This window comes from Holophagales bacterium, from assembly GCA_016699405.1.
Lineage (GTDB): Bacteria > Acidobacteriota > Thermoanaerobaculia > Multivoradales > JAGPDF01 > JAAYLR01.
This window is the reverse complement of the sequence record CP064972.1, coordinates 3,179,600-3,237,270: the sequence shown is the minus strand read 5'-3', so window position 1 is coordinate 3,237,270 and position 57,671 is coordinate 3,179,600. Positions and strand designations below refer to the sequence as shown.

The following is a 57,671-nucleotide window of genomic DNA, read 5'->3' as shown; positions in this document are numbered from 1 at the left end:
GCCGGCGAGTTGGGGCTCGAAGCCAAGGTGATGACCTTCGAGGAAGAGATCCAGCACCGCCAGGAGGCCAAGATCAAGACCGAAGGCAAGTCGTCGCGCGCCCCCGTGGTCACCATCATGGGACACGTCGACCACGGCAAGACCTCGCTGCTCGACGCCATTCGCTCCTCCAAGGTGGTCGAGTCCGAGTTCGGCGGCATCACGCAGCACATCGGCGCCTACCAGGTCGAGGCGCAGGGCCGCAAGATCGTCTTCCTCGACACGCCCGGCCACGAGGCCTTCACCATGATGCGGGCCCGCGGAGCCCGCGCCACCGACATCGTCGTGCTGGTGGTCGCCGCCGACGACGGCGTCATGCCGCAGACGCTCGAGGCGATCAATCACGCCCGCGCCGCCGGCGTGCCGATCGTCGTCGCGGTCAACAAGATCGACAAGCCGAACGCCAACCCGGAGAAGGTCCTGCGGCAGCTCTCCGAACAGGGGCTGATGTCCGAGGAGTGGGGCGGGCAGACGGTCACGGTCAAGATGTCGGCCAAGCTGCGCCAGGGGATCGACACGCTCCTCGAGATGATCCTCCTCACCGCCGACCTGCTCGAGCTCAAGGCCGACCCCGAGTTGCCGGCGCAGGGGCTCATCGTCGAAGCGCGCAAGGAGGCCGGGCGCGGCATCGTCGCCACGGTCCTGGTACAGAACGGTACGCTGCGGGTGGGCGACGTCTTCGTCAGCGGCGCGACCTGGGGCCGCGTGCGCGCGATGAGCGACGACGTCGGTCGCAAGATCGCCGCCGCCGAGCCGGCGACGCCGGTGGAAGTCGCCGGATTCGGCGAGATGCCGACCGCCGGCGACCCGTTCCAGGTCGTCGCCGAGGAGGCCAAGGCACGCCAGATCGTCGAGTACCGCCAGCTCGAGCAGCGCAAGCGCGAGCTCGCACCGGCGCAGGGCCGGATGTCGCTCGAGCAGCTCTTCCGCGAGATTCGCGAGGGCGAGGTCAAGGAGCTGCCGGTGGTCCTCAAGGCCGACGTCGGCGGCTCGCTCGAAGTGCTGCGCGACAGCGTCGGCAAGCTTGCCACCGACAAGGTCAAGGTCAACGTGCTGCACAGCGGGGTCGGCGCCATTTCGACCAACGACGTGCTGCTCGCTTCGGCCTCGAAGGCGATCATCGTCGGCTTCAACGTGCGACCGGAGCGCATCGCCAGCGATCTGGCCGAGAAGGAGCAGGTCGACATCCGCCTGCACACGGTCATCTACGAGCTGCTCGACGAGCTGCGCAAGGGCATGACCGGCCTGCTCGATCCGACGTTCCGTGAAGTCTCCAAGGGGCGCGCCGAAGTGCGCGACATCTTCCGCGTCCCGAAGGTCGGAACGATCGCCGGTTGCCACGTCGTCGAGGGCTCGATCCCGCGCAGCGCGACGGTTCGCCTGGTGCGCGACGGGCGCGTCGTGCACGAGGGCAAGATCGCTTCGCTCAAGCGCTTCAAGGACGACGCCTCCGAGGTGCGCGCCGGCTTCGACTGCGGCATCGGCCTCGATCGCTTCCAGGACCTCAAGCCGGGGGACATCATCGAGGCGTACGCCAAGGAGGAGGTCGCCGCGACGCTGTGAGGCCGGAGAGCAGGCTCTTCGGCCCGCCTCTGTCGTCGCCCGCGGCACGGAGCGTCCCGCCGTGTTCGTCGCCATCGTCTGCTGCGAGCTCCATCTCCCCTACTCCGGCAGTCTGAAGCACAAGCGGCGGGTGGTGCGCTCGCTCGTCGAGCGGCTGCACCAGCGCTACCGGATCTCGGTCGCCGAGACCGGCAGCCACGACCTGCTGCAGCGCGCCGAGCTCGGACTGGCCGCCGTGGCCGGTGACGAACGCGAGTTACGCCGCCTGATGGACGAGTTGCGGCGGCTGATCGACGACGAAGAGGAAGCCGTGCTCCTCGGCTGGGAGCCGGAGTTCCTGGAGGGAAACGCATGAGCCGACGCACTGAACGCATCGACGATCTGCTGCGCGCCGAGCTCTCGGACCTGATCCGGCGCGAGGTCCGGGACCCGCGCGTCCACCTCGTCACGGTGACGCGGGTCGAGATCACCCGCGACCTGAGGCATGCCCGCGTTTCGGTGTCGGCGCTCGGCAGCGAAGAGCAGCGCGCCGCCGCCGTCGAGGCTCTCGAAGGCGCCCGCGGCATGCTGCGGAGCCGGCTCGCCCCGCGCCTCAAGCTGCGCGTCGTTCCCGAATTGCACTTCCAGCTCGACCGTGGCGCCGAGTACAGCCAGCAGATCAGCAAACTGCTCGAGGAGATCCACGATGGCGGCGATGACCACTCCTGAGACCCTGCTGCAGCGCCTGCGCAAGGGGCGCCGCTTCCTGCTGACCAGCCACTCGAGCCCTGACGGCGACGCGATCGGATCGGAGCTGGCGCTGGCGCGCGTGCTGCGCAGCCTCGGCAAGAGTGCCTGGATCTGGAATCGCGACGCGGTCCCGCCGCTCTACCGCCACCTGCCGGGCGCCGAGCGGATCCACGTCGGCGAGCAGGCACCGAACGGTTTTCCCGACGACTTCGATGCCGTCGTCGTCCTCGAGTGCCCCGACCTCGGCCGAACCGGATTCGCGGCTGACGCCCTGGCCGGCCTGCCACTGCTCAACATCGACCATCATCTCGGCAATCAGCTCTACGGGCAGGTCAACTGGGTCGACAGCGCGGCGCCGGCGGTCGGCGAGATGGTCCATCGTCTGGCGGTCGACCTCAAGACGACGATCGACGCCGACACCGCCACGCTGCTCCTGCTGACGGTGGCGAGCGATACCGGCGGATTCCGCTTCAGCAACGCGAACGTCGTCGCTTTCGAGGCGGCCGCTGCGCTGGTGCGACTCGGCGCATCTCCGGAGCGCGTTTCGCTCTGGCTCTACGAGAGTCAGCCTCTCCCCGCCGTCCGGCTGCTCGGCGAGATGCTCGGCACCCTCGGGATCCACGCCGGTGGACGGGTCGCCACGGTCGAGCTCACGCTCGAGATGTTCGCGCGCGCCGGCGCCGAACCCGGCGACTCCGAAGGGCTGATCGACCACGCGCGCTCGATCGCCGGGGTCGAGGCAGCGGCGCTGTTCAAGGAGCTCTCCGACGGCCGCCAGAAGGTGTCGCTGCGCAGCCGCGGCCCGGTCGACGTCGAGCGCATCGCTCGCGCCCACCAAGGCGGCGGCCATCGGAACGCCGCCGGCTGCGTGTTGAGCGGACCGGCGGGCGAAGCCCGGCAGACGATCGTCGAGGCCCTGTCGCGCGCCGTGGAGGGCGTCCATGCCTGACGGCTTGCTGCTCGTCGACAAGCAGCCGGGTTGCACCTCGCACGACGTCGTGCAGCAGGTCCGCCGGCTGCTGCGCCAGCGCCGGATCGGCCACTGCGGCACGCTCGATCCCGACGCCACCGGGTTGCTCCTTCTCACCCTCGGCCAGGCGACCCGGCTGACGCGCTTCCTCATCCGGGCCCCCAAGCAGTACGAGGGCACCTTCCGTCTCGGGGTGACCACCGACACCTACGACGCCGCCGGACGCGTCGTGCGCGAGCGCTCCGCCGACGGCGTGACGTTCGCCGACGTCGCGGCTGCGATGCGCCTGTTCGAAGGCGGCTATGCCCAGGTGCCGCCACCGTACTGCGCCAAGAAGATCGGCGGCGAGAAGTACTACGAGATCGCGCGACGTGGTGGCGAGACCCCCGAGGAGCCGAAGGAGGTCGCCATCTACGGCTTCGCCCCGGTGGGAGATCTGGCCGACGGCGAGCTCTCGTTCCTGCTCGATTGCGAATCCGGAACCTACGCCCGGAGCCTCGCCCACGACCTCGGCGAACGTCTCGGCACCGGCGCTCACCTGCGCCGTCTTCGCCGCACGCGCATCGGGCCGTTCCGGCTCACTGAAGCGCTCACCGTCGCCGCGCTCGGCGAGAAGGTGGCGGCCGGCGAATCGCTCAGTCCGGCCTGGCTGCCCTTCGACGAGATTCCCCTGCCGTTCGGCGAGGTGGTCGTCGACGCCCAGCAGGAGCGGCGGATTCTCCACGGCCAGACGGTCCTCACGCGCGACGTCGTGGGCGAGGAAGGCGACTGGGTCAAGCTCACCGACCGCCGCCATCACTTCCTCGCCATCGGCTCGGTCGTCGAGCGGATCGGCTCCGGCGGCGTCGCCGTTGTCCAGCCACGGATCGTATTCAACGAACCGACGGATGTGCTAAAGTCCCAAAGGATATAGAGATCGGATTGGAGGAACAGGTCTTGCCCCAGACCAGCGAGAAGAAGCAGGCCATCATCAACGACTATCGGCAGCACGAGAAGGACACCGGATCGCCCGAGGTCCAGGTCGCGCTGCTCACCAGTCGGATCACCGAGCTGACCGAGCATTTCAAGACGCACAAGAAGGACCATCACAGCCGCCGCGGTCTGCTCAAGCTCGTCGGCCAGCGGCGCCGCCTGCTCGACTACCTCAAGAAGAAGAGCTCCGAGCGCTATCGCACGACGATCGAGCGACTCGGCATCCGCAAGTAGCCGGAGATCGGTCCACAGAACCTCGCGAGGAGGCCCGGCGTGGCGCCACAGCGCCGCCGGGCCCTCTTGCATCAGCCCTCCGGCTGCGGCGGGCCCACAATCAAGGAAAACCCATGAAGCAGAGAAAAGAGATCGCCGTCGGCGGTGGCACACTGGTGGTCGAGTCCGGACACCTCGCCAAGCAAGCCAACGGCTCCTGCGTCGTCCGGCTCGGCGACACCGTCGTGCTGACGACCGCCTGCATGGCCGTCAGCGCGATGCCGCGTGACTTCCTGCCGCTCACCGTCGACTACCGCGAGTACACCTACGCGGCCGGTCGGATCCCCGGCGGCTTCTTCAAGCGCGAAGGTCGGCCCACCGAGAAGGAGACGATCACCTCGCGGCTGATCGACCGGCCGCTGCGGCCGCTCTTCCCGACGGGCTACACCAACGAAACGCAGGTCATCGCCCTCGTGCTCTCGGCCGACGGCGAGCACGATCCCGACATCCTGGCCATCAACGGGGCCTCGTTCGCGCTCGTGCTGTCGAACATCCCCTTCTATCACCCCGTCGGCGCGGTGCGCGTCGGGCTGATCGACGGCGAGGTGATCTTCAACCCGACCAACAGCCAGCGCGACGTCTCCGACCTCGACCTCGTGGTCGTCGGCACGGAAGAAGCGGTGGCGATGGTGGAGGCGGGCGCCAACCAGCTGTCGGAAGAGGTCCTGCTCGACTGCATCTTCAAGGGCCATCAGGAGATCCAGAAGATCATCCGGGCCCAGATCGAGATGTTCCACGAACGCGGGCTCGAGAAGCCGTCGTGGACCGCGCCGGCACCCTACCCGGCCGAGCTCTACCAGGAGATCCGCGGCGCGCTGCACGCGCGCTACAAGGCCGCGCTCAACACGAAGGGCAAGTTCGAGCGCAAGAAGGCGGTCACGGAAGTCCAGCAGAGCTACCTGGCGACCGTTCCGGAGGACCAGCCGGAGCGCAAGACCTTCGCCAAGCGCATCTTCGAGACGCTCGAAGAGGAGATCCTGCGCGAGGTCGTGCTCGACGAGCGGATCCGCTTCGACGGCCGCCGCCTCGACGAAGTCCGGCCGATCGCCATCGAGGTCGGTCTGCTGCCCCGCACCCACGGCTCGGCGCTCTTCACCCGCGGCGAGACGCAGGCGCTCGCCTCGATCACCCTCGGCACCAAGCGCGACGCCCAGGTGCTCGAGGAGTACGAGGGCGAGACGCTGCAGAAGTTCATGCTGCACTACAACTTCCCGCCCTTCTCGGTCGGCGAGGTGAAGTTCATGCGCTCGCCGGGGCGGCGCGAGATCGGCCACGGCGTGCTGGCGCGCCGCGCCCTTCTCCCGGTGCTGCCGCACGGCGAAGAGTTCCCCTACACGGTGCGGGTCGTCTCCGACATCCTCGAGTCGAACGGCTCGTCGTCGATGGCGACGGTCTGCGGCGGATCGCTCGCTCTCTTCGACGCGGCGGTGCCGATGCTCGCTCCGGTCGCCGGAGTGGCGATGGGCCTGATCAAGGAGGGCGATCGCTTCGCGGTGCTCACCGACATCGCCGGCCAGGAGGACCACTACGGCGACATGGACTTCAAGGTCGCCGGCACGCGGGACGGCATCACGGCACTGCAGATGGACATCAAGATCACCGGTGTCGACCGCGCGGTGATGCAGGAGGCCCTGGCGCAGGCCAAGCGTGGCCGCTTCCACATCCTCGAGCAGATGGAGCAGGTGATCGGCAAGCCGCGACCGGAGCTCTCCCAGTTCGCACCGCGGCTCCACACCCTCCAGATCCCCAAGGAGAAGATCCGCGACGTCATCGGACCCGGTGGCAAGACCATCCGCTCGATCGTCGAGGAGACCGGCTGCGAGGTCGAGATCGAGAACGACGGCCGCGTGATCATCGCTTCGCCGGACGGCGAGGCGGCGCGCCGGGCCATCTCGATCATCGAGCGCCTCACCGAGACGGCGGAGATCGGCAAGGTCTACTCCGGCACGGTGCGGCGCGTCGAGGCCTACGGCTGCTTCGTCGAGATCCTCCCGGGAACCGACGGCCTGGTGCACGTCAGCGAGCTCGCGCCCTACCGCGTGCGCGAGGTCTCCGACATCGTCAAGGAAGGCGACGAGCTGCAGGTCAAGGTGATCGACATCGACGACACCGGCAGGATCCGTCTCTCCCGCAAGGCGGTGATCATGGAGGCGCCGGACTACGATCCGGCCAAGTACGAGGGGATGGGGATTCCGCCGGGCGAAGGCGGCGGCCACGACCGGGGCGACCGCGGCGATCGCGGCGACCGCGGCGGGCCGAGCCGGGGTGGACGGCGCGACGACCGCGGCGGCCGGCCGCCGCGCAGCGGCTCGCGTCCTCCCGGACGCGGACGCTGAGCCAGCGTTGATTTCGGCGCCGGCCGTCCCCTAGACTGCGGACGGCCGGCGTTTTTCATTTCTTCCAGCGAGGCGGGCGGCACACCGTCGTCCCATCCTCGAACCCCCGGCAACAGGCGATGCGCGAGCGCATTCTCATCATCGACGACGAGCCCAGCGTTCGCGAGCTGCTTGCCGCCCAGGTCAGCTTCCTCGGCTTCGAGGAGACCTCGGCCGGCGATGGCCGCGAGGGTTTCCGCCTCGCCTCCCTCGCGCCTCACCCCGAGCTCGTGCTCCTCGACCTCGAAATGCCCGGGCTGTCGGGCCTCGAGGTGCTGCGCTGGATCAAGGCCCTCGACGAGGACATCCAGGTCGTCGTCATCTCCGGCCTCCAGGACCTCGAGACCGTCCGGCTCTGCCTGCGCGACGGCGCCTACGACTACCTCGTCAAGCCCTTCGTCCTCGAGGATCTCGGCAATACCATCTCTCGCGCCCTCGAACGGGGGCGCCTGATCCGCCAGAACCGCGAGTATCGCGAGAACCTCGAGCGCATCGTTGCCGAGCGGACCCACGAGCTCAAACAGACGCGCGACATCGCGATCCTCACCCTCGCCAAGCTCGCCGAATCGCGTGACGACGCGACGGGGCAGCATCTCGAGCGGATGGCCGCCTACAGTCGCCGGCTTGCCGCCGAGGTCGCCCAGCGCGGCGCGCGGGTCGACAACGGGGCCGCCTTCGTCGAGCAGGTCGCCAAGTCGAGCCCGTTGCACGACATCGGCAAGGTCGGCATCCCCGACGCCATCCTGCGCAAGCGGGGCACCTTGACACCTGCCGAAACCGCGATCATGCGCACCCACACGACGATCGGGGGCGACACGCTCCATTCGGTGATCGAGAAGTTCAGCGGCCACACCTTCCTCACCATGGCCATGGAGATCGCCTACTTCCACCACGAGCGCTGGGACGGCTCCGGCTATCCGGCGGCCCTCTCGCGGGAGGACATCCCGCTGCCGGCACGCATCGTCGCCCTCGCCGACGCCTACGACGCGATCACCAGCGATCGCCCGTACAAGGGACCGCTGCCTCACGCCGAGGCGCTGCGGCGCATTCGCGCCGACCGCGGCGCGCACTTCGATCCGGAGATGGTCGACGCTTTCCTCGACTGCGAGCGCGATTTCGCCGCGATCGCCCTCGAGTTCCAGGTGAGCGCCGAGCCGACCGTCGCCGCGGAGGTCGCCGATGCCTGAAGCGGCAGGCATGACGCGAGACGCGCTCGTCTCCTATCTCGACGAATATCTCGACCCGACCCGCGATCCCGACTACGGCCCCAACGGGTTGCAGGTTCAAGGTCGCGATCGGGTGCAGCGCCTCGTCCTGGGCGTCTCGGCCTGCGAAGAGCTCTTCCGGCGCGCAGCCGACTGGGGCGCCGATGCGATCCTGGTGCACCACGGGCTCTTCTGGGAAGGCATGCCGCGCGTCGTCACCGGGCCAATGAAGCGGCGCCTTTCCGTCCTCTTGCGCGCCGACATCAACCTCCTCGCCTACCACCTGCCCCTCGATCGCCACCCCGAGGTCGGCAACAACGCCGTGGCGGCTCGCGCGCTCGGCCTTGGCGATCTCGCGCCGTTCGGGCTCTACAAGGGCAAGCCCGTGGGCTTCCGTGGGCGATTCCCCACCTCGGTCTCCGCGACCGAGCTGGTGGCTCGCTGTCGCGGCCTCTTCGGGCGCGAGCCCCTCGCCTTCCTGCACGGTCCCGACCCGCTGACCACCGTCGGCATCATCAGCGGCGGTGCCCAGGGAGAGGTCCACCAGGCGATCGGCGCCGGCCTCGACGCCTACATCACTGGCGAAGTGAGCGAGTGGGTGATGAATCTGGTGCGCGAGAGCGGGCTGCACTACCTTGCCGTCGGCCACTACGCCGGCGAGAAGGTCGGCGTCCTGGCGCTCGGCCAACACCTGGCGGGGCGCTTCGGGATCGACGTCGAGTTCGTCGACGTGCCGAACCCGGTCTGATCCGGCAGCGAGCTTCTACCCGGCAGCCCGGTCGAAGAGCCGGAAGAAATTCCCCGTCGTCTCGGCCGCGGCCCGGTCGGCGGTCAGCCCACGCTCCGCCGCCACACGCTCCAGCACGTCGACGACCCAGGCAGGGCGGTTCGGCTTGCCGCGATGAGGCACTGGCGCGAGATAGGGCGTGTCGGTTTCGACCAGGATCCGATCGAGCGGCGTCTCGGCCAGCAGGGCGCGGATGTTGTCGGCCCGTGCAAAGGTGACCATGCCGGAGAATCCGAACGAAAAGCCGCGCTGGCGCAGCTCGGCAGCCATCGACGGGGCGCCGGCGAAGGAGTGGAAGTCGCCCCGCAGGGCAGCGAACTCCGGCTCGCGAACCAGCGCCAGCATCGCTTCGTCGCTCTCCCGATTGTGCACGACGACAGGAAGATCGAGATCGATGGCGATCCGCCACTGCGCCCGCAGGACCTCCGCCTGCACCTCGCGCGGGGCATGGTCGTAGAAGAAGTCGAGCCCGCACTCCCCCACCGCCACCGCCTTCGGGTGAGCCAGCAGGTCGGCGAGCCGTCGCTCGTCGCCCGAGGACCAGCTCGACGCATCGTGCGGATGCACGCCGAGGGCACACCAGACGTCGTCGTGTCGCTCGGCGAAGGCGACGAGCGACGCCCCTTCGTCGAGCCGCACCGCCGGAACGAGAAAGCCGCGGACACCGCGCTCGCGGGCCGTGTCGAGCGCCCGCTCGCGCTCGTCGGGCTCGAGATGCTGGAGGTGGCAGTGCGAATCGACGATCCGCGGGCGGTCGCTCACTTCACCCGCGTTCCGTTGGGCACCGGCGAGGCCGGGTGAAGCAGGCACGGAGCCCCATCGACCGACGCGGCAAGCACCATCCCCTGGGACGGCACGCCCATGAGCTTCGCCGGCTTGAGATTGGACACCACCACCACCTGGCGGCCGAGCAACTGCTCGGGGGCGTACTCCTTGCCGATGCCGGCGACGACGGTACGCGTCTCGGTACCGATGTCGACCGAGAGCTTGAGGAGCTTCTCCGACTTCGGCACCCGTTCGGCGGCGAGGACGGTGGCGATCCGCAGGTCGACCGCGGCGAACTGTTCGATGTCGATGATCGCCGGCGCACCACCGGCGGTAACGGGCGCTACAGCGGGCGGGGCAGCGGCAGGGATCGCCGGCGGCGGCACGGCTGCGGCAGCGGGTTTCGGCTCGTCCACTCTCTTCTCCTTCTCCTGGCCCCTGCCCTGCTCGGCGAGGAAGGCCTTCTTGTCGATGCGCGGGAAGAGCGGCTCGGCCGGCGGCAGCTCGGCGCCGAGCGGCGTGCCGCCCCAGTCGAGCGCGTCGAGCGTCGTCGGCGGTTCGGCTACGCCGACCGTGGCGAGCACGCGGGCCGCGGTCACCGGCATCATCGGCAACAGGCCGGTCGCGACGATGCGCACCGCCTCGAGCCCGTTCCATAGAACCCGAGCGAGGCGATCGCTCGCCCCCTCGCTCTTGATGAGCTTCCACGGTTCGCGCGTCACCAGGTACTGATTCGCTTCGGCGAGCAGGCGCCAGAGGGCCTGGATGGCACGCTGGAAGGCCAGCTCGTCCATCGCCGCGCGGTATTCGGCCACCGCTTCGCGGGCGACCGCGATCAGCGGATTGTCGTCGCAGGCGAGCGGCGGCGTGCGACCGTCGAAGGCCTGCCGTGCGAGCGTCACGACGCGACTCGCCGTGTTGCCGAGGTCGTTGGCGAGGTCGCTGTTGTAGCGATCGACGAAGGCCTCGTCCGAGAAGTTGGCGTCCTGGCCGAAGACCATCTCGCGAAGGAGGAAGAACCGCAGCGCATCCGGGCCGAAGCGGGCCGTCAGCTCGTCGGGGCGCACGACGTTGCCGACCGACTTCGACATCTTCTTCTGGTCGCGCAGCCACCAGCCGTGCGCCCAGATCGTCGTCGGCAGCGGCAGGCCCGCCGACATCAGGAACGCCGGCCAGTAGATGCAATGGTGGCGGATGATGTCCTTGCCGACCAGATGGAGTCGCGTCGCGCCCTGCTCCCAGTACCGCGTGTAGGCGTCGCCGCCCGCTTCGCCGGCGCCGAAACCGAGCGCCGAAAGGTAGTTGGTCAGCGCGTCCAGCCAGACGTAGACGGTGTGCCCGGGGTGCTCGGGAAACGGCAGCCCCCACGAGACGCCGGAGCGCGACACCGACAGGTCTCTCAGCCCCGACTCGACGAAGGCCCGGACCTCGTTGCGCCGGCTCTCCGGCTGCACGGCCTCGGGGTGCGCGGCAAGCCAGTCGAGCAGCGGCTGCTGGTACTTCGACAGGCGAAAGAAGACGTTCTCCTCGGTCTGCCACTCGGTCGGCCGCTCGTGGGTCGGGCAGCGGCGCTCGGAGAGCAGCTCCTTCTCCGTGTAGAACGTTTCGCAGGAGGAGCAGTACCAGCCCTCGTGCTTGGCGACGTAGAGATCACCCGCCGCGGCGATGCGGCGGATGATCTCCTCGACGCCCTGGCGATGGCGCGGCTCGGTGGTGCGGATGAAGTCGGAGTGGGAGATGCCGAAGGTCCGCCAGAGCGCGTGATAGCGCTCGACCACGCGATCGGCGAGCGCGATCGGCGCGACGCCCTCCCGCGCCGCGGCCCGCTCGATGTTCTGGCCGTGCTCGTCGGTTCCGGTGAGGAATCGCACGTCATCGCCGGCCATCCGGCGGTAGCGGGCGACGGTATCGGCGACGACCGTGGTGAAGATGTGCCCGATGTGGGGCAGATCGTTGACGTAGTAGATCGGTGTCGTGACGTAGAAAGTACGCATGGCGGCCTCGCGACCGTCGAGTCTAGCAGGGGCCGGTGCTCAGGAGGGCGCGAGCTCGGTCGTCGAGAAGACGTAGCGGGCGGCGCAGTAGGCGCACTCGGCCACCAGCCGGCCCTGCTCGTCGGCGAGCGAGGCCCGGTCGTCCTCCGGCAACGTGGCGAGCCGCTGGCGCAACTCGTCGCGACGGCAGCGACAGCGGAAGCGCAGCTCCTGCTCACCGAGGATCTCGCGGTCGAGCCCGGCGAGCACGGCCTCGACGAGTCCGGCGACACCGGACCTTTCGAGCAGCGGGCTCACGCCGCCGAGGGCGGCGATGTTGCGCTCGAGAGCGGCGACGTGCTCCTCGCGCGCCGCCGGCATCAGCTCGACGATCATCCCGCCGGCGGCGGCGACCCCTTCGCTGCGCGCCAGCACTCCCAGCATCACCGCCGACGAGGTCTGCTCACTCTGCTCGAGGTAATGGGCGAGGTCGAGACCGATCTCCCCGGTGGCCAGCTCGACCTGGCTCTCGTGGGCACCGCGCGGGCCCTCTCGGCGAACGCGCAGCAGCCCCTTGCCCACCGCCGCGGCGATCGACAGCCGCTCGCCGTCCGCGGACTCGACGCGTGGCTCGCCGACCAGGCCACGCAGATTGCCGGAGGCGTCGATCTCGGCGGTCACCTTGCCGAGCGGTCCGTCGCCACGCACGTCGACGACCATTCGCTCCCAGGCCTTGGTCGAAAGGAACATCAGCAGAGCCGCTCCGCTCATCGTGCGCCCGAGTGCCGAGGCGGCGATCGGCGACAGGTCGTGGCGGCGGCGTGCTTCCTCCACGACGCCGCCGAGATCGGCCACGGCCCAGCGCACATCGCCGAGGCCGGCCAGTCCGTGAACCAGCCGATCGCGCGTCGACCGGCTGAACGGCGGGCCTGAGGTGCCTGGCTCGAGTCGCCCCATGGGGCGGCAAAGCTACCATGCCCCGCGCTCGCGCAGCGACGTCCAGCGACCGACCGAGCCCACCACCAGATGGTCGATCAGACGCACGCCGACCGCCTCTCCGGCCTCGGCCATCCGCCGGGTGAAGGCCAGGTCTTCCGCACTCGGCGACGGATCGCCGCTCGGATGAGTGTGGAAGAGGATCAACCCACCGGCACCGAGCAGCAGCCCTTCGCGCAGCAGGGCACGGGGCTCGACGGCGGCTCGGGAGAGCGTGCCGCGAAAGAGCTCGCGATCGGCGAGCAGGCGGTGGCGACTGTCGAGAAAGAGGGCCCCCATCACCTCCTGGTCGCGGACCGCGTAGCGCAGGGAGAGATAGCCCGCGACCGCGGCGGGATGGGCGAGCGGCGGGCGCTCGGCCACTTCGGCTCGAGCGAGCCGCCGCGCCAGCTCGACCGCGGCGAGCACGCTCGCCGCCTTCGCCTCGCCCAGACCCCGCCGGCGCAGCGAGGCGGCGCTCGCGGTGGCTAGTCCCGCGAGGCCCCCTCCGGAGGCGAGGAGCGCCCGCGCCACCTCCAACGCCGACGCTCCCGGGTGGCCGGTGCGCAACAGGACGGCGACGAGCTCGGCGTCACCGAGCGCGGCCGGCCCCTGGGCGACGAGACGCTCTCGCGGCCTCTCGTCCGCGGGGAGCTCGGCGATGGTGCGGGCCCGTTCGACGGCGTGCATTCCTGTCTCCTCCCTCGCTTCATCGGTTCTCGTTCCCGGTGCCGGTCGCTCGGCACCCGGCTTCCCACTTCCCCGATCTCCCAAGACGGAATCCCCGGCGCGGAACTGACGCGAGACCGCCGGAAGTTGGCGGCCGGAGGTGAACCGGCCACCGCTTCCGGCTAGACTCGCTCCGACACGGAACCCACGATGCCCGAGACGGCACCTGCCGCGACGCGTCCAACCGCGCCCCCCACTCCCGCGGGAGTGGAGGCCCGGCGCTCGGCCGCCGCGCGCTGCCGCTGGCGGCCGGTCCCGTTCGTCCGCACCCTCGCCGGTGGTGGGTCGCTGCCGTTTCGCAACCGTGCGCTGCTCTTCGGCGTCGGCGGGCTGTTCACCGTGGTCTGCATCTTGTCGAGCCTGGCGATGGTGCGGCTCGACTGGAACGGGCTGCCGCTCGCCATCGGACCGCTCCACTTCTACGTCACGATCTACCCGCCGCTCGTCCTTTGCACGCTGGCGCTCTTCTGGCTGGGCCTGCCCTGGGCCTTCATCCCGGCGTACCTCGCGACGCTGGTGGGGGCGCTCGGCGGTGGCATGGACCCCCTCTGGGCGCTCCTCTTCGCCCTCGCCGACCCGCTCGGTCTGGCGGTCTACGCCCTCGCCTACCGCGCCGCGCCTCTGCGCTTCGATCTGCGCACTCCCGCCTCCTTCTTCTGGTACGTGGCCTTCTCGGCGGGCGCCGCGCTCGCCGGTTCGAGCGGTTCGTTCATCTGGGCCCACACGCGCGCCTTCGGCCCGCTCGAGACCTTCGCGCTCTGGGAGGGCTGGTGGATCGGCGCCCTGTTGCAGTCCCTGTTCATCGCGGCCCCGGTCCTCGCGCTGGCCAGCCCGCGCGTCGTCGCCTGGCGCGACCGCTGGATCGCCGATCCGCCGCGGTCCCGGGCTTCGGTGGGCTGGCTCATCGGCATCGCGGTGGCCAGCACGGCCATCGTGGCCATGTTCATTTGGACGAGCGGCCGGATGGCTCGCGAGCACATGGCGAGCTCGATCCGCGCCTCGGTGTCGCCTGAAGTAGCAGAGCGGGTTCGCGACGCGGTCTCCAGCCTCGACCTGCTCGTCCTGCACTGCCTCGCGCTGCTCGTCGTCGTCGCGCTCGGCGGGGTGCTGCTGGCGATCTCCTGGAACCGCGCTCTGCAGAAGGAGGTCGAGAACCGCACCGCCGAGCTGACCGAGAGCGAGGAGCGCTACGCCCTCGCCGCCCAGGCGGCCAACGACGGGCTCTGGGACTGGAATCTGGCCACCGGCCGGATCTACTTCTCGCCGCGCTGGAAGGCGATGCTCGGCAGGTCCACGAGCGAGCTCGGCGACGGGCTCGCCGCCTGGCTCGACTGCGTCCATCCCGACGACCGCGAATCGATGCGCGCCGCGCTCGAAGCCCACGTGGCCGGCCACACCTCCCATTTCGAAGGTGAGTACCGCCTGCGGCATCGCGACGGAACCGATCGCTGGATGCTGGTGCGCGGCCTGGCGGTGCGCGATCCTGCCGGTCGTCCGACGCGAGTGGCGGGATCGCAGACCGACGTGACGGAGCGCAAGAGCGCCGAGGAGCAGCTCGTCCACGACGCCCTGCACGACCAGCTGACCGGTCTGCCGAACCGGGTGCTGTTCCTCGATCGGCTGGCAAACGCCCTGTCACGGACGCAGCGCAACGCCGAGTACCTCTTCGCCGTTCTCTTCCTCGACCTCGATCGCTTCAAGGTGATCAACGACAGCCTCGGTCACGCCGCCGGCGACCGGGTGCTCGTGGCCGTCGGCGAGCGTCTCGCCCGCTGCCTGCGGCCGGGGGACACGGTGGCTCGCCTCGGTGGCGACGAGTTCGCGATCCTGCTCGACGACATCCACTCCGTCGAGCAGGCGAGCGAGGCGGCCAGACGGATCCACACCGAGCTCGCCATGCCGCTCGATCTCGCCGACAACGAGGTCTTCACCACGGCGAGCATCGGCATCGCGACCTCGCGGACCGGCTACTCCAAGCCCGAGGACGTGCTGCGCGACGCCGACACCGCGATGTACCGCGCCAAGAACTTGGGAAAGGCGCGGCATCAGGTCTTCGACACCGGGATGCACGCTCGCGCGATGAAGCTCCTGCTGCTCGAGAGCGATCTGCGGCGCGCGGTCGAACAGCGGTCGTTCGAGCTGCGGTTCCAGCCGATCGTCGCCCTCGCCGACGACGCGCTGTCCGGCTTCGAGAGCCTGCTCCGCTGGACGCATCCGACCCGCGGGGCGGTGCCGATCGAGGAGTACCTGCCGCTCGCCGAAGAGACGGGGCTGATCGCCCCGCTCGGCTGGTGGGTCCTCGAGGAGGCTTGCCGTCGCCTCGTCGAGTGGACCCGCAGCCACCCGTGGATCGCGAGGATCACGATGAGCGTCAACCTGTCGGCGCGCCAGCTCGCCCAGTCCGAGCTCGCCGAGCGGGTGGAACGGGCGCTGGCGATCTCCGGCCTCGCGCCGGAGCGCCTGCGGCTCGAGGTGACCGAGAGCGCGATCATCGATCACACCGAGATCGCCTCTGGGACGCTCGCTGCGCTGAAGCGACTCGGCGTCGGTCTCGACCTCGACGACTTCGGGACCGGGTACTCGTCGCTCTCCTACCTCCATCGCCTGCCGATCGACCGCGTCAAGATCGACCGCTCGTTCGTCCGCGGAATGCTCGACGCCGCCGACAGCATGGAGATCGTGCGGGCCATCGTCGGGCTCGCGCACGGCCTCGGCCTCGAAGTGGTGGCCGAAGGGATCGAGGATGCCGCTCAGGCGGCGACCCTGCGCTCGCTCGACTGCCCGCTCGGCCAGGGGTTCTACTTCGCGCCGGCGCTCTCGGAGAGCGATGTCCGCAGCCGCCTCGCGCGCGGTGCACGCTGGACAATCGATCCCCGGCCGCCGTCCGACCCGCCCCCGTCGATCGAGCCGTCGCCCGCGAGCTGATCCGCTCGGCTGGCGAGGGCTGCGGCGCTGCGATCACCCCTCCTGCAAGCTGACCGTCCGAGATCTGACACCGTCCGGGCGACGGCCCCCACGTGGTGAGCGCCCGGTGTCGACGGTAGCCACCGCCGGCGGTCCGGGAGCACGAACGGCGTCTTCCCCCTCACGTCCGGGGCGGGATGGCGATCAGCGCGCTCGCCTCCAGCGGAGCCAGCGACGGATTGACCGCCGCGACCTCGGCACGCAGCGCTGCCGCCGCCGCTCGATCTCCCGCCCGTTCGCGCAGGCGAGCCTGCAGCAAGCGGTCGGCGAGCTTGAGCAATCCACCGCTCGAATCGTTCCAGTACGGCGCCAGCGCATCGGCCTCGGCGAGCTTGGCGATCGCCGCAGCATCGTCACCATCGTAGGCTGCGCGGATCGCTTCCAGCTCGGCGAGGCGAACGGAGAGCACGAGTGCCTTGGCGCGGGCCCGGTCCGGAGTCGCCGCGAGGTCGGATCGCAGCTTCGCGAGCTGGGCCTCGGCCCGCGCGCGCTGTCCGCCGAAGAGCGCCAGACGGAAGGCCAGGATGTCGGCGGAGTCCTGCTTGGCGAGGCAGCTCGAGTCGACCGAGGTCCAGTAGGCGTCGAACTTGCCCGCGGCGAGCGCCACCCACCGATCCCGCTGACAGCGCATCGCCGTCGCGAGGTCGGCGTTGCAGTGCTGCTGCACGCGCGGCAGGAGCGCCTCCGTGGCAGCCGGGTCGTTCTGCAGCATCGCCAGGCGGTCGAGGTTCCCGTACGAGGCGCAGAAGTCCGGCCGCACGGCGAGCGCGGCTTCGAGCTCCCGGCGGGCCTCGTCGTAGCGTCCGCGCAGGATGAGCAATTCCCCCAGGGAGTCGTGCGGGTTCGCCTGATCGGGCGCGACGAAGGCGTAGGTCCGAAAGCGATCCTCGGCCTCGGCGAACCGTCCCTGGGCCATGGCGATGTACCCGAGGTGATTGTGGGCCATGACCCAGTTCGGGTCGTTGGTCAACAAGCGGCGATAGAGCTCTTCGGCAGAAGCCCAATCCTGACGTCCCCAGGCGTTGCCCGCGGCGAGAAAGACCGCCCACGAATCGCGGGGATGGTCGCCGAGATAGCGCTCCAGGATCCGGGCTCGCGCGGCATCGTCGGGGTAGGCGAGCAGATACTCGACGAGAAAACGCTCACGCCCCGTCAGGTGCGAGCGGTCGGCGGAGCCGAGCTCGCCCATCAGGCGCTTGCGCTCGCTCGAGCTCGACGAGGTGTCGATCAATTGGACCTTGGCGGCCACGAAGGTCGGGTCGAGCGCCAGCGCCTGCTCGAACTCGCGGTGTGCATCCTCGCGGTAGTACCGCATGAGGTCCTCGAGTCCGCGCTGGTAGGCCGCCAATGCCTCGGGGGAATCGGTGGTCCATTCCCGGCGAGGTCCGCGGAGGACGAGGAGGGCGGCCGCTGCGACAACCAGCAGGACCGCCAGGATCAGGACGACTCGGCGCATGGCGTGCTCTCCCGGTCGCGGGTGACCGCGACCAGTGTGATGTCGTCGTACGGTTCGGCGCCGCGAGTGAACCGGGTGATGGCGGTCAGCACCTGGTCGAGCACGGCGTCAGGATCGCGGGGAGCGGCGGCAAGGGCCGCCGCCAGCCGGGCGTTGCCGAAAGGCTCGCCTTCCGGAGAGAGTGCGTCGGTGGCCCCGTCGGAGAAGGCGAGCACCAAGTCTCCGGGGCCGAGCGGCCAGAGCCGGGCCTGGTACCCGCCGTCGAGCAGCGCTCCGAGCGGCAGGCGGTGCTCGGCGAGCGGCAGCTCGAGGACTTCGCCGTCGCAGCGCCGCACCAGCGGCGCCGGTTGACCGGCGACCAGGTATTCCAGCGCGCCGCCGTCGGCCGAGGCGGCGAGATAGCCCACCGCCACGAACCCCTTCTTGCTGCCGACGCGGTAGAGCCGGCGATTGGCCAGATCGAACAGCGTCGCCGGATCGCGGTAGGTCAGCGCCAGCGTCTGCATTGCCTCGTGGGCCGCCATCATGACAAGCGCTCCGGGGACGCCCTTGCCGGCGACGTCGCCGAAGACCACCGCGCGATCGCCGTTGCGTTGGCCGGGGAGTTGGGCGAAGAAGTCGCCGCCGACATGACGCGCCGGGCGACACCGCGCCGCCACCTGCCAACCGTCGGTGAGCTTCAGACGATCGGGCAACAGCTGGGCCTGGACACCGGCGGCGATCTCCAGCTCGCGCTCGAGCTCGGCCCGGCGTGCCCGCTCGTCGAGGAGCAGGCCGGTCTCCAGTGCGACCGCCGCCTGGCGGACGAGTCGGTCGATCAGCACCAGATCCTGGTCGTCGAGCCGGAGCTGTCCCGCGGTATCCGAGAGCACGACGAGGCCGAGCCGACGGCGCGGCGACGCGAGATCTCCCAACAGCTCGACCCCGCTCTGCTCGAGGAGCTGACAGAGGTCGGAGACACCCGGGACGGAAGCTTCGAGCGGCGAGAGCTCGCCGCGGTGAACGAGCCGTCGCAGCTCGGCCACTCGCTCCTGCAACTCCGGCAGGTAGGGCAACTCGGCGGGCAGCTCGACCGGACCGGCGACCCGCACCAGTCGCCCTTCCCGCAACAGGTACAGACCGGCGAACCGGAGTCCGGCAAGCTGCGGCAGACGCTCCACCAGATCCCGCACCACCCCTTGCAGGTCGACCTGCGCCGAGAGCGCCTGCTCCATCTCCCGCAGCGCGTCTTGCAAGCTGACACGGCCGGCGTACACCAGCCGATCGGCCCAGACGAGCGCGCGGCGGCGCAGCGGTTCGAGCGCCAGCACGATCACCAGGGCGAAGAGCAGCGGGAACCACGCCGTGCCGGCGAGCGCCGTGCCCTGCGCGATCCCGTTGAACGCGACGATGGCCAAGGCGTAGAAGCCGGAGAGCGCGGCGGTGAGAACGGTGTAGACGAGGCTCTTGCGCAGCACCAGGCGGATGTCGAGCAACTGGAAGCGGGCGATCGCCACGGCGAAGGTCAGCGGTACCAGGGCGAGTGGCGCGAGGACGACGAAGCGCCACGGCTCCCGGTGCAGCGCCGCGGGAAACGCCACGGCGGCGAAGAGGAAAGGCAGCAGTCCGAAGACCGAGCCGACCAGGACCAGCGTTCCGCCCCGCCGCAGCCGCGGGCTCGAGAGTCGCCGCGTGTTGAGCCCCAGGACCGTGAAACCGAGCAGGACGTAGCCGGCGAGAATCCACCAGTTCGCCGCGGGAGCCCCGCTGATCAGGGCGAACGGCTTGCCGCGCGAGACCGAAACCCAGATCGAGGCGACGAACGCCAGCGGGGGCAGCGTGTAGATCGCGCCGAGTCCCGCGACCCACCGCTGGCGGCGGCGGGTGAAATCCGGCTGCCCCACCCGCGGTCGCAGCGGGATCGGCTCCGGGAAGATCATGAAGAAGTGCAGGAAGCAGGCCGGCAGGAAGAGCAGCGCCAGCGTTCCGAAGTGGAGCGCGAGGGCGTCGATCCAACTGTAGGACGTCGGCCGCAGGCGGCAGACCAGGAAGGTCAGGAAGAGGACGGAGAGCAGGAAGAAGACCTGTGCCGGTCGCAGGTGCGGCTGGCGTCGGAGGACGAACGTCCCGACGCCGAAGAAGGCGAAACCGAGCAGGCAGGCGAAGAAGTAGGACGGGTCGGCCACGAAGCGTCGGCCGAGCTTGACGCGGACCTCCTCCACCCCTTCGGCTCGCCGAACGAGGTACGGCACGGCTTCGCCGATCTGCCGCCGGGCCAGCAGCTCGGCGGCGTGCACCGTCGAGCGCAGCAGGTTGCGGTCGATCCCGACGATCAGGTCGCCTGGGCGGATCCCGGCGAGATCCGCACCGGACCCGGCGACGACGTCGCGCACCCGCACCTGACCCGGGGCGTCGCCCTCGAGCAGCACGCCGTCGTAGGGTCGCGGCAGGAGCAGGTCGACGATCGACAGCGCGGCCACGGCGCAGGCCGCCAGCCCTGCGGCGAGCAGGATGGTCGTGGCGCTTGGGCGCCGGCGTGAGTCAGCCACCACGAGCTATCTACGATCCACCGGCCCCAGGGTTCCCTCGCGACGGGCGGTCGACGCGCGATCGGCATGCCGCCCGACCGCGCGTCGGTTCCCCGTCAGCGTTCGGCCCGGGGCAGGGCGGCGATGACCTGAGAGACAGCGGCGCGGAGCTCGAGGTCGCCAGCGCGGCCGAGAGTCGCTCGCAACCCCCGCGCGGCATCGACGAGTTGCAACAGCTCGCCCGCGCTCACTCGCGCCAGCACGACGAAGTCGCCTTCGGAACCGGCCGGAAAGCCGGCCGCGGTCAGCTGCGAGGCGACGAACGCCGTCTCGGCCTCGTCGGTCGCAGGAGACGACTCGGACTGCATCCTCGAAGGATCCGGCGGGGAGGTCAGGGACATGGTCGCGCTCCTCGATGCCGCGAGTCGAGCGGTCGACTCGACCTGCTGCCGAATCGACCTGGTACCCCCAGCGGGATTCGAACCCGCGTCGCCGCCTTGAAAGGGCGGTGTCCTGACCTGGCTAGACGATGGGGGCGGCACTCCTGCCGTCCTGGTGGGCCCTGAGGGACTCGAACCCCCGACCTACTGGTTAAAAGCCAGCAGCTCTACCGGCTGAGCTAAGGGCCCCGGACGCGGGAGTATAACGAATCACGCGCCGGACTCCGAGCCGTTGCCGCATCCCGGTCAGCCGCGGGCCGCGAGAACCGCCAAACGACCGGCACCGATCAACCGGTCGAGAGCCGGATCGTCGCGCAGGATCGTCTCTTCCCGACGCGGGCCGGTCGACACGAGGGCCGCCGGACAACCCAGCTCCTCCTCGAGGATCGCGACGTAGTCGCGCGCCGCAACCGGCAGATCGCCCCACTCGCGAAGACCGACCGTCTCCTGCTGCCAGCCGCGGACGACCCGATAGACCGGAACCGCCTCTTCCTGGACCCGCAGACTCGCCGGGAACTCGCGAAGGACCTCCCCGCGATGGCGATAGCCGACGCAGATCGGGATCTGTTCGAAACGGTCGAGCACGTCGAGCTTGGTGAGCGCCACCGCGCCGGCCCCGTTGATCCGGCGCGAGTAGCGCGCCGCCACCGCGTCGAACCAGCCGCAGCGCCGCGGACGGCCGGTGACCGTCCCGTACTCGTTGCCGCGACTGCGCAGGAACTCGCCCTCGTCTCCCTGCAACTCGCCGACGAACGGTCCGCCGCCCACCCGGGTGGTGTATGCCTTCACGACGCCCAGCACGCCATCGAGAGCCGTCGGCGGCACGCCGGTTCCGGTCGCGGCTCCCCCCGACGTCGCCGAAGAGCTGGTGACGAACGGGTAGGTTCCGTGGTCGACGTCGAGCAGCGCCCCTTGCGCCCCTTCGAAGAGCAGGCTCTTGCCCTCCTCGATCCAACCGAGCAGCAGCGACGAGGTGTCGCAGAGCAACGGCGCCAGGCGCGCCGCCCATTCGCGGCAGAGGTCGGCGAGCCGGTTCGGACCCACGGAGGGCTCGTCGCCGAGCGATTGGAGCTCGACGTCGACCCGGGCGAGCTGCGAGCGCAGCCGAGCCTCGAGATCGGGGTCGGCGAGCTCACCGAGCCGTACTCCGGCGCGGGACACCTTCGTTTCGTACGCCGGTCCGATTCCGCGCGCCGTCGTGCCGATCTTTCCTCCGCCCGCCTGGCGCTCGCGGGCCTGGTCGAGCCGGGCGTGACTCGGCAGGATGGCGTGCGCCCGGCTCGAGACGTGCAGTCGCCCGGCCGTCTCCACCCCGGCATCGTGCAATTTGGCGAGCTCGAGAAAGAGCGCGTCGGGAGCCACGACCATCCCGTTGCCGAGAACGCACTGGACGCCGGGATGGCAGATTCCGGACGGGATCAGCTGCAGCGAGAAGTGCCGATCCCCGAACTTCACCGTGTGTCCGGCGTTGTGCCCGCCCTGGTAGCGGACCACCGCATCGAACGCCGGGCAGAGAAGGTCGACGACCTTCCCCTTGCCTTCGTCCCCCCACTGCAGACCTACCACCACGAGATTCGGCATCGTCGCTCCGCGGCAATTCATCGCGAATGCTAGCACCGCAGCGAGCGGCGGGCCCCGACCCGGACCTGCGCTAAGCTTGCCCGCCAATTCCCGCCGGTCGCGTCCAAGGAGGCCTCGTGTTGCTCAAGATCCCGTCGCTCATCCTCAAACAGCTGTACACCTTCGGCAGCCTGGAGAACACCGCCGCCGGCGTCCGCTTCGCGGTGAAGAACCGTTTGAGCGATGCGGCGCTGGTGGGGGTCAAGCGGATCGCCATCGACGGCCAGGAAGTGCCCGTCGACCGCATCCACTTCGAGCTGACGAGCGGCGAGCGCGTGGCGGCCTCCACCCTCGGGGAGGGCAAGCCCCTCGCCTTCGCACTGCGCCAAGTGATCTACGTCGCCCTGGCCGGAATCGGACCGCTCGACAAGGGCAACCACGAGATCGCCATCGCGGTGAAGGCGACCCCGTTCGGCGACCTCGACTTCAAGGTCAACGACGCGATCGCCGAGGAGGTCGTCCGGCGGGTCGCGGTGCCGCTCGACAAGGAGAACAACTACTCGCCGGAGATCGTCCGCGCGCGCCAGCAGTTCGCCGAACAGTTCGCCGGGATCGAGCTCCGCCACCTGCCGCATTTCAGCTTCGCCCCGAGCAGCACCCAGGGCAACATCGAGAACTTCACCGGGGTAGCGCAAGTGCCGATCGGCCTCGCCGGACCGGTCAAGGTCAACGGCGAGTTCGCCCAGGGCGAGTTCCTCGTGCCGTTGGCGACCGCCGAGGGGACCCTCGTCGCCTCCTACAACCGCGGCATCAAGGTCCTCAACCTCTCGGGTGGTGTCACCACCACCGTCCAGGCCGACTGCATGCAGCGAGCGCCCGTCTTCGTCTTCGACTCGGCGCGCGAGGCACGCTCCTTCCTCGACTGGATCGACGAGAACATGGCGGCGATCCGCGAGGCCGCGGAGGCCTCTTCGTCGATCGCCAAGCTGCTCTACATCGACACCTACCTCGTCTCGAAGTTCTCCTACCTGCGCTTCAACTTCGCGACCGGCGACGCGGCCGGCCAGAACATGGTCGGACGCGCCACCTTCGCCGCTTGCAGCTGGATCCTCGAGCAGCCGTGGCCCAAGGAGTTCGTGCGCCGCTTCTATCTCGAGTCGAACCTGGCCACCGACAAGAAGGCGTCGCAGATCAACATCATGCGGACGCGCGGCAAGCGGGTGACCGCCGAGGCGACGATTCCGCGTGACGTCCTGGTGCAGAACATGCGGGTCGAGCCCGAATCCCTCGCCTACCACGCCCAGGTGGCCAACGTCGGCGCGATGCTCTCGGGAGCCAACAACAACGGCTGTCATTCGCCCAACGGCATCACTGCGATGTTCATCGCCACCGGGCAGGACGTGGCCAACGTCGCGGAGTCGTCGGCAGCGATCGTCTACACCGAGCTCACGCGCCAGGGCGATCTCTACATCTCGATCACCATCCCGTCGCTGATCGTCGCCAGCTACGGTGGCGGCACCGCGCTGCCGACCCAGCGCGAGTGCCTCGAGATGTTGGGCTGCTACGGCAGGGGCAAGGTCAAGAAGCTCGCCGAGATCATCGCCGCGGTGGCGCTTGCCGGCGAGATCTCGCTCGCCGCGGCCATCTCCTCGCTCGACTGGGTGTCGAGCCACGAGAAGTACGGTCGCAATCGCTGAGCCGGGGTGAGACGTCGCCCGGGCGGCAGCCGTCAGCTCGACACTTCGAGCTCGGCGCCGACCGGGCGACGGTCCGCTTCGTCCCCGCCTTCGCTCTCCTGCGCCTCCCGACGCCGGCGCACCAGTCGCTCGAGACGATCGAGGGCTTCGCCGAGACGCCCGCCGAGCGGGCTCGGCTCGCGACCCTCGGCGCTCACCAGCCCGACACCGCGCCACAGGTCCCGGGACGGCTCGGCGAGCCATTCCTCGCGCAGTCGCAGCCCGTGCCGGGCCAGCACCGGAGTGAGCTCGTCGCGCCGCCGCGAGAGCTCGCGACGCGTCGCCTGGTAGGCGTGGTTCGCCACCTGCTGGCGCGCCGAGAAGGAGAAGACGTTGGTGAAGAACATCAGGTAGTCGTCCTGCGCCGGCTCGATCAGCACGACGTCGGCCTGCGCATAGCGCTGCGCGTAGGTCGCCATGCCGACCCGCATCCGCGAGTGGATCAATGTCCGGAAGGTCTGCGAGAGCACCGTCGGCAATCCGCGCGAGACGAGCTGATCGCTCCCCATCAGGCCGGTGGTGATCACCCCGTCGGTGTTGACCGGCACGATCGGGTTGACGCAGAGCAGGAGGTCGACCCCGGCCTCCAGCGCCACCGAGGCGTGCAGGGTCTTCAGCAGCACGCCGTCGACGTAGTGCCGCCCGCCGATCTCGACCGGCGGATAGAGCCCGGGCAGCGCCGTCGACGCCTGCACCGCGCGCGAGATCGGGACGTCGTCCTGGTCGGCTTCGCCGAAGCGCACCGCCGAGCCGGAGTCGAGGTCGGCCGCCACCACCACCAGTCGCTGGGCGAGACGGCGGAAGTCGTCGGTGCGACCCTTCATCGCATAGATCTTCTGCAGATACTGGCGGATGGGCTCGTTGTCGAAGAGACCGATCGGCAGCGCCCGCGAGAGGCGCGTCATCGAATCGAGCAGCGTGCGGTCCCCCGGGTGGGCGAGGAAGTCGGTGACCGACTCGAGCAGCAGACGCGGAACCGCGAGCCCGCCGCGCAGGTATTCGCCGAAGGCGGGTGTGAAGAACGTCTCCGGGACGAACGGATGCTCGCCCGGTTCGTGCTTGACGATCGCCCGGCACATCTGCGCCGGGGTCAGCCGGTTGGCCAGGTTCGCGGCGATGAAGGCTCCGGCGCTGACCCCGACGTAGACGCCGAGACCGTTGAGGTCGAGCCCCTCGATTCCTTCCTCGAGAGCGCGGAGGGCGCCGATCTCGTAGATGGCGCCCTCCGGCCCTCCCCCGGCGAGAGCGAGGCCGATGCCCGGATGGGCGACCCCGCTCTCGCGCGTCGGCTGCTCGACCATGCGGCAGGTTCGCTCAGCCGCGGGTCGTGGACTTGGTGGCCTTCGGGGCCTTGAGCTTCTCGACCAGCGTCGTCAGCTCTTCGACCCGCGCGGTGAGGGTGGCGATCTCGTCCTTGCTCGGCACGCCGAGGCGAGCCAGCGCGGCGGTCACCTGGTCGTCGACCTTGTCGCCGACCTTGCCCGAGACCTCTTCGATCGCCCGGCCTGCCTTGCCGCGGACCTCGACCACGATGTCCTTGAGCTTGCCGAACTCCTTGCCGATCTCGGCCTTGCCACGCACCTCGTACTCCTCGCCCTTCTTGACCAGGCTCTTGAACAGCTTCGAGCCCTCTTCCTCGGCGAGCGCCAGGGCGCCGAGCCCGGCGAGCCAGACCTTGTTGACGGACTCCTTGAGCTCCTTGGGAAGCTCCGCGGACTTCTGCTTGACCATCGCGATCCTCTCTTTCTTTTACCGAACAGGGAACGACGCGGCGCTCAGGCCTGCGGCCCCATGGTTGCCAGCTTGGCGTTGAGCCGCTCGACGCGGTCGATCAGGTTGTGGACTTCCTTGCGCGACGGCACCCCGAAGCGCTCGAGCACGGAGGTCGCGACTGATTCGACGGCCTTCTTGGAGCGCGTCCCAGCGGTGCGCATGGCCCGCACCGTGCTGTCGACCCGCTCACCGGCTTCGCGCACCAGCTGCTCGGGATGGACGTCCTGGTCCTTCCCCTTCTCCACCAGCTTGTCGAAGGCACCCCAGGCGCCCTCGACCATCGCGCCGGCGAGCCCGAGGCCGGCGAGAAGGACGTTCCGTCCGCCGAACGCCAGGTCGTTGCCGACGCCCGCGGCGGTGTGAGTCAGCTCCTGCTTCATCTCGTTGAGTTTCATCACGCCTTCTCTCCCTTCTTGCGCCGCACCGTCCGCGCCTCGGCGGCGGCAGATTCGACTCCGCTCAGGACGACCTCACGGGACTCCTCGATCGGGCGGGAGCCGCTCGGCTCGCCCGCCTCGAGATCGGTCAGCGAGCCTTCCAGCTGCTCGAGCCGCGCACGCAGCCGATCCATCTCCTCCCGGGCGCGGCGCACCGGCCCGAGCCGGTCGAGCGAGCGCTGCACCAGGCGGTCGACGCCGGACTGGACCTGCTCGACGCCGGTGGTGACCGCCTCGCGACCGAAGCGCACCAGCTCGTGCAAGAGCTCGGCCGGCAGCGCCGCGGTGCCGCGACGCCCCTCGTCGAGGATGATCTGCGTCAGCGTCTGTCCCGTGACGTCCGAGCCGGACGCGTTGTCGACGACCTTGACCTCCTGCCCGGTGCGGATCCACTCGGCGAGCTCGTCGAGCGACACGTAACGGCTCTCCTCGGTGTCGTAGAGCTTGCGACTCTCATAGCGCTTGATCAGCCGGATCATGGGTTCCTCGCCAGTGTTGGTGAATCCGTCTTGCCGCATCGCGGCATCGTCGGAACGGAAATTACCGCACTGCGGCAAAACCTGTCAAGCCGGGTCGCGGCGAACTTCCCAGAGCGACGCGAGGCGGCCGGAGAGATCGGCGAGCGAGTCGAGCCCGCCGACCTCCTCGTCGATCAGCGGCAGGCTCCAGAGGGGGCAGGCGCCGTCCAGCCGTGCGCGCAGCTCGTCCACGCCCCGCCGGTCACCCGCCGAGAGGAATGCGAGCAGTTCCGGTGCCTCCTCCGGCAGCGGCCAGGGGTGAACCCGATTGACCAGGACGCCGAGGAGCCGGCAACCGGCCGCGCGCAGGTGGCGCGCGAAAAAGAGCGTCTCGGCGATCCGCTCCTCCCCCGGCCCAGCGACCAGGACGAAGCCGGTCTCCGACGACGTGAGCAGCCGCTCGACCGCGAGGGCTCGATCGCGGAAGCCGGCGAAGAGCGGGTCGAAGGCGGCGAAGAACTCGCCCATGTCGGCGACGAGGTCGAGTCCCACCAGATCGTCGATCGCCGCCGCGAGCCGGCGTTCGAGCAGCCGGCCGACCAGGGGAAGCCGGGCCGCCGGGGCGAAGCGTCCGTCGGCATCGAACCAGGGGCGCAGGGCGAAACGCACGGCACCGCTGTCGAGGAAGTCGACGACGCGGCGCGGTGCGGCCAGGAAGTCGAGCGCTTGCCGGGTCGGCGGCGTGTCGAGGACGATCCGCGCATGGCGGCCGGTGGCGCGGGCCTCGAACAGGCGTTCGACCGCCATGTACTCGAGAATGCCGGCGAGGGCTCCGCCGAGTTGACGATAGAAGCGATTCTGCAGAATCCGCTGGCGCGTCGCCGCATCCGGCGCATACCGATCGACGAGCCGGTCGAAGGTCGCCCGAGCGTCGAGCAGGCTCGCGTCGAGCCGGCCGCCGGCGGAATCCAGCGGGACCTCGACCTCGGAGCCGCCGCGCTCCCAGGCAATTCCCAGCGCCTGACGAAGCCGGTGCGAGGGGTCGAAGGTCATCACCAGGGTCGGCGTCCCGGAGCGTGCCGACGCCACGGCGGTCGCCGCCGCCAGCGTCGTCTTGCCGACTCCGCCGGAGCCGACGAAGAGCACGATCGGCGGGAGGCTCATTCCGCTCATCTCATTCCACCGCTTCCTCTTCGAATCGGTGCGAAAGCGCTTCCATGAGCTCAGGACCCCGAGGAAGCGGGAGCCACGGGAGCTCGAGCCGCGCTCCCCCGTCCCAACCTTCGCGCAGCCGCGCCCGCTGCCGCTCCTGCAGGGCCTGCCGACGCCTCCAGAGGCGCAGAGCGGGCGCCTCGTCGGCCGACGGAGCCGACGTTTCGCCGACGATGACCTGGTTGACCACGAGCAGTGCCGGCCGGACGTCGAGCTCCGCGCGCAGGGTCGCCGCGAGCTCGAGCGTCTCGTCCACCGCCATCTCCTCCAGTCGGGCGACCAGGACGACACGCGTCCGGCGAGGGTCCGCCACGAGCGCCGACAGGCGTGCCGCAAGGCGCGAAAAGGGGCCGCTCCGCACCGCCTCGGCCACCAGACGCGGGGCGCGAAGCTGGGCCAGCGCGTGCCCGCTCGCCGCCGCGTCGACGACGACGTGGTCGAATTCGCCCTCCAGCGAGCGCCTCACGTGTTCGAGCACGGCGAGCTCCTCGAGACCCGGAGCACCGTCGACGAAATGCTGGTAGATCGGACTGGCGAGCACACGACGCGCGAGCCAACCGAAGGGGAGGCGAGCGCCGATCTCGCCGTCGACGATCTGCCGCGGCCGGAGGCTTTGCAGAACCAACCTGTCGACGACCGGCACCGGGGCTCCCCCACTCGGTGCGACACCGGCGAGCTGATGCAACGACTCGCGCGGATCGACCTCGAGCAGCAAGACGCGGCGCCCCTGCCGGGCGAGCTGCCGCGCCAGCGCCGCCGCCACGACGCTCTTGCCGACGCCGCCCTTGCCGGTCGCGAGCAGCAACTCCCCGGTCGCGACCGTGGCGAGCGGTCTCACGGCCGCTCAGCCTTCGGTTGTGGGGCTTGGGCCCGGCGATATAATGCCGGCCTGATCGCGCGACCGATCCCGCGCGGGGGAGAGAGCCACATGACTCATATCATCGCTGAGCCCTGCCTCGGCACCAAGGACACCGCCTGCGTGGATGTCTGCCCGGTCGACTGCATCTACGGCAAGTCCGAGGATTGGGAGATCCTCTACATCCATCCGGAAGAGTGCATCGACTGCGGCCTCTGCGTCGACGCCTGCCCGGTCAAGGCGATCTTCCCGCTCGAGGAGGTTCCGGCCGAATGGAAGCACTGGATCGCCAAGAACTACGAGCACTTCGGACTGACCCCTCCCTGACCTTCCCCAGTTCCGTCGCGGCACGAGAGGACGCCCCCGGGCGTCCTCTCGTCGTTTCGGCCCGACGACGAGACGCCGCAGCGCGGCATTTCGATGCCGCAGTTTGACGTCGCCCGCCGAGCCGTGCCATTCTGGACCCATGGCGACCCCTGCGAAGACGACCGAAACTGCTGGCCCTCTTGAAGTTGCACGGACCGTCCGCCGACCGCGCGGCTGGAGCGAGATGATCCGCGCGCTCGCCGCCCGGGTGGCCGGACCGGCGCAGCCCACCGCCTGGGACTCTGTCGTGTCTCCGCTCGACGGCGAGTTGATCGGCAAGCTGCCGCGCTGCCTGACGCCCGACATCGACGAAGCGATTCGCCGCGCTCGCGGGGCTCAGGACGACTGGGCCCATCGCACGGTGGCCGAGCGCGGGGAGGTCTTCCTGCGCTTCCACGACCTGATCCTCGAACGACAGGAGGAGATCCTCGATCTCGTCCAACTCGAGACCGGCAAGGCGCGCAAACACGCTTTCGAGGAGGTCGCCGACGCCGCCATCGTGGCGCGCTACTACGCACTCCACGCCGACGAGCACCTCGCGCCGAAGCACCGGCGCGGGGCCCTGCCGGGGCTGACCACGGCCTGGGAGTATCGGCATCCGAAGGGCATCGTCGGCCTCGTCGCGCCGTGGAACTACCCGCTCTCGCTGTCGGTCTCCGACGCGATTCCGGCTCTCGCCGCCGGCAATGCGGTCATCGTGAAGCCGGATCGCCTGACGCCGTTCACCGCTCTCTGGGCCTTTTCCCTGCTCGAAGAGGCCGGACTGCCACCGCATCTCGTCAAGGTCGTGACCGGCGAGGGGCGCGAGCTCGGCCCCGCCCTGGTGGAGGGCTGCGACTACCTCTCCTTCACCGGCTCGACCGCGACCGGCCGGAAGATCGGCAGCCTCTGCGGCGACCGCCTCATCGGCTGCTCGCTCGAGCTCGGCGGCAAGAACCCGATGCTGGTTCTCGCCGACGCCGACTTCGACGCCGCCGTGGCCGGGGCGATCCGCGGGGCGTTCAGCAACGCCGGTCAGCTCTGCATCTCGATCGAGCGACTCTTCGTCCACGAATCGCTCTACCACCGCTTCGTCGAACGCTTCGTCCGTGAGACCCGCGCCATGCGCCTCGGCGTCGGACTCGACTACTTGAGCGACATGGGCGGCCTGACCTCCGCCGACCAGCTCGCCAAGGTGAGCGCTCACGTCGACGACGCCGTCGCCAAGGGCGCGAAGCTGCAGTGTGGCGGGCGGCACCGCCCCGACCTCGCGCCCTACTACTACGAGCCGACGATCCTCACCGCGGTCACCCCGGAGATGGAGCTCTTCGCCGAGGAGACCTTCGGTCCGGTCGTCGCGGTCTACTCGTTCGAGTCGGTCAACGAGGCGGTCGAGAAGGCCAACGCCAGCCGCTACGGTCTCAATGCGAGCATCTGGACGCGCGACGTCGACCTCGGCGTCCGCGTGGCGACGCGCATCGAGGCCGGCACGGTGAACGTCAACGAGGCCTACGCCGCCACCTGGGGCTCGGTCGACTCGCCGATGGGCGGCTTCAAGGACTCTGGGCTCGGCCGTCGTCACGGCGCCGAGGGCATCCTCAAGTTCACCGAGGCGCAGACGGTGGCGGTGCAGCGCGGGTTGCCGATCGGCGCCCCGCCCGGCGTGACCGACGAAGTGTTCAGCCGCACGCTGAGCCAGGCGCTGAAGCTGCTCAAGCACGTTCCCGGCCTGCGCTAGCAGCGCCGATTCGGAGGGATCATGTCGAAGATCTTCTTCACCGGCTTCCCGGGCTTCCTGGGCGTCGAGCTCGTCCCCCGCGTCCTCGCCCGCGCCCCGCAGAGCGAGGTCGTCTGTCTCATCCAGAGCAAGTTCGCGCCCCTGGCGGCGCGCCGCGTCGCCGAGATCGAGCGCCGCGATGCGGCCTTCGCCGGCCGGATCCGCCTCGTCGAGGGCGATATCACGCAGCCCGGACTGGGGCTGCCGGCCGATGCACTCGCGGCACTCGCCACCGACACCAGCGAGATCTTCCACCTCGCCGCCGTCTACGATCTTTCGGTCCGCCGCGAGGTGGCGGTACGAGTCAACGTCGACGGCACGCGCAACCTGCTCGATTTCGCCGCGCGCTGCCCGGCACTCGCTCGCTTCCAGTACGTCTCGACCTGCTATGTCTCCGGCCGCTACCCTGGGATCTTCCGCGAGGAGGACCTGATCAAGGGGCAGGTCTTCAACAACTTCTACGAGGAGACCAAGTTCCTCGCCGAGGTCGAGGTGCGGGAGCGGATGGAGAAGGGCCTGCCGGCGACGATCTATCGTCCGGCGGTGGTCGTCGGCGACAGCCGCACCGGCGAAACGCAGAAATACGACGGTCCCTACTACGTCATGCGCTGGCTGCTCCGGCAGCCCGGGATCGCGCTGCTCCCGGTCGTCGGTGACACCCATCGCTCGCGCTTGAACCTGGTGCCTCGCGACTTCGTCGTCGAGGCGATCGACTACCTCTCGGGTGTCGCCAAGTCGCTCGGCAAGACCTACCAGCTCGCCGACCCGGAGGCGCTGACCATCGACGAGGTGATCCAGGCGATGGGCAAGGCCACGGGACGGATGGTCCTCCGGCTGCCTCTGCCGCTCTCTGTCGCCAAGAACGCGATCGACCACGTCCCGGGTGTCTACGCGCTCCTGCAGATCCCGTCGAGCTCCGTGGACTACTTCGTTCACCCGACCTACTACGCCACGGGGAATGCCACCGCCGATCTCGCCGAGGCGGGGCTGAAGGTTCCGGCGCTGACCTCCTACCTGCCGGTGCTGGTGTCCTTCATGAAGCGTCATCCGGAGATCGCTTCCGACGCGATGGTCTGACGCCGCCTCCGAACCACCGACACGCCAAGCGAATTGCCCCGCACCGCCCCGGCTGCCCTCGCGGCCGGGGCGGTGCGCTATCGTCGGACGGCTGCCCGTTCCACCGGAGGAGAGCCGTCCATGTCGATGACGCCATCGTTCCGCGCCACTGCGCTTGCCACACTCCTGCTGCTCGCCCGATCGAGCGCCGCCACCGCCGAGCCGCCGGGCAAATCGCCGCTCCTCCTGCAGAGCCCGTCCCTGTCCTCCCGCGAGATCGCCTTCGCCTATGCCGGCGATCTCTGGGCGGTACCGCGGGGCGGCGGGGTGGCCCGCCGGCTGACCGCCGGCAGCGGGATCGAGGCTCGTCCGCTCTACTCGCCCGACGGCGAATCGATCGCCTTCTCCGGCGAGTACGACGGCAACGTCGACGTCTACGTGATGGCGGCGGCTGGCGGCACCCCTCGCCGCCTCACCTGGCATCCGGGAGAGGACGTCGCGGTCGCCTGGACGCCCGACGGGAGCGGGATCCTCTTCCGCAGCGGACGAGCGAGCGGAACCGACGACCGGCATCTCTACCGGATCGCAGCGAGCGGCGGCGTCCCCGAGCGGCTTCCTTTGCCGGCCGCCGAGACGGGTTCGTTCTCACCCGACGGGCGCCGGCTCGCCTACGTTCCGTACGAACAGTGGCAGCCGGCCTGGAAGCGCTATCGCGGCGGCCAGACGACGCCGATCTGGATCGTCGACCTCACGACGCTCGCGGTCGAGAAGATCCCGCGCGACGGATCGAACGACCGCCAACCGATCTGGATCGGCGACGAGATCTTCTTCCTCTCGGATCGCGACGGCCCGGTGGGGCTCTACTCCTACGACACGCGCAGTCGCAGCGTGCGCCGCCGCGCTACCCCACCGGGATTCGACCTCAAGTCGGCCGGCGGCGGCCCGGGCGGGATCGCCATCGAGCAGTTCGGGGCGCTCCACCTGCTCGACCTGGCGAGCGGCACCCTGCGCCGCGTCGAGGTGCAGCTCGCGGCGGATCTGCCGGCCATCCGACCTCACTGGGTCGACGTCTCGGCGGAGATCCAGTCGGCGGCCCTCTCGCCGACGGGAGCCCGGGCGCTCTTCGCCGCGCGGGGGGACCTCTTCACCGTCCCGGCGGAAAAGGGCGACATCCGCAGCCTGACGCACTCCTCCTCGGCGGCCGATCGCGACCCGGCCTGGTCGCCCGACGGCAAGACCATCGCCTGGCTCTCCGACGAGTCCGGCGAAGTGGCGCTGCATCTCACGGCGGCGAACGGATTCGCGGCGACGCGGCGCATCGCGCTCGGCGACCCGCCCTCGTTCTTCTACTCGCCGGTCTGGTCGCCCGACTCGAAGTGGATCGCGCTTCACGACAAGCGGCTCACCCTCTGGCTCGTCGAGGTCGCCAGCGGCCGCCTCGCGCGCGTCGACCAGGACGACTCCGAGAGCCCCGAACGCACCCTCGACCCGGCCTGGTCGCCCGACTCGCGCTTCCTCGCCTACTCCAAGAAGCTGCCAAGCCAGTTGCGGGCGATCTTCGTCTACTCGCTCGCCGACGCGAGCCGGCATCAGGTCACCGACGGGATGAGCGACGCACGACATCCCGCCTTCGACCACGACGGCAAGAGCCTCGCCTTCACCGCCAGCACGGACGTCGGCCTGACCGCCTCGTGGCTCGACCTGTCGAGCTACCGGCATCCCGTCACGCGCAGCGTCTACGCGATGGTGCTCGCCCGGGACACCGCGTCGCCACTCGCCCCGCTCAGCGACGAGGAGAAAGGCCCGACCGAGAGCGCCGACGCGAAAGCGGACGCGGACGACTCGGCGTCCGCCGTGGCGCCCGTCGTGCGCATCGACTGGGAGCGGCTGCCCCAGCGTACGGTGGCCCTCCCGGTCGACGCGGCCAACTACGTCGGGCTGGCTGCCGGCAAGGCTGGCGAGCTCTTCCTGCTCGAAGGCCCCGAAGTCGCCGACGCCGACGCCGAGGGTCCCCCGCCGGTGCGGGTCGTGAAGTTCACCTACGCCGATCGCAAGACGACAGTTCTCCTCGAAAGCGCCGAGCGCTTCGTCCTTTCCGGCGACGGCGAGAAGATGCTCTGGCTCGCCGGCGACACCTGGTCGATCGCCGCGACGGCCGAGGCCCCCGAAGAGGGAAAAGGCGCGATCGACCTCTCGACGATGCGCGCCTTCGTCGACCCGCGGGCGGAGTGGCGCCAGATGTACCGCGAGGTCTGGCGGCTCGAGCGGGACTTCCTCTACGACCCGGGACACCACGGGCTCGACCTCGCGGCGGCCGAACGCCTCTATGCACCGTTCCTCGACGGGATCGCCCACCGCGCCGACCTCAACACCCTCTTCGAAGAGATGCTCGGCAACCTCGTCCTCGGCCACGTCTTCGTCGGCGGCGGCGACCTACCGGCGCCGCCCGAGACGGGAACCGGCTTGCTCGGAGCCGACGTCACCGTCGAGCGCGGTCGATACCGCTTTGCGCGGATCTTCGACGGCGAGAGCTGGAACCCCGATCTGAAGGCGCCGCTCACCCAGCCTGGCGCCGAAGTCCACCCGGGCGAGTACCTGCTCGCCATCGACGGACGCGACGTGCGTCCGCCTGCCGCCGTCGAGTCGTTTCTCGAGCAGACGGCCGACCGCACCGTCGTCCTGCGCGTCGGCCCGGACCCGGAAGGATCCGGCGCCCGCGACGTCGCCGTCGTCCCGGTGGCGAGCGAGCACGACCTGCGCTACCGCGCCTGGGTCGAGGACAACCGGCGGACGGTCGACCGGCTGAGCGGTGGACGACTCGCCTATCTCCATCTGCCCGACACCGGCGGCGGCGGCTTCGACAACTTCAACCGCTACTTCTTCGCCCAGACCGACAAGCAGGGCGCGATCGTCGACGAGCGCTTCAACCATGGCGGGCAGCTCGCCGACTACGTGATCGACCTGCTCGACCGCCCCCGGCTTTCCTGGCTCGCGACTCGCGACGGCCGGGAGATGCCCTCGCCCGGCGGCGCCATCGACGGACCGAAGGTCATGCTGATCAACGAGATGTCGGGGTCGGGAGGCGATGCTCTGCCCTGGTACTTCCGCAAGGTCGGCCTCGGACCGCTCGTCGGCACGCGAACCTGGGGTGGTCTGGTCGGGATCTACGACTACCCCGTGCTGCTCGACGGCGGCCAGGTTACCGCGCCGCGGGTGGCAATCTACGGCCTCGACGGCGCCTGGGAGGTGGAGAACGTCGGCGTCGCCCCGGATGTCGAGGTCGAACGGCTGCCCGCCGACTGTCGGGACGGACGAGACCCGCAGCTCGAACGGGCGGTGGCGCTCCTGCTCGAGAGGCTGAGCCAGCAGCCGCCGAAGGCTCCCCGGCGTCCGCCGTACCCGGTCTATCGGACGCTGCCGACCAGCGCTCCTTGAGTCGGCCCGTGAAGCCGGCGGCGCATCGCCGCCGCCGGCACTCGCCCTGGGACGCCGCCATCGCGCCAGCGCCCCGGCAGATGTAGAGTCGGGCCACCGATGTCCGACCTGCCGCTCCCCTGTGGCGCCCGTTTCGGGCGCTACGAGATCGCTCACCTGCTCGGCACCGGCGGGATGGGATCGGTCTACCTCGCCCAGGACACGCACCTCCATCGGCCGGTGGCGCTGAAGGTCCTGCCCCGCGGGGTCGCCGACGACACCGCAAGCCGCCGATTTCGCGCCGAAGTCCTGACGCTCTCCGGGTTGAATCACCCGAACATCGTCACCGTCTTCGACGCCGGAGAGCTCGACGGCCGGCCGTTCCTCGCCATGGAGCGCATCGACGGCCGCACCCTGCGCCAGCAGATCGCTCGAGCGCCGCTGCAGTTTGCCGAAGCGATCGCCGTCTTCCGGCAGGTGGCTCGCGCCCTTGCCGCCGCCCACGCCGCCGGGATCATCCACCGCGACGTCAAGCCGGAGAACGTGATGATCCGGCCGGACGGCATCGTCAAGGTGCTCGACTTCGGCCTCGCCAAGCTCGCGCCGGAGCTGCCCGGCGCAGCGGCGCTGACCGAGCTCTCCGGCCGGCAGCCGATGATCGGCACCCCCGCCTACATGGCGCCGGAGCAGATGCGCGGCGCCGCCGTCTCGCCGCAGACCGATTTCTGGGCTTTCGGCATCCTGCTCCAGGAGGCGCTCACCGGGTCCCGCCCGTTCCCCGGCGAGAACCTCGGCGACACCATCGCGGCGGTGCTCGAGGGCGCACCGAGGCCGCTCGACCTCGCGGGGCCCGTCGAGCTCGTCGAGCCGCTCGCCGATCTCGTCCGCCGTTGTCTCGCCAAGGAGCAGGAGAATCGCCCGAGCGACGCGATGTCGATCGAGATCGAGCTCGCGGCGATCGCCCGCCAGGTCACGCTCGAAGAGGGGACGGTCGTCACGGCGGCGGCGCCGAGCACGTCGGGAGCGACGAGCTCCGGCGCGACTCCTCCCCGCACCGCGGTCGAGGAGCGATCAACTCAGGCCGAGAGCGACGCCGGCGCGCTGCCGACCCCGTGGACCCCGTTCGTCCCGCGGGGCGACGAGATCGCCCAGTTGCTCGACCGGCTGCGGCGCGGTCGAGAGCGACTGGTGACACTCACCGGCCCCGGCGGCACCGGCAAGACGCGCCTGGCGATCGAAGCCGCGCGGCGATTCGGCGAGCTCGAAGCGGTTCGTGTCGTGTTCGTCCCCCTCGAGACCGTGACCGATCCGGGGCTCGTGCTGCCGGCGATCGCCCGCGGGTTCGGCCTCGACGGCGGAGCCGGAGACTCCGGGGCCGCGCCCTTGCGCGACTACTTGCGGCACCGTCGCGCCCTGCTGGTGCTGGACAATTTCGAGCAGGTCGTCGCCGCCGCCCCGGCCCTCGCCGAGCCTCGTGCGTTCCGCCGACGGCCTGCAGGTCCTCGCCACCAGTCGCGAGCCGCTTCGGGTGCGCGGCGAGCGGGAGCTGCCGGTCGCTCCCCTCCCGGTGCCCGATGCCGACCTCCTCGTCGATCCCGCCGACCTCGCACGGATCCCCGCGGTCGAGCTCTTCCTCGATCGGGCCCGCGCCGTCCGCCCCGACCTGACGCTCGACGCGGTGAGCGCTCCTCTGGTCGCCGAGATCTGCCGGCGACTCGACGGCCTGCCGCTCGCCCTCGAGCTCGCCGCGGCGCGCACCAAGTTGCTGCCCCTCGCCACGCTGCGCGACCAGCTGGCGCAAGGTCTCGCGCTGCTGACCGCCGGGGCTCGCGACCTCTCGCCGCGCCAGCGCACGATGGAAGCGGCGATCGCCTGGAGCTACGAGCTCCTCGGCGAGGCCGAGCGCCGGCTCTTCCGGCGGATCTGCGTCTTCCGCGGCGGCTTCGACCTGAACGCGGCGAGCGAGGTCGTCGGCGCGCAGCCCGACCTGCTCGAGCTGCTCTCCTCGCTGGTCGAAAAGAGCTTCGTGCGGCCCGAGACCGAGACCTCCGACCTCCCTCGCTTCTCGCTCCTCCAGACGATCCAGGCATTCGGCGAACAGCGGCTCGCCGATTCGCCAGTCGAACATTCGGAGGCGCTTGCCGCCCACCGCGACGGCTTCCTGCGCCGCGCCGAGTCCGCGGGGCGGGCGCTCGCCGCCTCGGCCGACGAAGCGACGCTCTCGGCCGTCGCCCGCGACCACGACAACTTCCGCGCCGCGATCGAACGCGCGATTGCCGCCGCCGACAGCGACGGTGCCCTGCGACTTGCCGGCGGCCTGTGGCAATACTGGTACGTGCGCGGCCACTACGAAGAGGCGCGCCGCTCCCTCGAAGCCGCCCTGGCGCTCGCCGGCGACGCCGCCGGCGCCCTGGCGCTGCGCGCCACCCTGGGTGCCGGGGTGTTCGCCTTCCTGCAGTGCGACTACGCCCACGCCGAGTCGCTGCTCGACCGTGCGCTGGTGCTCGCCCAGGGCCAGGCAGATGCCCGCCTGGCCGCCATGGCGCTGCAGTACCTCGGCAGCCTGGCGCGCGAGCGCGGCCGCTGTCAGGCGGCGATCGCCCTGCACACCGAGGCCGCCGCGGCCTTCCGCGCTCTCGGTGACCGACAGAGCGTCGCCCGATCGAGCAACCTCGTCGGGCTGGCGAGTTGGCTCGACGGCCGGCTCGACGAGGCGGCGGCAGCCGCTCGCGAAGCGCTCGCCTATTTCGACGCGCGTGGCGACTGCGAGGGCTCGACCTGGGCACGGCTCAACCTGGCGGCAGCCCATCTCTTCCGCGGCGAGCTCGTCGAGGCCGCCGCGCTCGCGACCGAAGCACGGCAGCGCGCGGCCGGCGGCGTCTTCCGCGAGGGGATCGCCTGGTCGCTCGAGCTCGCCGGCCGCGTCGCGCTGGCGCGCGCCGACTGGGCGGCAGCACGCGAGTCGCTGCCGCGCAGCCTCGAGCTCCACGCTCGGCTCGGCGACCGGTGGCGCATGGCCTCGGTGCTGGAGGCCCTCGCCGCCCTGCGCCTCGCCCTCGGTTCGGCCACCGCCGCGGCGCGCCTGATCGGCGCGGCAGAGAAGCTCAGGACGCAGGCCGGAATGCCGGTGCCGCGGGTCGAGCGTCTCGCCCTCGACCAGGTTCTGGCGGCCCTCCGCCGCGAGCTGGGCGAGGGTCGACTCACCGCCGAAATGGCGACCGGCGCCGCCTTGCCGCGCCGCGAGCTGGTGGTCGAGGCGTTGCGCAGTCAGTCGACGAAATCGACGTCGCGCGAGCCGCGCGACGACCGGTGATCGCCCGGCCGGGGCGGGAACGAGATCGAAGCGAAGGGAAGGTCGCTCAGTCGCGTCGCCGCGCCACGGCGACGAGACCGAGCCCGGGCAACGGCACCAGGCGGTCGACACGCCGCAGAATCGGCGTCAGCAGATCGAAGATCTTGAGCTGGAGGCGGCTGAACCGCCGTCGCCGCAGCACCTTGCCGTTGAGCAGCCAGCCGAGCACCGCGAAGCGGTTGAAGTCGCGCAGGCTCTCGACAGCGAACCCGGCACCCTCCAGCTCGGCGGCAAGCGAGGCTCGCGAATAGCGGCAGCGGTGCCCCAGCACCTCGTCGAGACTCGAGTAGAGCCACTGCCCCTGCGGCACGTAGATCACCGCCCGTCCCCCCGGCACCAGGGCATCGTGGAGGTTACGCAGTGCCTGGTTCGGGTCGCCGACGTGCTCGAGCACGTTCAGGCAGACGGCGCTGTCGAAGTGGCCGACCCAGGGGGCGAAGTCCGCCGGACTCTCCAGGTCGATCTTCGCCACCTCCAGATAGGGCTTGCCGATGGCGTAGTTGCGCAGGTAGTCGAGGTAGTTGCGGTTGATGTCGCTCGCCACGTAGACGTCGCGCGGCATGAGCCAGTGGGTGATGTTGCCGATGCCGGCGCCGATCTCGAGAACGCGTGCGCCGACGTGCGGCGTCACCGCGTCGGCCATCCAGCGGTTGAAGCGCTGCGCCCGCTCGAGGCTGTGCAGGATCTCGGCGCCGAATTCGTCCTCGCTGTAGAGGTCGTCGATCAGCCAGTAGCGCAGGATGGCCCGCAGCGCCTTGAAGCCGTCGCGCAGCCCGATCTTCTTGCCCTCGCGATAGGTCCTGCCGAGATAGCTGATCGGCACCTCGAACAGGCGGCACTGGCGCTTGGCGATCTTGGCGGTGATCTCCGGCTCCACCGCGAAGTCGTTCGATCGGATCGGGATCGACTTCAGCAGACCGGTGCGGAACATCTTGTAGCAGGTCTCCATGTCGGTGACATGGAGGTCGGTGAACAGGTTGCTCAGGAAGGTGAGGAACCGGTTCCCCAGGGTGTGCCGATAGGCCAGCACCCGCCGACGCTCCGACGGCAGGTAGCGCGAGCCGTAGACCACGTCGGCGCCGTCCTCGAGGAACGGCCGGACCATCCGGGCAAAATCGCGCGGGTCGTACTCGAGGTCGGCGTCCTGGAAGACCGTCAGGTCGCCGGTCGCGGCGGCGATGCCGGTACGCAGGGCCGCGCCCTTGCCGCCGTTGCGCTCGTGCTCGATGTAGCGCAGCCGCGGCTCCGCGGCGGCGAGCTCGCGCAGGATCTCACGCGTCCCGTCGCGCGAGCCGTCGTCGACGACGATGATCTCGATCTCGGCGATGTCCGGGATGCGCAGAGCCAGCACGCGCGACAACAACTCGCGCACCAGATAGCGCTCGTTGTAGACCGGGACGACGACGCTGAGGCGGAGTGGATTCAAGGCTCGAGACCGATGTCGAAAGCGGTCGAAACGCTACCATGAGACGACCCTCGGAGCCGAGATGACCCGTCGAGGAGCGCGACGGGCTCTCCGCCTCCGGACCGGGGGCTATGATGGACGGCGCCCTCCGGACCGCGCGGCACGTTCCCGCCCGCGGCGAGCCGATGAGCCGCGCCCTGCCAAGTCCCGCCCCTCGAGCCCTCGGGTTCGGCCCGTCGGGCTGGAGCCGACGAGCCCTCTCGCTCGTCGACCTCTACGTCCTGCTCGGCCTCGCCGCCGTGATCTATCTCGGAGCTCGCCTCGCCTTGGGCGCTCCGAAGTCGATCGCGGGTCCAGAGATCGACCTGTCGGTCGTCGCCCTGCCTCGCCTGGCGCTGCTGTCGCTCGGCCGGATGACCGCGGCCTACGCCCTCTCGCTCGTCTTCAGCCTGGCGTATGGCTACACCGCGGCCCGCCACCTCGGCGCGCGCAAGGTGTTGCTGCCCGTGCTCGACGTGCTGCAAAGCGTGCCGATCCTCTCCTTCCTGCCGGTCGCGGTCCTCGGGCTTTCCGCCGTGTTGCCGGCCCGCCTGGCCGCCGAGCTCGCCGCCGTGCTGCTCATCTTCACCTCGCAGGCGTGGAACATGACGTTCAGCTTCTATCAGTCCGTGTCGACGGTTCCGAGCGAGTTGCGCGAAGCGAGCGCCGTCTTCCGGCTCAACCCCTGGCTGCGGTTCCGCACCCTCGAGCTGCCGTTCGGCATGGTGGGACTGATCTGGAACAGCATGATGAGCTGGGCCGGCGGCTGGTTCTTCCTCATGGCGTCGGAGATGTTCCAAGTCGGCAGGCGCGACTTCCGCCTCCCCGGTCTCGGCTCCTATCTGCAAACCGCCGCCCAACGGAGCGACCACGTCGCGCTCGCTTGCGGGCTGGGCACTCTCGTCGGTGTCATCGTCCTGCTCGATCGCCTGATCTGGAAGCCGCTGCTCGCCTGGGCCGAGCGTTTCAAGATCGAGACGACCGAGCAAGAGGCTCCGCTGCTCCCTTCTCGCCGACTGCTCGCTCGCTCTCGCCTGCTGCGTGCGCTGTCACGAAGCATCCTGCGGCCGCTCGCCCTCCGGCTGGACCAGGCCTTCGACCGGTTGCGCGATCGCCGGCCCGGCCTGCTCACCCCCGAGCCGATCGCGGCCCCACGCTCGCGGTTGCGGTGGCTCTGGCGTGGCGCGTTCGCTCTTGCCCTCGCCTGGGCGACCCTTCGCGCCGTGCTGATGCTCCATGCGGTGCCGGCCGCGACCTGGGGACGGATCGGTCTTGCCGTGCTCTGGACCGGCGGTCGGGTGGCGATCGCCCTGCTCGTCGCGCTCGCCTGGACCCTGCCGATCGGCATCCTGATCGGCTCCTCCGGTCGCCTGTCGCGCTCGCTGCAGCCGGTCGTCCAGGTGCTCGCCGCCGTGCCCGCCACGGCGCTCTTCCCGATCCTCCTCCTGGGGCTGCTGCGACTGCCGCACGGCCTCGAAGTTGCCGCGGTCCTGCTGATGCTGATGGGGACACAGTGGTATCTGCTCTTCAACACGATCGCCGGCGCGAGCACCATCCCGGTCGACCTGCGCTATACCGCGGCGATGCTCCGCCTCGGCGGCTGGCAGACGCAGCGCGTCCTGGTCCTCCCCGCCCTCTTCCCCTTTCTGGTGACGGGCGGCGTCGCCGCCTCGGGCGGCGCCTGGAACGCCAGCGTCGTCGCCGAGCACGTCGAGTTCGCGGGTTCGTCACACGATGTGCCCGGGATCGGAGCGATGATCGCCCAGGCCACCAGCCGGGGGGACTACGCCCTGCTCCTCGCCGCGACTCTCGCCCTGGTCGGCACCGTCGTGCTGATCAACCATTTCCTCTGGCAGCGGCTCTATCGGCTTGCCGAACGCCGCTACCGGCTCGACTGACGGAGACCCCAGTGGGCGAGCCCGCATCCGCATCGCATCGACCGGCGTCCGCACCGCCGCTCCTCGAACTGGCCGGAATCGAGAAGTCCTACCCGACCGGCGATCATCGCTTCGTCGCGCTGGCCGGCGTCGACCTGGCGATCCGCGACGGAGAGTTCGTCTGCCTGCTCGGGCCATCCGGCTGCGGCAAGTCCACGCTCCTGCGGATCATCGCCGGGCTGACACTCCCGACCCGCGGCGCGGTCCGCTATCGCGGCGAACAGCTTGCCGGTGTCAACCCGCACGCCAGCATCGTCTTCCAGACGTTCGCGCTGTTCCCCTGGCTGACCGTCCGAGAGAACGTCGAGATCGCCCTCCAGGCGAGAGGGGTCCCGCGCTCACGGCGAAGCTCGACGGCGAGCGCGCTGCTGAACCGCGTCGGACTGGCGGGCTTCGAGTCGGCCTATCCGCGAGAGATCTCGGGGGGGATGCGGCAGAAGGTGGGATTCGCCCGGGCGATGGCGGTCGAGCCCGAGCTCCTCTGCCTCGACGAGCCGTTCTCGGCCCTCGACGTCCTGTCGGCAGACGCTCTGCGAGGCGAGTTGCTCGAGCTCTGGGCGACGAAGTCGCTGCCGACCCAGGCGATCCTCATGGTGACGCACAACATCGAGGAGGCCGTGCTGTTGGCCGACCGCGTCGTCGTGATGGCCAAGGAGCCAGGCCGCGTCGTCCGCGAGGTCGCGATCGAGCTGACCCAGCCTCGGCAGCGCAAGGACACGGCGTTCGAGGCGCTGGTCGACGAGCTCTACGCGGCGGTCAGCGGTCGCCCGGCGCCGCCCGCCAGCCACCTCCTGCGCCGGTTGCCCGGAGCGCGGCCCAACGCCCTGGCCGGTCTGCTCGAGAAGCTCGCCGCCGAAGGGGGGCGAGCGGAGTTGGCGACCCTCGCCTCGGAGCTCGTGCTCGAGCTCGACGATCTGCTGCCGATCGTCGAGGCGGGCGAGCACCTCGGCCTGGTGGCCGTCGCCAAGGCCGGCCTGACGCTCACGCCGCACGGCGTCGACTTCGCAGCGGGCAGCATCCTGGCGCGCAAGGAGCTGGTCGCCGCGCGCCTCGTCCGCCTGCCCGAAATCGGCTGGATCTTCGAGGCGCTGCAGCATGACGACGACCATCGCATCCATCGGAGTTTCTTCCTGGAGCGGCTCGCCGCGAGCCACGGCGCGCTGGCGGCGAGCCAGCTCGAGCTCGCCGTGCGCTGGGGTCGCTACGCCGAGCTCTTCGCCTATGACGACGACCATCAGGAGCTCTACCTCGAGCCATGATCCTCGTCGGCGCGGCGCCGACGACCGGGGTGCGGAGCGGCAGTCGCCCTAGCGCCGATTCATCAGGTCGGGGAACGACAGGTCGAGCACCGGGTATTCCCGCCAGCCGCGGAAGTCGTAGTGCCACCACTCGTTCTCGTAGACGGCGAAGCCTTCGGCCTCGAGGGTCCGGCGGAGCAGGTCGCGGCGGGCTCGCGCCGCCGGGTCGCCTCCGGCCCAGGCCGGACTGGCCTTCTCGCTGAAGTCGTCGTAGGCCGAGGGCATCTCGACCTCGCGCCCAGTCGTCCGGTCGTAGAGCGTCAGGTCGACCGCGCAACCGCGATTGTGACGCGAGCCCTTGCGCGGATCGGCGACGAAGGCGCGCTGCGCCGGAGGGGTGATCTCCCAGAAGAGGCGCGTCACGGACCAAGGGCGATAGCCGTCGAACAGGAGCAGGCCGTAGCCGCTCGCGGCGAGCGCGCGGTGGGCTCGAACCACGGCGTCGGCAGCCTCGCGCTGAAGGTAGACCCGCGCCACCGGGTAGACCGCGCGCCGGGCGAAGTTGTTCGTCGTCGCGTAACGGACGTCGGTGTGGATCGTCGGATCGAGCGCCACGACCTCGACGAGATCCGGTGCCCGCGTCGCCGCGGGCTCGACCGGCGGTCGGAGCTCCTCGCGGGCCGTTGCACAGGCCGCGACGTACCCGGCGAGGAGACCGAAGGCGAAGCCACGGAGCGCTCGGCCCGAACGACTCGTCAGGAATCGCATGGCCGCATCCTAGCGAATGGGGCCGGCGACGGGCGGTCCGGGTCGCCGCCGCGCGAATCGGCTTTCGCGGTAGCCTCCCGCCCATGAACGACTGGAAGCGGGTTTCGGAGATCGACTGGGAACACTGGCGCCCGGTCGATGTGGCGACCCTGGTGTTCGTGATTCGCGCCGGGGAGGTCCTGCTGATCGAGAAGCGCCGCGGTCTGGGGGCCGGCAAGGTCAATGCGCCGGGAGGTCGGCTCGAGCCGGGCGAGACGCCGCTCGCCGCGGCGATCCGCGAAGTCGAAGAGGAGGTTCTGGTCACGCCGACCGACCTGCTCGCGGCCGGGCTCCTGCGCTTCCAGTTCCTCAACGGGCATTCGATCCATGTCCATGTCTTCCGCGCCGCCGGGGCGCTGGGCGAACCAGGAGAAACCGCCGAAGCGCTCCCCTTCTGGTGCCCGCTCGGCGCCATCCCCTACGAACGGATGTGGGAGGACGACCGGCACTGGCTCCCCCTCCTGCTCGCCGGCGTGCCGTTCGACGGTCGCTTTCTCTTCGACGACGATCGCATGGTCGATTTCTCGCTCGACCCGGGGGTCGCTCCGGGCGGAGCCTGATCCGCCGCCGCCCTTGACAGGCCCGGCCGTCGCCGCAAGAATTTGAACAGTGGTTCAAATTTCGACGATCGCCGCCGACCGCGCGCTGCCGGAGAAGGTCCGCGAGCGCCGGCGGGAGATCCTCGCCGCCGCCGGACGGGTGTTTCGCCGCCGCGGCCTGCACGCCAGCGGCATGCGCGACGTGGCCGCCGAGCTCGAGATGACGGCCGGCAGCCTGTACTACTACTTCCCCAGCAAGCAGGCGCTGCTCGCGTACTGCCAGGAGGATGCCCTGGACGGCCTCTTGGCGACGGTCGGACGGATCGAGCGGCTCGGTCTGGACGCCGACACCGCCCTGGCGAGCGCCGTCGTCACCCACGTCGTGCGGCTGCACGAGACGACCCCGGGCTCGCTCGCCCATCTCGAAGTCGAAGCGCTCGACGAGCCGCATCGCCAGCCGATCCTCTCGCGCCGCAACGCCTACGAGCGCGCCCTGCGCCGCCTGGTCGTCGCAGGGATCGACACCGGGCGCTTCCGCTCCGGGCTCGACCCGCGAACCGCCGTGCGCGCGCTGCTCGGAGCGGTGAACTGGACGGCGAAGTGGTTCCACCCCTCCGCTGCCACCGCGGCGGCGGGAGGTGCGCGTCACCTTGGATTCGAGCTCGCCGAGCTTCTCGTCCGCGGGATGCTCGCCCCACGTCGCGAGCTCCGCCTGCCGCCCCCCGAGCTCGTCGACACCTTGCTGCGCGAGGCCACCGATGCCGAGTGAGGATGCCGTGCTGGTCCGACTGCGCGTCAACGGCGAAGAGCGCTCGGCCGCGGTGCCGGCGCACCACACGCTGCTCGAGCTGCTGCGCGAGGAGCTCGGGCTACCGGGCACGAAGCACGGCTGCGAGCTCGGCGAGTGCGGCACCTGCACCGTCCTGCTCGACGGGGCGCCGGTGCTCTCCTGCCTCGTGCTCGCCATCGATGCCGACGGGCGCCACGTCGAGACCGTCGAAGGGCTTTCCGCCGGCAACGAGCTGCACCCGCTGCAGAGCGCCTTCGCCGACCTCGGGGCGGCGCAGTGCGGCTATTGCACACCGGGGATGCTGATGACGGCGAAGGCGCTGCTGGCGGAGAGCTCCGCTCCCACGCCCGACGAGATCCGCGCCGCGCTGGCCGGCAACCTCTGTCGCTGCACCGGCTACCACAAGATCGTCGACGCGGTGAGCTGGGCCGCGGCGCGGCTGCGGGGCGAGGCGACCGAGCCGCCGCGTTCGTCGTTCTACGGCGACGTCCCGCCGGGCAAGGAGCGCGACACGTGACCGAACCGACGGACCCGCGGCCCCAGCCCGCAGGCGATGCCGAGGAGCTCCAGCTGCTCGGAACCCCCTTCCGGCGCGTCGACGGTCGAGCCAAGGTGACCGGGGCGACGCGCTTCGCCGACGATCTGACCTTCCCTCGGCTCGCCCACCTCAAGCTGGTGCGCTCGACCGTGCCGCACGCCCGGATCCGTGGCATCGACTTCGCGGAGGCCGCGGCCGTACCGGGCGTTCTCGGCCTGCTCAGCGGTCGCGACCTCCCCGTTCCCTTCGGCATCCTGCCGGTCTCCCAGGACGAGCACGCCCTCTGCCTCGAGGTCGTGCGGCACGTCGGCGACCCGGTGGCGGCGATCGCCGCGACCAGCGAGGAGGCAGCGGAAGAGGCCGTCCGAAAGGTGCGCGTCGACTACGAGACGCTGCCGACGATCGCCACGATCGACGAGGCGATCGCCACGCCGGCCCCGCAGCTGCACGCTCACGCCGACGACGGGAACCTGCACAAGAAGGTGTCGATGGAGTTCGGGGACGTTGCTCGAGGCTTCGACGACGCCGAGGAGATCTTCGAGGACCTCTTCTTCTACGACGGCAACACGCACCTGGCCCTCGAGCAGCACGCCAGCGTCGCCGTCCCGGAGGACGAGGGCCGCGTCACCGTCCACTCCTCGACCCAGACGCCGCACTACCTGCATCGCGCCCTGACCCGCGTCCTCGGCCTGCCGGCGGCGCGCATCCGCGTCATCGCCACGAGCAACGGCGGCGGCTTCGGCGGCAAGAGCGACCCGTTCGGCCACGAGATCGTCGCGGCGAAGATGGCCCTCGTGCTCGGACGGCCGGTGAAGATCGCCCTCACCCGCGAGGAGGTCTTCTACTGCCATCGCGGTCGCCATCCGGTGCTGATGCGCCAGCGCACCGGTGTCACCCGGGACGGGAAGATCACCGCACAGCATCTCGAGACGGCCCTCGACGGCGGAGCGTACGGCTCTTACGGCGTCGCCAGTACCTACTACACCGGGGCGCTGCAGACGGTCACCTACGAGATCCCGCACTACCGCTTCGACGGCGTCCGCGCCTTCACCAACAAACCGCCCTGCGGTCCGAAGCGCGGTCACGGCACGCCGCAGCCGCGCTTCGCCTGGGAGGTGCAGCTCGACAAGATCGCCGTGGCGCTCGGCCTGAATCCCGCCGAGCTCCGCCGGCGCAACCTGCTCCCGCCCGGAACGGTCACCGCGAACTGGCTCCAGGTCGGCACCACCGGACTCGGTCGATGCCTCGAGGCCGTCGTGGCCGGAAGCCGGTTCCTCGAACGCTGGGGCCGACTTCCCGAAGGGCGCGGCCTGGGCCTGGCCTGCGGCGCCTACCTCTGCGGTGCCGGACTGCCGATCTACTGGAACCACATGCCGCAGTCCGGGGTGATGCTCAAGCTCGACCGCTCCGGCTCGGTCGCCGTCTTCTGCGGCGCGAGCGAGATCGGCCAGGGCTCGGACTCGATCCTCGCCGGCGCCGTCGCCGAGGTGCTGGGCATCGAGCTCGCCGACCTGCGCCTCTGCGTCGCCGACAGCGACCTCACCCCGGTCGATCTCGGCAGCTATTCGTCACGCGTCACGCTGATGGTCGGCAACGCGGCGCGCGAGGCCGCCGAGCGCGCCCGGGCGCGGATCGCCGAAGCGGTCGGTGCCCAGCTCGACGTCCCGCCCGACCGTCTCCGCTTCCGTGGCCGTCGGGTCTTCGACGCGACCTCCCCGAACGACCCGGCGCGCTCGCTCGCCTGGGAGGATGCGGTGATCTGCGCCGAGGCGCGCTTCGGCACCCTGGCAACGACCGGAAGCTACCTGCCGCCGCGCTCGCCCGGCCGCTACCGCGGTGCCGGGGTCGGTCCCTCCCCCGCCTACTCGTTCAGCGCCGCGGTGGTCGAGGTCGAAGTCGACCCGGAGACCGGAATCTGGCGCCCGACACACGTCTGGATCGCGCACGACATCGGCCGTGCGCTCAATCCGGTGCTCGCCCTCGGCCAGGTCGAGGGCGGCGTCTACATGGGCCTCGGCGAAGCGATGATGGAAGAGTCGGCCTTCCGCCGGCTGCCGCGCGGTCGCTCGAACGCCCTGGTGCACAAGTTCCCGAGCGTGCTCGAGTACAAGAGCCCGACCTTCCTCGAAATGCCGCCCGTCACGACCTATCTCGTCGAAGAGCCCGACCCGGCCGGTCCGTGGGGGGCCAAGGAGGTCGGCCAGGGACCGCTGCTGCCGATTCCACCGGCCTGTGCCAACGCCCTCTTCGATGCGGTCGGAGTGCGCGTCGATCAGACGCCGCTCCATCCGCACCTCGTCCTCAAGGCTCTCGATCTCAAGCGGCAGGGCAAATCGGCGCGCGTCGGCCCGGAGCGCTTCCCGACCGTCGACTTCGGCGAGACCCTGCACGTGCCGACACCGCAGCAGGGCGGCGACGGCAAAGCGATCGACGAGGCGCGATTCCGGCTCGAGCGCACGCTGCGCTCCGGTCACGGCACGATGCCCGAACGCGACGAAGCGTTGCGCACCCACGACCCGGCGCGGCTGACCACGCGATGACGACCCGCACGAATCCGGTACCGCTCCCCCACCCTCGCTCCAGGGCGGGGCAACACCCGGCCGCGAGGCCCGGAGTCGACCGAGATCCCGTCGCCTTGGCCGACGGCCGTCGCGGCCCCGGCGCTCCGCGCGACGCCTCCCGGAGGGTGCGATGCTGAGGCTCCCGCGATTCGACTACCACCGCGCGTCGAGCGTCGCGGACGCCGCGGCCGTGCTCTCCGGCGAGGGGGCTGCAGACGGACGCAGCGTCCGGCTGGTCGCCGGCGGCACGGATCTGTGGCCGAACCTCAAGCGACGACACCAGAAGGCGGACGTGGTGGTGTCGCTGATGCAGGTCCCGGAGCTCGCCGGCGTTCGCGCTTCTCGCGGCGAGGTCCGTCTCGGGGCGACGACGACGCTCGCGGCGATCGAACGAGACCCGACATTGCAGGCCCGCTTTCCGGCGCTGGTCGACGCCGTCGCGTCGATCTCGTCGCCGGTGCTGCGCCGCATGGGCACGCTCGGTGGCAATCTCTGCCTCGACACGCGCTGCACCTACTACAACCAGTCCGAAGGATGGCGGCAGGCGATCGGCTACTGCATGAAGGCCGAGGGCACGGTCTGCTGGGTCGCACCGTCGTCGCCCCGTTGCTGGGCGGTCGCCTCCTCCGACGCCGCGCCGATGCTCTGCGCTCTCGAGGCGCAGGCCGTCCTCGTCTCGACCGCCGGCGAACGCACGCTGCCGCTCGCCGACCTCTACCGCGACGACGGGATGGACTACCTCGCCAAGCGGCCGGACGAGGTGCTCACCGAAGTGCGTCTGCCGGCATCGAGCGATGCCACCCGAGTCCGCGCCGGCTGGTTCAAGCTGCGTCGCCGGGGCTCGATCGACTTCGCCACCCTGTCGATCGCCGCTGCGCTCTGGATCGACGCCGGTGGACACGTCGAACGCGCCAACCTGTTCCTCGGCGCCGTCGCATCGGAGCCGCGCCGGGCAGGGGACGCCGCCGAGTCGCTCCTCGGCCAGACGCTCGACGAAGCTTCCGTCGGCGAAGCCGCACGACGGGCACGCCGGGTCGCCACGCCCCTCGACAACACCGACTTCCAGGCCGCGTGGCGCGGCCGCATGGTCGAAACGCAGACCGCACGCCTGCTCCGCTCCCTCGTTCGACCGTCGCCCGGAGCCCCCGCGGTCACTAGAATGGACGCATGAACGAATCCGCGCCACCCGTCGAGGCCCCCGAAGAATCGCGACCCCGCAAGCACGTGCTGGCCGCCGCGCTCGACGAGGCGACTGAAGGGAAGCTTCAGCCAGCGCTCAGCCGCGCCGAGTTCGAGCTCAGCCGCGTCCCCTCGGTGCGCAGCGCCGAGACGATCCTCCGCCTGATTCCGTTCCAGGTCGTGATGACCGACTTCGCGATCGCCGCCGACGACCTCGGGCGGCTCGCCGAGTTGCTCGCCGACCCGGCATCGCCGAGCTGCTCGGCGCATCTGCTGCTCTTCACGCCACCCGATAGGTTGAGCGACGCCGAAAAGCTTCTCGGCCGAGGAGTGTCCCAGGTGCTCTCGACAGCTCTCGAGCCGTTCGAGTTGCAGGAGGCGGTCCTCGCCCTGCTCAGGGCCCGGATCCGCCTCGCCATGCGCGTCATGGCCCGTCTGACCGTCCGGCTCGAGTCCGGCTCGCCGCAGCTCCTCTGCCAGACACGCGACCTGTCGCGTACCGGCATGTTGGCGATCACCGACAGCCGCTACCCGGTCGGCACGCCGGTGCGCTTCGCGCTCGATCTGCCGGAAAGCTCCGACCCGATCCGCGGCGAGGCCGAAGTGGTGCGCCATGCCAGTCGGCGCCTCGACAAGGTCGACGGTCTCGGCCTGCGGTTCCTCGACTTCTCCGCCGACGGCCTGCGCCGCCTCGTCGCCTTCCTCGCTCTCTACGGCGCCTGAGCCGCTCGCGCTACAGCAGGATCCCGGCGATACAGGCGTTCACCACGTTGACCAGCGTGCCGGCGAGCAGCGCCCGCACGCCGAGCTTGGCGAGCTCGGGCTGGCGCTCGGGAGCGAGTCCGCCGATGCCGCCGATCTGGATGGCAATCGAGCTGATGTTGGCGAAGCCGCAAAGCGCGTACGTCGAGAGCACGAGGGCGCGCGGCGAAAGCACCGGCACGCTCCCCGCCGCCTGGCTGCCCGCAGCGATCGCCGCAGCGTTGTCGATCAGCGTCTTCATGTCCAGATAGGCGATGAACTCGTTGAGCGCGATCTTCTTGCCGAGCAGCACGCCGACCTGACCGCACTCGGCCCAGGAGATCCCGAGCAACCATCCCACCGGAGCGAGGGCGCGGGCGAAGATCCAGTCGAGGGAGAGCTGCGGCAGTCCGGCGAGCCCACCGACCCATCCGAGCACCGCGTTGACCAGCGCGAGCAGGGCCAGGAAGGCGATCAGCATCGCGCCGACGTTGAGGGCGAGCTTCATTCCGTCGATGGCGCCGGCCGCCGCCGCGTCCACCGGGTTGACCCAGGGGCGGGCCACCTGCGCCTTCACCGAGCCGGCCGTCTCCGCCTCGGCCTCCTCCGGGAAGAGCAGCTTCGAGATCACCAGCGCACCGGGAGCCGCCATCACCGAGGCGGCAATGAGATGGACCGCCGGCACACCGAACGAGATGTAGACCGCCATCACTCCGGCGGCGATGGTGGCGAGACCGCCGACCATCACCGAATAGAGCTCCGACTGCGTCAGGCGCGGCACGTAAGGACGGATGAACAGCGGCGCCTCGGTCTGCCCGACGAAGATGTTCGCCGCCCCGCAGAGCGACTCGGCACCCGACGTCCCCATCGTTCGCATCATCACCCAGGCGATCCCCTCGACCACCTTCTGCAACACGCCGAAGTAGTAGAGCAAGGTCATCACCGAGGCGACGAAGATGATCGTCGGCAGCACCTTGAAGGCGAAGAAATGGTCGACGAACTTCTCGCCGAAGACGAAGCTGGCGCCGGCGTCGGAGAAGTCGAGGAACTTCTTCACCAGGTTGCCGACGAAGCTGAAGAGCTCGAAGCCGACGGGCGTCTTGATGATGAAGAGCGCCACCGCGACTTGCAGGCCGAGTCCCCAGGCCACCGTACGCCAGCGGATGGCGCGGCGATTGGTCGAGAACAGGTAGGCGAGCGCCAGGAAGACCACCAGGCCCAGCGCCGAGATCGCTCGTTCCATGCATCCTCCGCGAAGCCGGCCGGAATCGTCGCGGCGTCGTCCGGGGCGGCCGAGCCCGGACACCGCTCAGGCGGAAAGGGTCGGGAGCCTAGTGCCCGTGGGCGTCGACCGGCGCCGGCTCGCGACTCTCGCGCGAGAACGAGAGCGCCAGCAGCAACAGCGCGAGGATGGCGTAGCCGAGCGCGAACTGGTAGGGGATGGCGCGCGCGAAGCCGGTCAGGTTCCACGGCAGGTACATGTTGCCGTCGGGCGACGAGGAGTGCACGACACCGAAGAAGGTGAAGAGCGCGAGGATGCCGAGGTAGAGGGCCGAACGGCGCAGGCGGCGGTCGATCAGCTCGGCGAGAAACGCCCCCCAGAGCATCGCCGTGAGAATGAACCCGTTGCCGAGTGCCACGGTCACCAGCGCCTCCGGCAGCTCCTTGCCGGCTTTCACCAGCAGGCTGCCGAAGACCGCCGCCGGAACGAACACCGAAAGCTTGATCGCCACCAGGCGCGCCACCGTCGGGAAGTAGGCGAACGCCACGGCTGGGGCATGCCGGGCCGGACAGGCGAGAAACGCCTGCACCATGATGTCGAGCGCCACGAAGATGAGGATCGGCGCAAGCACGGCGCGCGGGATCAGCTCGACGATGTAGGAGACGTAGCCGAGCACACCGCCGAGGCCGACGAAGAGACCGGTGATCACCGTGTAGCCGGCGCGCGCGCCCATTCCCTTGTAGGCCGGCTGCCCGATGTACGGGGTCGACTGCGCCACACCGCCGCAGAGGCCGGCGATCAACGTGGCGATCGCCTCGGTGAGGAGGATGTCGCGCGTCTTGAAGTCGTCACCGGCGACGCGCGCGCTCTCGGTGACGTTGATGCCGCCGACGACCGTCAACAGCGCGAACGGCGCGGCGAGCGGCAGGTACTGCAGGGCGCCGGAGAGCCCCTTGAGGAAGTCGAAGGTCGGAATCGGCCAGCCGCCGTGGAGCTCGGGACCCGGCGGCGGCGCATAGGTGCCACCCACCCAGCCGAGCGGTCCGAGAATGTAGTAGAGCGCGGTGCCCACGGCGACCGCCACCAGCACCCCGGGGAGGTTTCTCGGCAGGCGGATCTGCGCCACCAGGTTGTAGAGGATCAGTCCGAGCGCCACCATGCCGACGAGCGGCATGCCGAAGATGTCGACCAGCGGGACGAAGCCGATGAGCGCCAGCCCGATCCCGGCGAGCGAGCCGAGCAGGCCCGCCTGCGGCACCATCTTCTGCACCCAGCCCCCACAGAAAGAGAGCACGAGCTTGATGACGCCGATCAGCACCATCGTCGCCATGCCGATGTACCAGGTCTGCATCGCCGCGGCCTGCGGCTCCATCCCCTGCGCCTTGAGCGAGACGAACGCCGGGCCGAGGACGACCAGCGCGATGCCGATCGTCGACGGCGTGTCGAGGCCGAGCGGCATCGCCGTGACGTGCGGATTGGCGGTGCGCTTGGCCAGCCGGAAGGCCATCCAGGTGTAGACCAGGTCCCCGAAGAGCACGCCGAATGCCGTGCCCGGGAACATCCGCTGGTAGACGATCTCGGCGGGGAACTGGAAGCCGAAGACGAGAATGCCGGCGAGGAAGGAGAGCACCGTCAGGTTGTCGAACATCAGACCGAAGAAACCGTTGACGTCCCCGACGGCGAACCAGTGGTACCGGCCGGCATCCTTGCTCATGCGCTCTCCTTTCGTCCGAGGATCATACCCGCGCGGCGCGACAGGCGCGAGGCGCCGGCAGCGCGGATCCGACCGTGCGGCGCCATGCCGTTCCCTACGGGATCAGCGAACGAGCAGCACCGGCGCATCGAGCGCTTCGATCATGCGCGCCGTCTTCGACTCGTCCCCGGCGATCTCGGTGGACAAGACGAGCAGGCTGCGTCTCCGCCCGGAGAGGGCGAGCGCTTCGGAGAGCCCGCCGCGCGCCACGCGGTTCCACTCGAGCCTGACCGGACGTCGCCCGAGCACCTCGCCGGCCTTCCGTTCGAGCCGCTCGAGGTCGGCCGCCGCGAGCTCGACGAGGAGGCGAAGCGGACAGCCCATCGCCACCGCGAGGTGGGCGGCGAGGTCGAGCGCGGCGCACGATCCGGCGCCGCCGTCGAAGAGCACGGCCGCCGCGCCGAGCGGCCTCGGCGAACGCGGCAGCAGCAGGACGGCTCCCGGCCCCCGCGCCAGCGCCGCTCGCGCCGTGCCACCGAGCAGCCGCCCGCCACCCCATCCGACACGCCCCACGGCGAGGAGATCGGCGGCGTCCAACTCGGCGAGGACCTCGTCGTCGACGCCGCCGCGCCGGACCTCGAAGCGCCAGGAGGAACCGGTGCGACGCGCCGCCGCCTCGAGCCGCTGTCGTGCCCGTTCCGCCTGCGCCCGCATCGCCCGCTCGAGCGCTCGCCGCTCGAGCGCACGGCGCTCGGCCGAGAGCGCGTCGACCGCGCTCACCGCGGGATGTCCCGCCAGGCGGAGCAGTCGGTCGTCCTCGACGAACCGCCCGGCGAGCTCGACGGCCAGGGCAGCGGCGATCTCCGCCGCAGCTTCAGCGGCGGCGACGCTCGGCTCGGAGGCGTCGATCGCCACGACCACGCGGCGAACCGCGAGGCCGTTCATCGCCTCTTTCCCCTCCCCCGCGGTGCGGCCTGCTCCGTCTTGAGTTGGGCGAGCTCGGCGAGTCGCTCGTCGACCAGACGGTTGAACGTCCCCTCGGGGAAGAGGCCGTCGTCGCCCCGGCGGCCGACAGGCAGGCCGGTCAGCAGCTCGATCGCCTCGTCGACGTCGCGCACGCCGAAGACCTGGAAGGTGCCGCGCTCGACCGCCTCGACGACGTCGCGGCGCAGCGCCAGATGCTGCAGGTTCGACTGCGGCACGATGACCCCGTGCGGGCCGGTCCCGCCGCGCAGACGACAGGCGTCGAAGAAGCCCTCGATCTTCTCGTTGACACCGCCGATCGGCTGCGCCTGACCCCGCTGATCGACCGAACCGGTCATCGCCAGCGTTTGCGAAATCGGCACCCCGGCGATCGCCGAAAGCAGCGCACAGAGCTCGGCGAGCGAGGCGCTGTCGCCGTCGACGCCACCATAGGACTGCTCCAGCACCAGACTTGCCGCGAGCGCCAGCGGCCGCTGGCGGGCGAAGCGCTCCCCGAGGAACCCCGTGAGGATCAGCACGCCCTTCGAATGGAGCGGCCCCGAGAGCTCGACCTCGCGCTCGATGTTCACCACTTCGCCCTCGCCGAGCCGCACGCGCGCGGTGATGCGCGCCGGATGCCCGAAGGAGAATCCACCGAGTTGCAGGACGACTAGCCCATTGACTTGCCCCACGACCGCGCCCTCGGTGGCGACCAGCAGGAGACCGCGGCCGATCCCTTCCATCACCCGTTCGCGCAAGCGGTCCTGGCGGAAGATCTGCGCTCCGATGGCGCGATCGACATCGCCGGTGCCGACGCAAGGTGCGTCGCCCGCCAGCAGATCGGCCTCGCGCATCAGGTCGACCACCGCACTGGTGTGCAGACTCAGCCGCTCGCGGTCGCCGGCGAGTCGCGAGGCCTGCTCGAGCACCCGCTCGACCGCCGCGCGGGCGAACGGCCGCAGCTTCTCCTCGCGGGCGAGTCGCGCCACCAGGGCCGCGTAGCGCGTCTCGTTCTCGGCGCTCCGCTCGAGCTCCTCCTCGAAGTCGGCGGCCACTTTGAAGAGGCGCGCGAAGTCCGGGTCGTAGGCCGAGAGCATGTAGTAGAGGCTGCGGTCTCCGACCAGCACGACCTTGACGTCGAGAGGGATCGGTTCCGGCTCGAGCGTCGTCGTCGCGGCGAAGCCCAGGACCTGGGCGAGGGGCTCGATGCGCAGCCGCCGGGTTTCGAGCGAGCGCTTGAGCCCCTCCCAGGCGTACGGCTGGCGCAACACCTGCAGCGCGTCGAGCACGAGGAAGCCGCCGTTGGCGCGGTGCAGGGCCCCGGGCCGGATGAGCGTGAAGTCGGTCACCAGGTTGCCCATCTGCGACTGGTGCTCGATCCGGCCGAGCAGGTTGGGGAACGACGGACTGTCTTCGGCGAGCACCGGCGCACCCGTCGTGCGACTGTTGTCGACGAACAGGTTGACGTGGTACCGGCGCAGCGAGGCCTTTCCCTCGGCGGCAGGTGCCGGCCCCTCCTCTTCGGCCTGCGTGTCGCCGGCGAGAAACGCCTTCGCCTGCGCTTCGATGTCGGCCTGCACCGCCGCCAGATAGTCGAGCACCACCGGGAGGTCGGCGAAGGTCGTGCGCACCTCGTCGATCAGCGGCTCGACGGCGAATCGCGTGACCTCGCGTCGCAGCGCCTGGAGCTTCGAGCGTCGTTCGGCCTGCCAGCGCGACTGCTGTCGCATCAACCGCTGGAGCTTCGCCTGCGCCTCCTCGATCGCCTCGGCGAAGCGCTGCTTCTCTTCGTTGGCCAGCTTCTCGAAGACGTCCGGGGTCGCGACCTCGCCGCCGAGCACCGGCGCGAAGACGACCCCCATCGGCGTGCGGACCGCCGCCAGGTCGTGATGCCGCGCCTCTTCGGCGACCGTTGCCAGGGCCTGTTCCTGGTGCTCGCGCGCCTCCTGGTCGATGACCTCACGGCGCGTCTGGAACTCCTCGCTCTGGAATGCCGCGGCGAGCGCAGCGGTCACCGCCTCGACCAGCTCGGCCATCTCGCGCTTGAGCTCGGCGCCGCGCCCGGCGGGCAACGCCAGCGCTCGCGGCCGATTCGGCTCGGCGAAATCGAAGACGTAGCACCAGTCCTGCGGGCGGGAGCGCGTCGCCGCCGACCGCTCGACGTAGTGACGCACCAGGAAGTGCCGTCCGGTGCCATCGGCACCGAGGGCGTAGAGGTTGAAGCCGTCGCGCGACATCGCCAGGCCGAAAGCCAGCGCCGCCTCGGCCCGCGCCTGGCCGAGCACACCGTCGAAAGGCGGCAGGTCCTCCGTGGTGTCGAACCCCAGGTGCGAGAGGTCACAGCGGCGAAAGAGCAGCTCCGGGAGAACGGCTCGCGGATCGCGTTCCAGCTCGGCGACCGCCGCGGAGCGCGGCGCGGCGCCGGCAGGTCGCCTCGTCCTCGCCGTCGGCGGGCGCTTGCTCCGCGGGGAACGACCTCGACCGGTGGCCCGCGTCGGACTCTTTCTCGGCATCGCGCACCTCCGCGGATGAGACTACTCCCAGTCCCGTGCGAACGCTCTGCCGGAGGTCCGTGCGAGCTGGCCCCGCGGGCGGCGGGAGGGGCGGGGGGATCAGTCGCCGCGCGCGAGGAAGCGGACGAAATCGGCCTCGGTCAGGATGCCGACCAGGCGGCGCTCTTCGACCACCGGCAGACAGCCGTACTTGTGATCGAGCATGCGCTGCGACGCCAGGCGGATGTCGGCGTCGGGGCCGATCGTCTCGAGGTCGACCCTCATGATTTCGCCGGCGGTCAGGCGCGAGAGCACGGCGTCTTCGAGCGCTGCCGCCTGTCCACCCCGCTCGACGAGCGCGTGCCGCAACAGGTCGCGGTGGGTGACGAGCCCGACGAGATCGCCCGCGGCATCGACGATCGGCATGTGACGGACCCGACGCCGCTCCATGAGCTCCCAGAGCGTCGCCAGGTCCTCTCCGGGACCGACAGCCAGGACCTTGGCCGTCATCAGGTCGCGCACCTTGAGTGGGCCCATCACCCCGATCGTGTCGCCGGGCCTGCGCGCTGTCGCCACCCGGAGGGGTGGTTGAGCCCCCCGAGGCGTGCGCTAGCGTGACCGCGGCACACCGAAGAAGACGCCGTCGACGTGCCGAGCGAGGAGGAGACGCCATGCGCCAGATGGTCGCCCGCGACGTGATGAACGCCGAGATCGTGACCGTACGAGAGGACATGAACGTCGACGAAGTGGCTGGGATCCTCGCCGACAACGAGATCTCCGGAGCTCCCGTCGAGGACGCCGAAGGGCGCCTGGTGGGCGTCGTCTCGGT

At 70.3% G+C, this 57,671-nt stretch carries 47 protein-coding genes, 2 tRNA genes and 1 pseudogene (2 of these 50 running past the window's edge); 26 read left to right on the top strand and 24 right to left on the bottom strand.

The genetic code is table 11. The features are described 5' to 3' along the window. The 9 genes from infB to IPJ17_13310 form a co-directional block, all read left to right on the top strand. Positions 1-1,602: the 3' portion of a translation initiation factor IF-2 gene (infB, locus tag IPJ17_13350; protein ID QQR72490.1), read on the top strand. Its footprint begins 1,443 nt before the window's first position; only the last 1,602 of its 3,045 coding nucleotides appear in the window; the start codon falls outside the window, past its left edge; the stop codon is at positions 1,600-1,602. A 61-nt stretch (positions 1,603-1,663) separates the two neighbouring features. Beyond that, positions 1,664-1,957 (top strand): DUF503 domain-containing protein, encoded by a 294-nt coding sequence (locus tag IPJ17_13345; GenBank protein ID QQR72489.1) that lies wholly within the window; start codon positions 1,664-1,666, stop codon positions 1,955-1,957. After that, the gene (rbfA, locus tag IPJ17_13340) at positions 1,954-2,310 is read left to right on the top strand and encodes a 30S ribosome-binding factor RbfA (protein QQR72488.1); all 357 of its coding nucleotides are present in this window, start codon (positions 1,954-1,956) and stop codon (positions 2,308-2,310) included. The genes IPJ17_13345 and rbfA overlap by 4 nt, the downstream gene beginning before the upstream one ends. Continuing rightward, complete coding sequence (locus IPJ17_13335; protein QQR72487.1) at positions 2,297-3,280, top strand: bifunctional oligoribonuclease/PAP phosphatase NrnA; 984 nt, start codon at positions 2,297-2,299, stop codon at positions 3,278-3,280. Before rbfA ends, IPJ17_13335 begins: the two co-directional genes overlap by 14 nt. After that, entirely contained in the window at positions 3,273-4,214 is a 942-nt protein-coding gene (truB, locus tag IPJ17_13330; GenBank protein ID QQR72486.1) for a tRNA pseudouridine(55) synthase TruB, read from the top strand. The genes IPJ17_13335 and truB overlap by 8 nt, the downstream gene beginning before the upstream one ends. A gap of 23 nt (positions 4,215-4,237) precedes the next feature. Next, positions 4,238-4,507 carry a 30S ribosomal protein S15 gene (gene rpsO, locus IPJ17_13325; protein ID QQR72485.1) on the top strand — a complete coding sequence of 90 codons (270 nt, stop codon included), beginning with the start codon at positions 4,238-4,240 and terminating at the stop codon, positions 4,505-4,507. 113 nt (positions 4,508-4,620) lie between these two features. Then, positions 4,621-6,882 (top strand): polyribonucleotide nucleotidyltransferase, encoded by a 2,262-nt coding sequence (gene pnp, locus IPJ17_13320; GenBank protein ID QQR72484.1) that lies wholly within the window; start codon positions 4,621-4,623, stop codon positions 6,880-6,882. A 119-nt stretch (positions 6,883-7,001) separates the two neighbouring features. After that, a complete protein-coding gene (locus IPJ17_13315; GenBank protein QQR72483.1) occupies positions 7,002-8,108 on the top strand; it encodes a response regulator in 1,107 nt (368 codons plus the stop codon). Positions 8,109-8,118: 10 nt separating this feature from the next. Beyond that, a complete protein-coding gene (locus IPJ17_13310; protein ID QQR76170.1) occupies positions 8,119-8,874 on the top strand; it encodes a Nif3-like dinuclear metal center hexameric protein in 756 nt (251 codons plus the stop codon). A 15-nt stretch (positions 8,875-8,889) separates the two neighbouring features. Here IPJ17_13310 and IPJ17_13305 read toward each other — a convergent pair whose 3' ends face one another. Genes IPJ17_13305 through radC form a run of 4 tightly spaced genes read right to left on the bottom strand, consistent with a single transcriptional unit; the run spans position 8,890 to position 13,316 of the window. Beyond that, on the bottom strand, positions 8,890-9,675 hold the full coding sequence (locus tag IPJ17_13305) for a TatD family hydrolase (protein QQR72482.1): 786 nt from the start codon (positions 9,673-9,675) through the stop codon (positions 8,890-8,892). Continuing rightward, positions 9,672-11,672: a methionine--tRNA ligase gene (gene metG, locus IPJ17_13300; protein QQR72481.1), complete on the bottom strand. Its 2,001-nt coding sequence runs from the start codon at positions 11,670-11,672 to the stop codon at positions 9,672-9,674. Before metG ends, IPJ17_13305 begins: the two co-directional genes overlap by 4 nt. Positions 11,673-11,711: 39 nt before the next feature. Beyond that, positions 11,712-12,608, bottom strand: a complete 897-nt coding sequence (locus IPJ17_13295) for an Hsp33 family molecular chaperone HslO (GenBank protein QQR72480.1) — start codon at positions 12,606-12,608, stop codon at positions 11,712-11,714. A 12-nt stretch (positions 12,609-12,620) separates the two neighbouring features. After that, entirely contained in the window at positions 12,621-13,316 is a 696-nt protein-coding gene (gene radC / locus IPJ17_13290) for a DNA repair protein RadC (protein QQR72479.1), read from the bottom strand. Positions 13,317-13,505: 189 nt separating this feature from the next. Between radC and IPJ17_13285 the strand changes: the two genes are divergently transcribed. Beyond that, a complete protein-coding gene (locus tag IPJ17_13285) occupies positions 13,506-16,280 on the top strand; it encodes an EAL domain-containing protein (protein QQR72478.1) in 2,775 nt (924 codons plus the stop codon). 160 nt (positions 16,281-16,440) lie between these two features. Here the strand turns inward: IPJ17_13285 and IPJ17_13280 are convergent, their stop codons facing one another. From IPJ17_13280 to IPJ17_13255, 6 genes are all read right to left on the bottom strand, one after another. Beyond that, positions 16,441-17,775, bottom strand: a complete 1,335-nt coding sequence (locus IPJ17_13280) for a tetratricopeptide repeat protein (protein ID QQR72477.1) — start codon at positions 17,773-17,775, stop codon at positions 16,441-16,443. Beyond that, complete coding sequence (locus IPJ17_13275; GenBank protein ID QQR72476.1) at positions 17,757-20,303, bottom strand: SpoIIE family protein phosphatase; 2,547 nt, start codon at positions 20,301-20,303, stop codon at positions 17,757-17,759. Before IPJ17_13275 ends, IPJ17_13280 begins: the two co-directional genes overlap by 19 nt. Positions 20,304-20,398: 95 nt before the next feature. After that, positions 20,399-20,683 (bottom strand): hypothetical protein, encoded by a 285-nt coding sequence (locus IPJ17_13270; protein QQR72475.1) that lies wholly within the window; start codon positions 20,681-20,683, stop codon positions 20,399-20,401. A gap of 59 nt (positions 20,684-20,742) precedes the next feature. Next, positions 20,743-20,819 (bottom strand) — tRNA-Glu (locus IPJ17_13265). 16 nt (positions 20,820-20,835) lie between these two features. Continuing rightward, a tRNA-Lys gene (locus tag IPJ17_13260) sits at positions 20,836-20,911 on the bottom strand. Between the two features lie 57 nt (positions 20,912-20,968). After that, complete coding sequence (locus IPJ17_13255) at positions 20,969-22,303, bottom strand: adenylosuccinate synthase (GenBank protein QQR72474.1); 1,335 nt, start codon at positions 22,301-22,303, stop codon at positions 20,969-20,971. Between the two features lie 119 nt (positions 22,304-22,422). Between IPJ17_13255 and IPJ17_13250 the strand changes: the two genes are divergently transcribed. Next, positions 22,423-23,979 (top strand): hydroxymethylglutaryl-CoA reductase, encoded by a 1,557-nt coding sequence (locus tag IPJ17_13250; GenBank protein ID QQR76169.1) that lies wholly within the window; start codon positions 22,423-22,425, stop codon positions 23,977-23,979. Positions 23,980-24,011: 32 nt separating this feature from the next. Here the strand turns inward: IPJ17_13250 and IPJ17_13245 are convergent, their stop codons facing one another. The 6 genes from IPJ17_13245 to IPJ17_13220 form a co-directional block, all read right to left on the bottom strand. Next, the gene (locus IPJ17_13245; GenBank protein ID QQR72473.1) at positions 24,012-25,319 is read right to left on the bottom strand and encodes a patatin-like phospholipase family protein; all 1,308 of its coding nucleotides are present in this window, start codon (positions 25,317-25,319) and stop codon (positions 24,012-24,014) included. 13 nt (positions 25,320-25,332) lie between these two features. Continuing rightward, entirely contained in the window at positions 25,333-25,749 is a 417-nt protein-coding gene (locus tag IPJ17_13240; GenBank protein QQR72472.1) for a phasin family protein, read from the bottom strand. 44 nt (positions 25,750-25,793) lie between these two features. After that, positions 25,794-26,186, bottom strand: a complete 393-nt coding sequence (locus IPJ17_13235) for a phasin family protein (GenBank protein QQR72471.1) — start codon at positions 26,184-26,186, stop codon at positions 25,794-25,796. Continuing rightward, positions 26,186-26,707, bottom strand: a complete 522-nt coding sequence (locus tag IPJ17_13230) for a polyhydroxyalkanoate synthesis regulator DNA-binding domain-containing protein (protein QQR72470.1) — start codon at positions 26,705-26,707, stop codon at positions 26,186-26,188. The genes IPJ17_13235 and IPJ17_13230 overlap by 1 nt, the downstream gene beginning before the upstream one ends. A gap of 84 nt (positions 26,708-26,791) precedes the next feature. After that, the gene (locus IPJ17_13225) at positions 26,792-27,850 is read right to left on the bottom strand and encodes an ArsA family ATPase (protein QQR72469.1); all 1,059 of its coding nucleotides are present in this window, start codon (positions 27,848-27,850) and stop codon (positions 26,792-26,794) included. Positions 27,851-27,860: 10 nt separating this feature from the next. Continuing rightward, entirely contained in the window at positions 27,861-28,736 is an 876-nt protein-coding gene (locus tag IPJ17_13220) for an ArsA family ATPase (GenBank protein QQR72468.1), read from the bottom strand. Between the two features lie 90 nt (positions 28,737-28,826). Here IPJ17_13220 and IPJ17_13215 point away from each other — a divergent pair, with 90 nt between their 5' ends. The 5 genes and pseudogenes from IPJ17_13215 to IPJ17_13195 all read left to right on the top strand — a co-directional run bounded on the left by IPJ17_13215 (position 28,827) and on the right by IPJ17_13195 (position 36,270). Then, positions 28,827-29,081, top strand: a complete 255-nt coding sequence (locus tag IPJ17_13215) for a ferredoxin family protein (GenBank protein QQR72467.1) — start codon at positions 28,827-28,829, stop codon at positions 29,079-29,081. Positions 29,082-29,220: 139 nt separating this feature from the next. After that, positions 29,221-30,837, top strand: a complete 1,617-nt coding sequence (locus IPJ17_13210; protein ID QQR72466.1) for a succinate-semialdehyde dehydrogenase (NADP(+)) — start codon at positions 29,221-29,223, stop codon at positions 30,835-30,837. A gap of 21 nt (positions 30,838-30,858) precedes the next feature. Further along, complete coding sequence (locus IPJ17_13205) at positions 30,859-31,953, top strand: SDR family oxidoreductase (protein QQR72465.1); 1,095 nt, start codon at positions 30,859-30,861, stop codon at positions 31,951-31,953. A gap of 120 nt (positions 31,954-32,073) precedes the next feature. Beyond that, positions 32,074-35,367 (top strand): PD40 domain-containing protein, encoded by a 3,294-nt coding sequence (locus tag IPJ17_13200; GenBank protein QQR72464.1) that lies wholly within the window; start codon positions 32,074-32,076, stop codon positions 35,365-35,367. Positions 35,368-35,466: 99 nt separating this feature from the next. After that, positions 35,467-36,270 (top strand): annotated as a pseudogene (locus IPJ17_13195) (serine/threonine protein kinase). Positions 36,271-36,417: 147 nt separating this feature from the next. Here IPJ17_13195 and IPJ17_13190 read toward each other — a convergent pair. After that, positions 36,418-36,750, bottom strand: a complete 333-nt coding sequence (locus IPJ17_13190; GenBank protein QQR72463.1) for a hypothetical protein — start codon at positions 36,748-36,750, stop codon at positions 36,418-36,420. Between the two features lie 70 nt (positions 36,751-36,820). On the opposite strand from IPJ17_13190, the gene IPJ17_13185 reads away from it, so the two are divergent. After that, entirely contained in the window at positions 36,821-38,659 is a 1,839-nt protein-coding gene (locus tag IPJ17_13185; protein QQR72462.1) for a hypothetical protein, read from the top strand. Between the two features lie 46 nt (positions 38,660-38,705). On the opposite strand, the gene IPJ17_13180 is transcribed toward IPJ17_13185, so the two are convergent. After that, positions 38,706-40,124, bottom strand: a complete 1,419-nt coding sequence (locus IPJ17_13180) for a glycosyltransferase (protein QQR72461.1) — start codon at positions 40,122-40,124, stop codon at positions 38,706-38,708. A 164-nt stretch (positions 40,125-40,288) separates the two neighbouring features. On the opposite strand from IPJ17_13180, the gene IPJ17_13175 reads away from it, so the two are divergent. Both IPJ17_13175 and IPJ17_13170 read left to right on the top strand, forming a co-directional pair. After that, positions 40,289-42,040, top strand: a complete 1,752-nt coding sequence (locus IPJ17_13175) for an ABC transporter permease subunit (GenBank protein ID QQR72460.1) — start codon at positions 40,289-40,291, stop codon at positions 42,038-42,040. An 11-nt stretch (positions 42,041-42,051) separates the two neighbouring features. Then, positions 42,052-43,338 carry an ATP-binding cassette domain-containing protein gene (locus IPJ17_13170; protein QQR72459.1) on the top strand — a complete coding sequence of 429 codons (1,287 nt, stop codon included), beginning with the start codon at positions 42,052-42,054 and terminating at the stop codon, positions 43,336-43,338. Positions 43,339-43,386: 48 nt separating this feature from the next. On the opposite strand, the gene IPJ17_13165 is transcribed toward IPJ17_13170, so the two are convergent. Then, positions 43,387-44,085 (bottom strand): M15 family metallopeptidase, encoded by a 699-nt coding sequence (locus IPJ17_13165; GenBank protein ID QQR72458.1) that lies wholly within the window; start codon positions 44,083-44,085, stop codon positions 43,387-43,389. Between the two features lie 83 nt (positions 44,086-44,168). Here IPJ17_13165 and IPJ17_13160 point away from each other — a divergent pair, with 83 nt between their 5' ends. The 6 genes from IPJ17_13160 (at position 44,169) to IPJ17_13135 (ending at position 50,454) form a co-directional block, all read left to right on the top strand. Continuing rightward, positions 44,169-44,684 carry an 8-oxo-dGTP diphosphatase gene (locus IPJ17_13160; protein QQR72457.1) on the top strand — a complete coding sequence of 172 codons (516 nt, stop codon included), beginning with the start codon at positions 44,169-44,171 and terminating at the stop codon, positions 44,682-44,684. A gap of 49 nt (positions 44,685-44,733) precedes the next feature. Beyond that, positions 44,734-45,432, top strand: coding sequence for a TetR family transcriptional regulator (locus IPJ17_13155; protein QQR72456.1), 699 nt, complete (start codon positions 44,734-44,736; stop codon positions 45,430-45,432). Then, the gene (locus IPJ17_13150) at positions 45,422-45,970 is read left to right on the top strand and encodes a (2Fe-2S)-binding protein (protein QQR72455.1); all 549 of its coding nucleotides are present in this window, start codon (positions 45,422-45,424) and stop codon (positions 45,968-45,970) included. The genes IPJ17_13155 and IPJ17_13150 overlap by 11 nt, the downstream gene beginning before the upstream one ends. A gap of 53 nt (positions 45,971-46,023) precedes the next feature. Further along, positions 46,024-48,531, top strand: coding sequence for a molybdopterin-dependent oxidoreductase (locus tag IPJ17_13145; protein QQR76168.1), 2,508 nt, complete (start codon positions 46,024-46,026; stop codon positions 48,529-48,531). A gap of 151 nt (positions 48,532-48,682) precedes the next feature. After that, positions 48,683-49,723 (top strand): FAD binding domain-containing protein, encoded by a 1,041-nt coding sequence (locus IPJ17_13140; protein ID QQR72454.1) that lies wholly within the window; start codon positions 48,683-48,685, stop codon positions 49,721-49,723. Beyond that, positions 49,720-50,454 carry a PilZ domain-containing protein gene (locus IPJ17_13135; GenBank protein QQR72453.1) on the top strand — a complete coding sequence of 245 codons (735 nt, stop codon included), beginning with the start codon at positions 49,720-49,722 and terminating at the stop codon, positions 50,452-50,454. The genes IPJ17_13140 and IPJ17_13135 overlap by 4 nt, the downstream gene beginning before the upstream one ends. Before the next feature lie 10 nt (positions 50,455-50,464). Here the strand turns inward: IPJ17_13135 and IPJ17_13130 are convergent, their stop codons facing one another. The 5 genes from IPJ17_13130 to IPJ17_13110 form a co-directional block, all read right to left on the bottom strand. Next, entirely contained in the window at positions 50,465-51,715 is a 1,251-nt protein-coding gene (locus tag IPJ17_13130; protein QQR72452.1) for a NupC/NupG family nucleoside CNT transporter, read from the bottom strand. Between the two features lie 88 nt (positions 51,716-51,803). Next, positions 51,804-53,408, bottom strand: a complete 1,605-nt coding sequence (locus IPJ17_13125; GenBank protein ID QQR72451.1) for a hypothetical protein — start codon at positions 53,406-53,408, stop codon at positions 51,804-51,806. A 102-nt stretch (positions 53,409-53,510) separates the two neighbouring features. Further along, complete coding sequence (locus IPJ17_13120; GenBank protein QQR72450.1) at positions 53,511-54,332, bottom strand: universal stress protein; 822 nt, start codon at positions 54,330-54,332, stop codon at positions 53,511-53,513. Then, positions 54,329-56,863, bottom strand: coding sequence for an AAA family ATPase (locus IPJ17_13115; protein ID QQR72449.1), 2,535 nt, complete (start codon positions 56,861-56,863; stop codon positions 54,329-54,331). Before IPJ17_13115 ends, IPJ17_13120 begins: the two co-directional genes overlap by 4 nt. A gap of 99 nt (positions 56,864-56,962) precedes the next feature. Continuing rightward, positions 56,963-57,379, bottom strand: coding sequence for a CBS domain-containing protein (locus IPJ17_13110; protein QQR72448.1), 417 nt, complete (start codon positions 57,377-57,379; stop codon positions 56,963-56,965). 134 nt (positions 57,380-57,513) lie between these two features. Here IPJ17_13110 and IPJ17_13105 point away from each other — a divergent pair, with 134 nt between their 5' ends. Next, positions 57,514-57,671, top strand: partial view of a CBS domain-containing protein gene (locus IPJ17_13105; protein ID QQR72447.1) — the beginning only. The gene runs 319 nt beyond the window's last position; the window shows 158 of its 477 coding nt (coding positions 1-158); its start codon is at positions 57,514-57,516; the stop codon falls past the right edge of the window.

Excerpts from the sequence above, each read along its gene's own strand:
- IPJ17_13310 (QQR76170.1), top strand. The coding sequence starts at position 8,119 with ATGACGCGAGACGCGCTCGTCTCCTATCTCGACGAATATCTCGACCCG.
- IPJ17_13285 (QQR72478.1), top strand. The coding sequence starts at position 13,506 with ATGCCCGAGACGGCACCTGCCGCGACGCGTCCAACCGCGCCCCCCACT.
- IPJ17_13280 (QQR72477.1), bottom strand. The coding sequence starts at position 17,775 with ATGCGCCGAGTCGTCCTGATCCTGGCGGTCCTGCTGGTTGTCGCAGCG.
- IPJ17_13165 (QQR72458.1), bottom strand. The coding sequence starts at position 44,085 with ATGCGATTCCTGACGAGTCGTTCGGGCCGAGCGCTCCGTGGCTTCGCC.
- radC (QQR72479.1), bottom strand. The coding sequence starts at position 13,316 with ATGCACGCCGTCGAACGGGCCCGCACCATCGCCGAGCTCCCCGCGGAC.
- IPJ17_13240 (QQR72472.1), bottom strand. The coding sequence starts at position 25,749 with ATGGTCAAGCAGAAGTCCGCGGAGCTTCCCAAGGAGCTCAAGGAGTCC.
- IPJ17_13150 (QQR72455.1), top strand. The coding sequence starts at position 45,422 with ATGCCGAGTGAGGATGCCGTGCTGGTCCGACTGCGCGTCAACGGCGAA.
- IPJ17_13140 (QQR72454.1), top strand. The coding sequence starts at position 48,683 with ATGCTGAGGCTCCCGCGATTCGACTACCACCGCGCGTCGAGCGTCGCG.
- IPJ17_13120 (QQR72450.1), bottom strand. The coding sequence starts at position 54,332 with ATGAACGGCCTCGCGGTTCGCCGCGTGGTCGTGGCGATCGACGCCTCC.
- truB (QQR72486.1), top strand. The coding sequence starts at position 3,273 with ATGCCTGACGGCTTGCTGCTCGTCGACAAGCAGCCGGGTTGCACCTCG.
- IPJ17_13270 (QQR72475.1), bottom strand. The coding sequence starts at position 20,683 with ATGTCCCTGACCTCCCCGCCGGATCCTTCGAGGATGCAGTCCGAGTCG.
- IPJ17_13200 (QQR72464.1), top strand. The coding sequence starts at position 32,074 with ATGTCGATGACGCCATCGTTCCGCGCCACTGCGCTTGCCACACTCCTG.
- IPJ17_13210 (QQR72466.1), top strand. The coding sequence starts at position 29,221 with ATGGCGACCCCTGCGAAGACGACCGAAACTGCTGGCCCTCTTGAAGTT.
- IPJ17_13235 (QQR72471.1), bottom strand. The coding sequence starts at position 26,186 with ATGAAACTCAACGAGATGAAGCAGGAGCTGACTCACACCGCCGCGGGC.
- IPJ17_13160 (QQR72457.1), top strand. The coding sequence starts at position 44,169 with ATGAACGACTGGAAGCGGGTTTCGGAGATCGACTGGGAACACTGGCGC.
- IPJ17_13125 (QQR72451.1), bottom strand. The coding sequence starts at position 53,408 with ATGAGCAAGGATGCCGGCCGGTACCACTGGTTCGCCGTCGGGGACGTC.
- IPJ17_13255 (QQR72474.1), bottom strand. The coding sequence starts at position 22,303 with ATGCCGAATCTCGTGGTGGTAGGTCTGCAGTGGGGGGACGAAGGCAAG.
- IPJ17_13335 (QQR72487.1), top strand. The coding sequence starts at position 2,297 with ATGACCACTCCTGAGACCCTGCTGCAGCGCCTGCGCAAGGGGCGCCGC.
- rbfA (QQR72488.1), top strand. The coding sequence starts at position 1,954 with ATGAGCCGACGCACTGAACGCATCGACGATCTGCTGCGCGCCGAGCTC.
- IPJ17_13245 (QQR72473.1), bottom strand. The coding sequence starts at position 25,319 with ATGGTCGAGCAGCCGACGCGCGAGAGCGGGGTCGCCCATCCGGGCATC.
- IPJ17_13230 (QQR72470.1), bottom strand. The coding sequence starts at position 26,707 with ATGATCCGGCTGATCAAGCGCTATGAGAGTCGCAAGCTCTACGACACC.
- IPJ17_13215 (QQR72467.1), top strand. The coding sequence starts at position 28,827 with ATGACTCATATCATCGCTGAGCCCTGCCTCGGCACCAAGGACACCGCC.
- IPJ17_13110 (QQR72448.1), bottom strand. The coding sequence starts at position 57,379 with ATGGGCCCACTCAAGGTGCGCGACCTGATGACGGCCAAGGTCCTGGCT.
- IPJ17_13225 (QQR72469.1), bottom strand. The coding sequence starts at position 27,850 with ATGAGCCTCCCGCCGATCGTGCTCTTCGTCGGCTCCGGCGGAGTCGGC.
- pnp (QQR72484.1), top strand. The coding sequence starts at position 4,621 with ATGAAGCAGAGAAAAGAGATCGCCGTCGGCGGTGGCACACTGGTGGTC.
- IPJ17_13295 (QQR72480.1), bottom strand. The coding sequence starts at position 12,608 with ATGGGGCGACTCGAGCCAGGCACCTCAGGCCCGCCGTTCAGCCGGTCG.
- IPJ17_13130 (QQR72452.1), bottom strand. The coding sequence starts at position 51,715 with ATGGAACGAGCGATCTCGGCGCTGGGCCTGGTGGTCTTCCTGGCGCTC.
- metG (QQR72481.1), bottom strand. The coding sequence starts at position 11,672 with ATGCGTACTTTCTACGTCACGACACCGATCTACTACGTCAACGATCTG.
- IPJ17_13315 (QQR72483.1), top strand. The coding sequence starts at position 7,002 with ATGCGCGAGCGCATTCTCATCATCGACGACGAGCCCAGCGTTCGCGAG.
- IPJ17_13175 (QQR72460.1), top strand. The coding sequence starts at position 40,289 with ATGAGCCGCGCCCTGCCAAGTCCCGCCCCTCGAGCCCTCGGGTTCGGC.
- IPJ17_13115 (QQR72449.1), bottom strand. The coding sequence starts at position 56,863 with ATGCCGAGAAAGAGTCCGACGCGGGCCACCGGTCGAGGTCGTTCCCCG.
- IPJ17_13205 (QQR72465.1), top strand. The coding sequence starts at position 30,859 with ATGTCGAAGATCTTCTTCACCGGCTTCCCGGGCTTCCTGGGCGTCGAG.
- IPJ17_13135 (QQR72453.1), top strand. The coding sequence starts at position 49,720 with ATGAACGAATCCGCGCCACCCGTCGAGGCCCCCGAAGAATCGCGACCC.